We start from the raw sequence: 54450 nt of genomic DNA, 5'->3' as shown, positions 1-54450 counted from the left end.
GCCTCGCACAGCGCACGCAGTTCGCGCGTGAAGCGTGCGCAGTCGCCGGCTTCGTCGTCGGGCAGGTAGATGCCGCCGACGGGCGCCTGCCGCGCCCAGCGCAGGCCCGGCTCGATCGCCGCGCAGCCGGCCGCGTCGAGTTCGCGAAACGCGATGCCGGCATCGCGCAGCACCTTCAGCGCGGGCTGCACCATCTCGACGTCGAATGCGCCGCGCAACAGTTGCAGGTAGCCGCGGCTCGCGCCGTAGTCGAACGGATAACGGTCGCGAAACGCATGCAGGCACGCGCGGCTGTAATACGCGATGCGCTGCATCCGCTGCTTGTTCACGCGGAACCGCTCGAACTCGCATTCGCGCAGCCAGCGCGCGATCCAGCGCCACTGCGCGGCGTCGAGCGTCGGCCGGAAGATCAGCGGCGACGCGGGCTTGAACAGGTACTTGAGGATCTTGCCGGGCATCCCGGGCGCGGCCCACGGCGTCACGTAGCCGGGCGCGATCACGCCCGCGTTGCCGAGGCTCGTCGCCTGTGCGACGTCGGCCTCGCGTTCGATCACGGTGACGTCGCAGCCTGCTTCGCGCAGGTGCCACGCGGTGGTGACGCCGATCACGCCGGCGCCGAGAACGATCACGTGCATGCGGTTTCCGGAACGAAGAGGGCGCTCACGACGCGACGGCCGGATCGTCGACGAGCGACTTGCCGCGCGTTTCCGGCAGCACGAGTGCGGCGACGATCACGAGCAGGTAGCCGGCGCCCGCGACGAGGCCGATCGCCTTCACGAGCGACATCGACTGCGACAGCGAGCCGACGAGAATCGGAAAGAACGAGCCGAGCCCGCGGCCGAGGTTGTAGCAGAAGCCCTGGCCCGAGCCGCGGATCGCACCCGGATACAGCTCAGACAGGTATGCGCCGACGCCCGCGAAGATCCCCTGCACGACGATGCCGAGCGGGAAGCCGAGCAGCAGCATCGCGGTATCGGTGATCGGCAGCATCGTGTATGCCATGCCGAGCGAGAACGAGCCGATCGCGAACAGGATGAACGACGCGCGGCGGCCGAGCCGATCGGACAGGATCGCGCCCACTACATAGCCGACGAACGAGCCGACGATCAGCACGACGAGATAACCGCTCGTGTTGAACACGGACAGGTGGCGGACGGTTTTCAGGTAGGTGGGCAGCCACGTCGTGATCGCGTAGTAGCCGCCGAGCATCCCGGTGCACAGCGCGCTGCCGAACAGCGTCGCGCGCAGGTGCGGCGGCGAGAAGATCTCGAGGAAGTGGCCTGACACGCGGCCTTCGTCGCGCGCGCGGCGCGTGGCCGTGTAGATGTCGGGATCGCTGACGTTGCGGCGGATGTACAGGATCCACAGCGCGGGCACGATGCCGATCCAGAAGCATGCGCGCCACGCGACCTGCTCGGGCAGCAGCGCGAAGAACGCCCAGTACAGGATCGCGGCCGCGGCCCAGCCGAACGACCAGCTGCTTTGCACGGTGCCGACGGCCTTCGCGCGATGCTCGGGCGAGCGGATCGTCTCGGCCATCATGATCGTCACGACCGACCATTCGCCGCCGAAACCGAAGCCCTGCAGCGTGCGCGTCGCGAGCAACTGCCAGAACGAATGCGTGAAACCGGACAGGCACGTGAACAGCGCGAACGTCGCGATCGTCCACTGCAGCACGCGCACGCGGCCGTAGCGGTCGGCGAGGATGCCGGCAGCCCAGCCGCCGACTGCCGACGAGATCAGCGAACTCGTCGCGATCATCCCGGCCTCGCTCTTCGTCATTCCCCACGTGGCGATCAGCGTCGGAATCAGGAACGAGTAGATCATGAAGTCGAACGCATCGACCGCGTAGCCGCCGAATCCGGCGTACAGCGTCTTGCGCTCGCGCGTCGACAATTCGTTGAACCACTGGAATGCCTGCATGCTTGCCGCCCCCTCTCGTCTCGTATCGCGCTGCCGCGTGGCGGTTATTTTACGGTCGCGATGCGGCCGGCCAAAAAGGCCGATGCAGGTTCGTGCGGAAAGGCGGGTATGCGGGAAGGAGGGGGCGATGCCGCTTCAGAGCGTCAGGCCGCCGTCGACGTGGATGACCTGGCCGGTGATCTGCCGTGCCGCGTCGGACAGCAGGAATGCGATCAATGCGGCGACGTCGTCGGGTTCGGCGATCCGGCCGAGCGGTGTTGCCTGTTCGGCTTGCGCCCACGCGGCGGCGTTGCCGGCGCTCGGCCCGTGGTCCTTGCGCGTGAAGCCGGGCGCGACGGCGTTGACGGTGATGCCGCGCGCGGCGAATTCGGCGGCCGCGGTGCGCACCAGCGATTCGAGCGCGGCTTTCGCGGCGGCGGTGGCCGCGAACGGCGCGTCGGCGCGGTAGCGATGCGCGACGAACGAACTGACCGCGACGATCCGCGGCGCGGCCGACGCTTCGAGCAGCGGCCGCGCGCGGCCCGCGAGCGCGGAGAACGCGCCGGGCATCGCCGCGAAAGCGGACGCGAGCGCGTCCGCTGAAAGATCGGAAAAGGCCTGGCGCACGGCGAAGCCGGCGTTCGCGACGAGCTGGTCGAGCCCGCCGAAGCGCGTGGCGGCCGCATCGACGAGCGTGGCCGCGATGCCCGGCTCGGTGAGGTCGCCGGTGAGCGTGATGCACTCCGCGCCGGCCGCCGCGCAGGCGCGCTCGACTTCGGCAAGCCGGGCCCGTGCCGCATCGTCGGCGCCGCGCGCGTGCAGCGCCAGCGCGATGCCGGGCGCCGCGAGCCGCCGCGCGAGCGCCGCGCCGATCCCCGAGCCTGCGCCGGTGATCAGCGCGATCCGCACGATGTGCGCGGCGCGTGCGCTCACGCAGCCACCTTGTCGCTGGCGTTTACGCGCTCGACGTTGATGGTGCCGACGTGGAATGCGGCCAGCGACTCGCGATGCGCGATGCTGACGATCGCGGCCTTCGGCAGCCGTTCGGCGAACAGGTGGTAGAGGCGTGCCTCGTTGTCGGTGTCGAGTGCGCTGGTCGCTTCGTCGAGGAACAGGAAGTCGGGCTTGTGCAACAGCACGCGTGCGCCGGCAAGGCGCTGCTGCTCGCCCGGCGACAGCACGCGCGTCCAGTGCGCGGTTTCGTCGAGGCGCTCGACGTAATCCTCGAGGCGGCATGCGCGCAGCGCGTCGCGGCACGCGTCGTCGCTGAACGTGTCGGGCGTCGCCGGATAGGTGAGCGCGGCCTTCAGCGTGCCGATCGGCAAATAGCTCGTCTGCGGCACGAACATCATCCGCGCGCCGACCGGCGCGTCGATTGCACCGTCGCCGAACGGCCACAGGCCCGCGAGCGCGCGCATGAACGTGCTCTTGCCGGAACCCGACTTGCCGATCACGAGCCAGCGCGAACCCGGCTCGATCGTGACGTTGCCGATGTCCGCGAGCGCGTTGCCGTTCGGCAGCGCGAGCTTGAGCGACGACGTCGACAGCTTCGCCGCGTCGACGTAGTGCAGGTTGATGCCGCCGTGCTCGGTCGCGGGCGAAAGGCTTTCCTTCAGGTGCGACGTGCCCATCACGCGCTTGAATTCGCGCAGACGGTTGACGGTGGCGCGCCATTCGACGAGGGTCGAGTAGCTGTTGATGAACCACGAGAACGAATCGCTGACGGTGCCGAACGCGGACGAGATCTGCATCAGCACGCCGAACGAGAACGCGCCCGCGAAGTACCGCGGTGCGGCGACGACGAGCGGGAAGATGATCGCGATCTGCCCGTAGAAGCTCAGCACGAACGTGAGCCGCTTCGTGTACTTCATCACGCGCCACCAGTTGTCGCGGATGCGCATGAAGAGGTTTTGCGCGTTGCCGGTCTCGGTCTTCTCGCCGTCGTAGAACGCGATCTGTTCGGCGTTCTCGCGCACGCGGATCAGCCCGAAGCGGAAGTCGGCCTCGACGCGCTGCTGCTGGTAGTTGATCGACACGAGCGGATGGCCGACCTTCTGGATGATCAGCGAGCCGACCACCGCGTACAGCGCGGCCGCCCACACCATGTAGCCGGGAATCGAGATCGGCGTGGCGCCGAGCGTGAACGTCAGTGCACCGGCGAGCGACCACAGGATCGTGATGAACGACACGAGCGTGACGACCGTCGACAGCAGGTCGAGCGACAGCGCGAGCGTCGTGGTCGCGAACGACTGGAGGTCGTCGGTGATCCGCTGGTCGGGGTTGTCCGCGAGGCGGTCGCGCTCGATCCGGTAGAACGCGCGATCGCCGAGCCACTGGCCGAGAAAACGGTCGGTGAGCCACTGGCGCCAGCGGAAGCCGAGCATCTGCCGCAGATAGCGGCCGTACACGGCGAGGATGATGAACGCGAACGCGAGCGCGGAGAACTGCATCAGCAGGTGCGGGAAGTCGTGGACGTCCTTCGACTGCAGCGCGTTGTAGAACTCGGCGTTCCACTTGTTCAGCCGGACGTTGATCCACACCACGCAGAGGTTGATCGCGATGATCGTGACCAGCAGGCCCCACGCGATTTTCCATTCGGACGACACCCAGTAGGGCTTGATGAGGCTCCATGCGGATACCGGGCGCTCGTCCTGCGGCGCGTCGGAGGCGGCGGAGCGGACGGGATCGATCGATTGGGTCATGTGCTTCCTGATGAGTAGCCGGCGCGCGGGCCGGGCGAAGCCGGGCGCGCGCCGCGATACGGCAAGCCGGGGCGAGGCGCCGACTGACGGCGGGCGTTGCGGATGGTCGCCCGCGCATCTTAAACGGCGCTTAAGGGCCGGCGGTGACGCGGCAACCGGCCGCTCGCGCGGCCGGCCTGCGGGCATTGTGCCAGAGCGGCGCAGCGCGACGGCGAATTTGCCGCAAGGGGACAGTTTGCGGCGCTTTCCGCTTTTATGGTCTAATGGCCGACGACGAAACAGGGGTGCTTCGTGCGCGGCCGGCAGATGTTCCAGGCGGCGCGGCGAGGCTGAGAAAGACCCTTCGCACCCGATCCGGGTAATACCGGCGAGGGAAGTTTCTGATCCCGCCGGGCCGCGCTGGCTGCCATCCCACATGGTCAGCGCCCGAGTCCCGCCCGGCCGGCCTTTGCTGCCGGTTTCGTCCTTTTGGGTACGCGCATTGCGCGTTACGGAAGGAATGATGACCGCACAATCTTCAGTCTTTTGCATGGCTCCCGGCCCGATGTCGCGTGCGTTCGCACGGGACGGCGCGTGCGCGTCGACGTTCGTCGTGCGCACCTGCGCGGTTCGCGAGGAGCATGCGCGATGAACGTCCAGGATTCACGGCCGGATTTCGCGGTGCTCGGCGGCGGCCTCGTCGGCCGCCTGATCGCATGGCGGCTCGCGGGCGACGGGCATCGCGTCGCGCTGTACGAGCGCGGCGGCCCGGACGGCGAGCAGTCGGCCGCGTGGATCGCGGCCGCGATGCTCGCGCCGCTCGCGGAAGCGGCGAGCGCGGAGTTGCTGATCACCGAGCTCGGCGCAGCTTCCCTCGCGCGCTGGCCGCAATGGCTCGCCGAGCTGCCCGAACCCGTGTTCTTCCAGCATCACGGCACGCTCGTCGTCTGGCATCACGCGGACCGCGCGGAGGCGCCGCTGTTCGAGCGACGCGTGCGCGCGAATGCGCCGGCCGACCTGTTCGACGGCGGCTTCGTCACGCTCGCGGGCGAGCAGGTCGATGCGGCCGAGCCCGCGCTCGCGGGCCGCTTCGCGCGCGGCCTGTTGCTGCCGCGCGAAGGCCAGCTCGACAACCGTCAGGCGCTGCGCGCGCTCGCGGCGGGCCTCGTCGAACGCGGCGTCGACCTGCACTGGCACGTCGCGATCGACGACGCGAACCTGCCCGCCGCGCATTTCACGATAGATTGCCGCGGGCTCGGCGCGAAACCCGCGCTGCCCGCGCTGCGCGGCATCCGCGGCGAGGTCGCGCGCGTGCATGCGCCGGGCATCGGGCTCACGCGGCCCGTGCGGCTGCTGCATCCGCGCTATCCGCTGTACATCGCGCCGAAGCAGGACGATCTTTATGTGATCGGCGCGACCGAAGTGGAGGGCGAGGACATGTCGCCCGTCAGCGTGCGCTCCGCGCTCGAACTGCTGAGCGCGGCGTTCTCCGTGCATCCGGCGTTCGGCGAGGCGCGCATCCTCGAACTCAACGCGCAGTGCCGGCCGACGCTGCCCGATCATCGCCCGGCGGTGATCTGGGACGGCGGGTCGACGCTCGCCGTCAACGGCCTGTACCGGCATGGCTTCATGATCGCGCCGGAAGTCGCACACGCGGCGGTCGCGGTCGCGCAAGCCGCGCTCGGCGGCGCGTTCGGCGATGCCGACGCGTTCGCCGCGTGGCGCGACGCCGAGCGCTGGCCGACGCTCCTTCATCACCGCAACGACGCGCGCCAGCCGGCCTGACGCGCGCCGCCGACCGAATCCGACGAAGCCTCATGGATATCCAGATCAACCAACAGACCCTGACGCTGCCCGACGGCGCGACGGTGGCCGACGCGCTCGCCGCGTACGGCGCGCGCCCGCCGTACGCGGTCGCGCTGAACGGCAACTTCGTCGCGCGCACGCAGCATGCGGCGCGCGCGCTCGCGGCGGGCGACAAGCTCGACGTCGTGCACCCCGTCGCGGGCGGCTGAGCGCCGCCGGTTCGTCCCCGCACTTCCAGGAAAACGACATGACGTCCCTCACATCCGCCGACGCGCTGACGCTGTACGGCGAAACCTTCGCAAGCCGTGTGCTGCTCGGCACGTCGCGCTACCCGTCGCTGCAGTCGCTGTCCGATTCGATCGCCGCGTCGCGGCCGGGGATGGTGACGGTCGCGCTGCGCCGCCAGATGACGGGCGGCACGGCCGAAGCCGGCTTCTTCGACCTGCTCAAGCGCCACGCGGTGCCGCTCCTGCCGAACACGGCCGGCTGCCAGACCGTCGCCGAGGCCGTGACGACCGCGCACATGGCGCGCGAGGTGTTCGGCACCGACTGGATCAAGCTCGAGTTGATCGGCGACGACTACACGCTGCAGCCCGACCCGGTCGGGCTGATCGAGGCCGCCGCGCAACTGGTGAAGGACGGTTTCAAGGTGCTGCCGTACTGCACCGAGGATCTCGTGATCGGCCGGCGCCTGCTCGACGTCGGCTGCGAGGCGCTGATGCCGTGGGGCGCGCCGATCGGCACGGGCAAGGGGGTCGTGAACCCGTACGGCTTGCGCGTGCTGCGCGAGCGGTTGCCCGACGTGCCGCTGATCGTCGACGCGGGGCTCGGCGTGCCGTCGCACGCGTGCCAGGTGATGGAGTGGGGTTTCGACGGCGTGCTGCTGAACACGGCCGTGTCGCAGGCCACGCACCCCGAGATCATGGCGCGCGCGTTTGCGCAGGGCGTCGAGGCCGGCCGCGCCGCGTATCTCGCCGGGCCGATGGATGCGCGCGAAACGGCGCACGCGAGCACGCCGGTCGTCGGGATGCCGTTCTGGCACCAGGACGGGGGCGGCGCATGAGCGCGCGTTTCGCCGACACATTCTGGCCGCCGGCCGACGAACTGGCCGAAGCGGCCGAGCGGATTCGCGTACGGCTCGGCGACTGGCCGGGCACTGCGGCACCATGGCGGCTTTGCATGGCGGCGCCCGACATGCCGGCCGACGGCGACGTGCTGATCGTGTCGGCCGGCGACCGCACCGCGCAGGCGCGCGCGTCGGCTGCGTCGCGACCGGCGTCGCCGGATGCGGTCGCGATCGAATTCGGCGAGCAGGGCGCGGTACTGCATGCGGCGGCCGCACGCTACGCGCTCGATGCCGCGCATCCGCTCGCGGACGACTGGATCGCGGCGCTCGCCGCATTTCTCGATTGCGGCTTCGCGCCGGTCGACGCACTGGTGCTCGCGCTGGCGTGGCGCGACGGCGACGAGACGCGCGCGGCCGACGCGTGGCCGGTCGACGCCGCGCGGTTCCCGCGCGTCGCCGGGCTGCCGACCGCGCCCGAGCCCGCGTTCGCGCCATGCCCCGCGCGGCTCGGCCTCTATCCGGTCGTGCCGGACGCCGAATGGGTCGAACGCGTGCTCGATTGCGGCGTGCGGACCGTGCAACTGCGCGTGAAAGGTGCGACGCCGGACGCATTGCGCCGGGAAATCGCGCGTGCGGTCGCGGCCGGGCGTCGTTATCCCGATGCGCGCGTGTTCATCAACGATCACTGGAAGATCGCTGCAGATGAAGGTGCATACGGCATTCATCTGGGCCAGGAAGACCTCGAGACGGCCGATCTGGCCGCGATCGCGCGTGCGGGCCTGCGGCTCGGGCTGTCGAGCCATGGTTATTACGAAATATTGCGGGCGCTGCACGAGCGCCCGAGCTATCTCGCGCTCGGCCCCGTGTACGCGACCGCGACCAAGGCCGTTGCCGCGCCGCCGCAGGGCCTTGCGCGGATAGCCCGCTACGTGCGTTTTGCGGGCGCGCGGGCGCCGCTCGTCGCGATCGGCGGAGTGGGGCTCGACACGCTGCCGGACGTGCTGGCGACGGGCGTCGGCAGCGTCGCGGTGGTCAGCGCGGTCACGGCCGCGGCCGACTATCGGACTGCGCTTATTGCATTGCAGCAATGTTTTCCCGGACAATTTGACAATCATTGACCGCAGGGCCCGGAACGGCGTCACGACATCATTCCAATGCAGGCCCTATAATTCGGCGTTCTGCGTAAAAGGACTGTCAGCTCCGTGAGCCCCACTCCTACCGAGACCCTGCTGGAACTTCGCGATGTCGACTTTGGCTATGGCGACCGCCTCGTCCTGTCCAACCTGAACCTGCGTTTCGGGCGCGGGCAGGTCGTCGCGGTCATGGGCGGGTCGGGTTGCGGCAAGACGACCGTGCTGCGCCTGATCGGCGGCCTCGTGCGCGCGCGCCGCGGCCAGGTGCTGTTCGACGGCGCCGATGTCGGCGCGCAAACTCGCGACGGCCTGTATGCGCTGCGCCGCAAGATGGGCATGCTGTTCCAGTTCGGCGCGTTGTTCACCGACATGTCGGTGTTCGAGAACGTCGCGTTCGCGCTGCGCGAGCACACCGACCTGCCCGAAGACCTGATCCGCGACCTCGTGCTGATGAAGCTCAATGCGGTCGGCCTGCGCGGCGCGCGCGACCTGATGCCGTCCGAGGTGTCGGGCGGGATGGCGCGCCGCATCGCACTGGCGCGCGCGATCGCGCTCGATCCGCAGCTCATCATGTACGACGAACCGTTCGCGGGCCTCGATCCGATCTCGCTCGGCATCACCGCGAACCTGATCCGCACGCTGAACCAGGCGCTCGGCGCGACGTCGATCCTCGTCACGCACGACGTGCCGGAATCGTTCGCGATCGCCGACTACGTGTATTTCCTGGCCAACGGCGGCGTGCTCGCGCAGGGCACGCCCGACGAGCTGCGCGCGTCGACCGACCCGAGCGTGCGGCAGTTCATCGACGGCGCGCCGGACGGCCCGTTCAAATTTCATTACACGAGCCCGCCGCTTGCGGCGGATTTCGGGCTCGGCGGAGGGCGCGCATGATCAGCGCGATCGGACGTTACGTCATCGGCGGCCTCGAGCGCACGGGCTACGGCACGCGCCTGTTCGTGCGCCTCGTGCTGGAATTCTTTGCGCTGCTGCGCCGGCCGCGGCTTGTCACGAAGCAGATCCACTTCCTCGGCAACTATTCGTTCGTGATCATTGCCGTGTCGGGGCTGTTCGTCGGCTTCGTGCTCGGCCTGCAGGGGTATTACACGCTGAACCGCTACGGATCCGAGCAGGCGCTCGGCCTCCTGGTCGCGCTGTCGCTCGTGCGCGAGCTCGGGCCCGTCGTCACCGCGCTGCTGTTCGCGGGCCGCGCGGGCACGTCGCTCACGGCCGAGATCGGCCTGATGAAGGCCGGCGAGCAGCTCACCGCGCTCGAGATGATGGCGGTCGACCCGATCAAGACGGTGATCGCGCCGCGCATGTGGGCGGGCATCATCGCGATGCCGTTCCTGGCCGCGATCTTCAACGCGGTCGGCGTGCTCGGCGGCTACTTCGTCGGCGTCGTGCTGATCGGCGTCGATCCGGGCGCGTTCTGGTCGCAGATGCAGGGCGGGGTCGAGGTCTGGGCCGACGTCGGCAACGGCGTGCTGAAGAGCATCGTGTTCGGCTTCGCCGTGACCTTCATTGCGCTGTACCAGGGGTATGAAGCGAAGCCCACGCCCGAGGGCGTGTCGCGCGCGACCACCAAGACGGTCGTGTTCGCGTCGCTCGCCGTACTCGGCCTCGATTTCCTGCTGACCGCGCTGATGTTCAGCTAGGCCTCAGCCAAGCCATATTTTGGGATGACGATGAAAAAGACTGCTCTCGACTTCTGGGTCGGCCTGTTCGTGGTGGTGGGCTTCCTTGCGGTGCTGTTCCTGGCGCTGAAGGTCGGCAACATGAGCTCGCTGTCGTTTCAGCCGACCTATGCGGTGAGGATGAAATTCGACAATATCGGCGGGCTGAAGCCGCGCGCGGCCGTGAAGAGTGCCGGCGTCGTGGTCGGCCGCGTGAAGTCGGTCGGCTTCGACACGAACACCTACCAGGCGCTCGTGACGATCGATGTCGACGGCCAGTATCAGTTCCCGAAGGATTCGTCGGCGAAGATCCTGACGTCGGGCCTGCTCGGCGAGCAATATATCGGCCTCGATCCGGGCGGCGACACCGAAATGCTGAAGGCAGGCGACACGATCACGATGACGCAGTCGGCGATCGTGCTCGAGAACCTGATCGGCCAGTTCCTGTACAGCAAGGCCGCCGATGCGGGCGGCGCGAAGCCGGCAGCCGGCGCGTCGGCCGCGCCCGCTCCGGTGGCGGTGCCGGCGTCCGCCGTGTCCGCCGCGTCCGGTTCGGCAGCGCAATAACCACACGAGAGAATACAAGAGGGGAATGACCATGCAGACGATCCGCATCAGGCACGCCGCGCTCGCGGTGGCGGCAGTCGCCGCGTTGAGCGGTTGCGCGACCGTGCAGACGCCGACCAAGGGCGATCCGCTCGAAGGCTTCAACCGGACGATGTACAAGTTCAACGACACGGTCGACACGTACGCGCTGAAGCCGGTCGCGCAGGGTTACCAGAAGGTCGTGCCGCAGCCGGTGCGCGACAGCGTGACGAACTTCTTCTCGAACATCGGCGACGTCTACGTCGCGGCGAACAACATCGTGCAGTTGCGGATCGCGGACGGCGTCGGCGACATCATGCGCGTCGTGATCAACACGGTGTTCGGCGTCGGCGGCCTGTTCGACGTCGCGACGATCGCGAAGCTGCCGAAACACACGGCCGACTTCGGGGTCACGATGGGCCGCTACGGCGTGCCGTCGGGCCCGTATCTCGTGCTGCCGCTGCTCGGCCCGAGCACGGTGCGCGACACGGCCGGCCTCGGTGTCGACTACGTCGGCAACCCGTTGACCTATGTGAAGCCGGACGGCCTGAGCTGGGGCCTGTTCGGCGTGAATCTCGTCAACACGCGCTCGAACCTGCTCGGCGCGGGCGATGTGCTGGACGCCGCGGCGCTCGACAAGTATTCGTTCGTGCGCAACGCGTACCTGCAGCGCCGCCAGATGCTGATCGACAACGCGCGCGGCGAGGCAGGCTCGACGGCAAGCAACGACGCGCTGCCGAAGTACGACCTGCCGGACGACGGCGCGGCACCGGCGGCAGCCGGCGCGGCCGGTACGGCCGGTACGGCGGGCGCAGCGGCGATCGGTGGTGCGACGGCGCCGGCGGGCGCATCGGGCGTGGCAGTTGCCGCGCCGGCGTCGGGCACGGCCGTTTCGCCGAACCCGGCCAGCGAAACGAACGTGCCGGCGATGCAGGTGGCGCCGCCGTCTCCGGGCGGGTTCCGCTTCCCGAGCATCCGGCTGCACTGACGGATTTACATTCGTTACAGCCGGAAACGATTCAGTCGGTAGCGCACGCGAACTTGCGCGTAAGCTACCTTCTCCAATCTTTGCATCGACTCATTCATGCAGGTCACTATGATGAAAAAACTGTTCCTGATCCCCGTTTTCGCGGCGCTGTTCTCGTTCGGCGGCGCAGCTCACGCGCAAGTCGACCAGTCGAACCCGCAGGCGCTGATCAAGACGGCGACGCAGCAAGTGCTCGACGAAGTCAAGGCGCAAACGATCAAGCAGGGCGACACCAATCGCATCATTACGATTGTCAACAAGGACATCCTGCCGTACACCGATTTCCGCCGCACCACGCAGCTCGCGATGGGCCGCAACTGGCGCACGGCGACGGCCGAGCAGCAGCAGCAGATTCAGGAGCAGTTCAAGCTGCTGCTGATCCGCACGTATTCGGGCGCGCTCGCGCAGCTGAAGCCGGACCAGCAGATCCAGTACCCGCCGTTCCGCGCGGATCCGGCCGATACCGACGTCGTGGTCAAGACGGTTGCGATGAACAACGGCCAGCCGGTCCAGATCGATTACCGCCTGTACAAGTCGTCGAACGGCTGGAAGGTGTATGACCTGAACGTGCTCGGCGCGTGGCTGATCCAGACGTACCAGCAGCAGTTCAACGAGAAGATCCAGCAAAGCGGCGTGGACGGCCTTATCCAGTTCCTGACGCAGCGCAACCAGCAGCTTGCCTCCGGCAAGCAAGCGTCGTGAGCGGCTTCGAAGCCGGTTCCTCGCTGACCGTCGCGAGCGCGAAGTCCGCGCTCGCGGACGGTCTTGCGCGCATCGGCACGGGTGCGACCGCCGTCGATTGCGCGGCGCTGACGCAGTTCGATTCGTCCGCGCTCGCCGTGCTGCTTGCATGGCAACGCGCCGCCAAATCGCGCGGCGCGACCCTCGACATCCTCAATCTCCCCCCGAAGCTCGCCAGCCTCGCGCGCGCCTATGGCGTCGACGCGCTCATCGAAGGCGCCGAGCGACATTGACGCTGTCCGACCGGAGCCTGCCGCGCCAGCCGGCGCGTGCAAGCTTCAGGCCGCGCGCCTTCTGCGCCGGCTCCACCAGCCGGTTTGCCCTATAATCAAGCGTTTTGCGGGGCAGCCAATCGGCGTCCGGCCCCCATTTTCTTTCGCAGCAAGCACAGAATAGGCGTCGCGGCCATTGCGTCGCGCACAGTCATGTCAGCCATAGAAATCCGTCACGTCAAGAAGCGCTACAAGTCGCTTCAGGCGCTCAAGGGCGTCAGCCTGTCGGTCGAGGAAGGCGAGTTTTTCGGTCTGCTCGGCCCCAACGGCGCAGGCAAGACCACGCTCATCAGCATCCTCGCCGGGCTTGCCCGGGCCGACGAAGGCAGTATCTCGGTGCTTGGCCACGACGTCGTCAAGGACTTCCGTGGTGCGCGCCGCGCACTCGGCGTCGTGCCGCAGGAACTCGTTTTCGACCCGTTCTTCACCGTCCGCGAGACGCTGCGCATCCAGTCCGGCTATTTCGGGCTGCGCCGCAACGACGACTGGATCGACGAAGTGATGGCCAATCTCGATCTCACCGAGAAGGCCGATGCGAACATGCGCGCGCTGTCGGGCGGGATGAAGCGCCGCGTGCTCGTCGCGCAGGCGCTCGTGCACCGGCCGCCCGTGATCGTGCTCGACGAGCCGACCGCCGGCGTCGACGTCGAATTGCGCCAGACGCTGTGGAAATTCATCTCGCGCCTGAACCGCGAGGGTCACACGATCGTGCTGACCACCCATTACCTCGAGGAAGCCGAGTCGCTGTGCGACCGCATCGCGATGCTGCGCCGTGGCGAAGTGGTCGCGCTCGACCGCACCGACGCGCTGCTGCGCCGCTTCGCGGGGCTGCAGCTCTACCTGCGCCTGGCGACCGGCGCGCTGCCGGCCGAGCTGCGCGGGCTGGAGACCGATCCGGCCGCACGCGCGCCGGGCGAGCACCTGCTGCGCCTCACGAGCTACGACGATGTCGAACGCATCCTCGCGCAGTGCCGCGCGGCGGGCGGCACGTTCGACGAGATCGAGGTCCGCAAGGCCGACCTCGAGGATGTGTTCGTCCAGGTGATGAACGGGGCCGAGGTGATCGAGGGGCTGGCATGAGCGGTTTTCAAACGCTGTTCTACAAGGAACTGCTGCGCTTCTGGAAGGTGTCGTTCCAGACCGTGTGCGCGCCGATCGTGACGGCGCTGCTGTATCTGACGATCTTCGGCCACGCGCTGTCGGGCCGTGTCGAGGTGTATCCGGGCGTCGAGTACGTGAGCTTTCTCGTGCCGGGCCTCGTGATGATGAGCGTGCTGCAGAACGCGTTCGCGAACAGCTCGTCGTCGCTGATCCAGTCGAAGATCACCGGCAACCTGGTGTTCATGCTGCTGCCGCCGCTGTCGTACCGCGACATCTTCGGCGCGTACGTGCTCGCGTCCGTCGTGCGCGGGCTCGCGGTCGGCACGGGCGTGTTCGTCGTGACGATCTGGTTTATCCCGATGCATTTCGCGGCGCCGCTGTTCATCATTGCGTTCGCGCTGCTCGGCTCGGCGATCCTCGGCACGCTCGGCTTGATCGCCGGAATCTGGGCCGAGAAGTTCGACCAGCTCGCCGCGTTCCAGAACTTCCTGATCATGCCGCTGACGTTCCTGTCCGGCGTGTTCTATTCGACGCACTCGCTGCCGCCCGTGTGGCGCGAGATCTCGCGTCTCAATCCGTTTTTCTACATGATCGACGGCTTCCGTTTCGGGTTCTTCGGCGCGTCCGACATCAACCCGTTCGCGAGCCTCGCGATCGTCGCCGGTTTCTTCGTGCTGCTCGCGATGGTCGCGATGCGGCTGCTCGCGACCGGCTACAAACTGCGTCATTGATATCGACAGGCAGCGGCCGCCCCGGGGCGGCGCGCGCCGACAGGAGCCTTACACCATGTTGCCGACTCCCGAACAGGTCAAGCAATACATCGCCGGCGGTCTCGCCTGCACGCATCTGGAAGTCGAAGGCGACGGCCAGCATTTCTTCGCGACGATCGTGTCGGCGGCCTTCGAAGGCAAGCGGCCGATCCAGCGGCACCAGCTCGTCTATGCGGCGCTCGGCGATCGCATGAAGCAGGAAATCCACGCGCTCAGCATGAAGACGCTGACGCCCGCCGAATGGCAGAACGCATAACCGGAATTCACTGAGTGCAAGTCACCGTCAACGAGCGCGACGCCGTCCAGAGCGTCGCCACGGCACACCCGGCCGCCAACGGGGAATTGCAGGGACATGGGATGGACAAGCTCGCGATCGAAGGCGGCCGCCGCCTGTCCGGCGAGATCGTCGTGTCGGGCGCGAAGAACGCCGCGCTGCCGATCCTGTGCGCGGGGCTGCTCACCGCCGATCCGGTCGATCTCGACAACGTGCCGAACCTCAAGGACGTGCGCACCACGCTGAAGGTGCTGAACCAGATGGGCGTGAAGAGCGAGACCGACGGCTGCCGTGTGCAGCTCGACGCGTCGCGCGTCGACAACCTCGTGGCGCCGTACGAGCTCGTGAAGACGATGCGCGCGTCGATCCTCGTGCTCGGGCCGCTGCTCGCGCGCTTCGGCGAGGCGAAGGTGTCGCTGCCGGGCGGCTGCGCGATCGGCGCGCGTCCGGTCGACCAGCACATCAAGGGCCTGCAGGCGATGGGCGCCGAGATCAGCATCGAGCACGGCTTCATCGAAGCGCGCGCGAAGCGCCTGAAGGGCGCGCGCATCGTGACCGACATGATCACGGTGACGGGGACGGAAAACCTGCTGATGGCCGCGACGCTCGCGGACGGCGAAACGGTGATCGAGAACGCGGCCCGCGAACCGGAAGTGAGCGATCTCGCACACTTGCTGGTCGGGATGGGCGCGAAAATCGACGGCATCGGCACCGATCGCCTCGTGATCCAGGGCGTCGAGCGGCTGCACGGCGCGCGCCATTCGGTGATTCCCGACCGCATCGAGGCCGGCACGTTCCTGTGCGCGGTCGCGGCGGCGGGCGGCGACGTGATGCTGACGGGCGTGCGCCCGCACATCCTCGACGCGGTGATCGACAAGCTGCGCGAAGCCGGCGTGTCGATCGAGGAAGGCGACAGCTGGCTGCGCGTGAAGATGGACCGCCGGCCGTCGGCGGTGACGATCCGCACGTCGGAATACCCGGCGTTCCCGACCGACATGCAGGCGCAGTTCATGGCCCTCAATACGGTCGCGACGGGCACCGCGCAGGTCGTCGAAACGATTTTCGAGAACCGCTTCATGCACGTGCAGGAGTTGAACCGGCTCGGCGCGAACATCACGATCGACGGCAACACCGCGCTCGTGACGGGCGTCGAGAAACTGTCGGGCGCGAACGTGATGGCGACCGACCTGCGCGCGTCGGCGAGCCTCGTGATCGCCGGGCTGCGTGCCGACGGCGAAACGATCGTCGACCGCATCTATCACCTGGACCGCGGTTACGACCGCATGGAAGCCAAACTGACCGCCGTCGGCGCGAACGTGCGCCGCCTCTCCGGGAGCCAAGCATGAGCGTGCCGCTGACCCTCGCCCTGTCGAAGGGCCGGATTTTCGAGGAAACCCTGCCGCTGCTCGCCGCAGCCGGCGTGCAGGTGGCCGAGGATCCGGAAACGTCGCGCAAGCTGATCCTGCCGACGACCGATCCGAACCTGCGCGTGATCATCGTGCGCGCGAGCGACGTGCCGACCTATGTCGAATACGGCGCGGCCGATTTCGGCGTGGCCGGCAAGGACGTGCTGGTCGAGCATGGCGGCTCGGGCCTGTACCAGCCGATCGATCTGAACATTGCACGCTGCCGGATGTCGGTGGCCGTGCCGGCCGGCTTCGACTACGCGAACGCGGTGCGCCAGGGCGCGCGCCTGCGGGTCGCGACGAAGTACGTCGAAACGGCACGCGAGCACTTCGCGGCGAAGGGCGTGCACGTCGACCTGATCAAGCTGTACGGCTCGATGGAACTTGCGCCGCTGGTCGGCCTGGCCGACGCGATCGTCGACCTCGTCAGTTCGGGCGGCACGCTGAAGGCGAACAATCTGGTCGAGGTCGAGGAGATCATGGCGATCTCGTCGCGCCTCGTCGTGAACCAGGCTGCGCTGAAGTTGAAGCGCGCGGCGCTCAAGCCGATCCTCGACGCGTTCGAACGCGCGTCGCAGAATGGCGGTTGAGCGCATCACCGTAACGGAACTCCCATGGCCATCACCATCCGCAAACTCGATTCGACGAGCGACGGCTTCGACGCCGCGCTGCGTGCGGTGCTCGCATTCGAAGCGAGCGAAGACGAGGCGATCGAGCAATCGGTCGCGCAGATACTCGCCGACGTGAAATCGCGCGGCGACGCCGCGGTGCTCGAGTATACGAACCGTTTCGACCGGCTGAACGCGGACAGCGTCGCCGCGCTCGAACTGCCGCAGGATGAACTGCAGACGGCGCTCGACGGCCTCGCGCCGAAGGCGCGCGCGGCGCTGGAAGCGGCCGCGGCGCGCGTGCGCGCGTACCACGAGAAGCAGAAGATCGAGTGCGGCACGCATAGCTGGCAGTACACGGAAAGCGACGGCACGGTGCTCGGCCAGAAGGTCACGCCGCTCGACCGCGTCGGCCTGTACGTGCCGGGCGGCAAGGCCGCGTATCCGTCGTCGGTGCTGATGAACGCGATTCCCGCGCGCGTCGCGGGCGTCGGCGAGATCGTGATGGTCGTGCCGACGCCGGACGGCGTGAAGAACGACCTCGTGCTCGCCGCGGCGCTGCTCGGTGGCGTCGATCGCGTGTTCACGATCGGCGGCGCGCAGGCGGTCGGCGCGCTCGCGTACGGCACGGCGACGGTGCCGCCCGTCGACAAGATCTGCGGGCCCGGCAACGCGTATGTCGCGTCGGCGAAGCGCCGCGTATTCGGCACGGTCGGCATCGACATGATCGCGGGGCCGTCGGAAATCCTCGTACTGTGCGACGGCACGACCGATCCGAACTGGGTCGCGATGGACCTGTTTTCGCAGGCCGAGCACGACGAACTCGCGCAGTCGATCCTGCTGTGCCCGGACGCCGCGTTCCTCGAGCGCGTCGAGAAGGCGATCAACGAGTTGCTGCCGTCGATGCCGCGCCAGGACGTGATCCGTGCGTCGCTCGAAGGCCGCGGCGCGCTGATCAAGGTGCGCGACATGGCCGAGGCATGCCGGATCGCGAACGACATCGCGCCCGAGCACCTGGAAATCTCGGCGCTGGAGCCGCAGCAATGGGGCCAGCAGATCCGCCATGCGGGCGCGATCTTCCTCGGCCGCTACACGAGCGAGAGCCTCGGCGACTACTGTGCGGGCCCGAACCACGTGCTGCCGACGTCGCGCACCGCGCGCTTCTCGTCGCCGCTCGGCGTGTACGACTTCATCAAGCGCTCGAGCCTGATCGAGGTCAGCGCCGAAGGCGCGCAGACGCTCGGCGAGATCGCGTCCGAACTCGCGTATGGCGAGGGGCTGCAGGCGCACGCGAAGAGCGCCGAGTTCCGGATGAAGGGGTAACCCGCGCGCTCTGCGCGGGGCCGGGGCGGGCGCTGACGCGCCGCTCCCGGCTGAGGAGACGCAGCGCAGGGCGGCAGCCGCCGCCTTGCCGACCATTTGATGCCGGCGCGACGCACGCCGGCTTGAAACCATGACGACGCCACAAGACATCATCCGCCGCGACGTGCTCGCGATGACGAGCTACCCGGTGCCGGACGCGAGCGGGTTCGTGAAGCTCGACGCGATGGAGAACCCGTACCCGCTGCCCGAACCGCTCGCCGCGGCGCTCGGCGAGCGTCTCGCGCAGGTCGCGCTGAACCGTTACCCGGCGCCGCGCCCGGCCGCGCTGCTCGACAAGCTGCGCCACGCGATGGGCGTGCCGGCCGCATGCGACGTGCTGCTCGGCAACGGGTCGGACGAAATCATCAGCATGATCTCGGTCGCGTGCGCGCAGCCGGGCGCGAAGGTGCTCGCGCCGGTGCCGGGCTTCGTGATGTATGAACTGTCCGCGAAGCTCGCGCAGCTCGAATTCGTCGGCGTGCCGCTGAAGGCCGACCTGACGCTCGACGTCGACGCGATGCTCGCGGCGATCGCCGAGCACCGCCCGGCGATCGTCTATCTCGCGTACCCGAACAACCCGACCGGCACGCTGTACGACGATGCCGACGTCGAGCGGATCGTCGCGGCCGCGCGGCACAGCCTGATCGTGATCGACGAGGCGTACCAGCCGTTCGCCGAGCGCTCGTGGCTGCCGCGCGCCGCCGAGTTCGACAACGTCGTCGTGATGCGCACGGTGTCGAAGCTCGGCCTCGCGGGCATCCGCCTCGGTTATCTCGTCGGGCGGCACGCATGGCTGACCGAATTCGACAAGGTGCGCCCGCCTTACAACATCAACGTGCTGACCCAGGCGACCGCCGATTTCCTGCTCGACCACCTCGACGTGCTCGACGCGCAGGCGGCCGAACTGCGCGCGGAACGCACACGCCTCGCGCAGGCCGTGGCCGCGCTGCCGGGCGCGACGGTGTTCCCGAGTGCCGGCAATTTCCTGCTGGTGCGCGTGCCGGACGCGGCCGCCGTGTTCGACGCGCTGCTCACCGAGCGGGTGCTGGTCAAAAACGTGAGTAAAATGCATCCGTTACTGGCCGAATGCGTGCGGCTGACTGTCGGTTCTCCCGACGAAAACGCCCGCCTGCTGGCCGCTTTGAAACTCGCGCTGCCCGGTTGAGCCCAGGGCGCGGCGGCGCGCGACGATCAATCCCCATTTACATCAGACTCAATCAAGGAATTGCCATGCGTGTGGCGGAAGTCGTTCGCAATACCAGCGAAACGCAGATCCGTGTGAAGCTCGATCTCGACGGCACCGGCCGGCAGAAGCTGGCCACCGGCGTGCCGTTTCTCGACCATATGCTCGACCAGATCGCGCGACACGGTCTGGTCGATCTCGAGGTCGAAGCGCATGGCGACACGCATATCGACGACCACCACACGGTCGAGGATGTCGGCATCACGCTCGGGCAGGCCGTCGCGAAGGCGATCGGCGACCGCAAGGGCATCCGCCGCTACGGCCATTCGTACGTGCCGCTCGACGAGGCGCTGTCGCGCGTCGTGATCGACTTCTCGGGCCGGCCGGGCCTCGAATTCCACGTGCCGTTCACGCGTGCGCGGATCGGCACGTTCGACGTCGACCTGTCGATCGAATTTTTCCGCGGTTTCGTGAACCACGCGGGCGTCACGCTGCACATCGACAACCTGCGCGGGATCAACGCGCACCATCAGCTCGAGACGGTGTTCAAGGCCTTCGGCCGTGCGCTGCGCGCGGCGGTGGAACTGGACGAGCGTGCGGCGGGGCAGATCCCGTCGACGAAGGGCAGCCTCTGAACTTCCGAACGGACGGACGCCAAGGACAACCTCACGGCTTCGGCGCGCGCGCCGGCTTGCGATGGATCTGCTCAAATCGTTCATTTCGCTGCTTGCGCTGATCAACCCGATCGGCGCGGTGCCGTTCTTCCTGAGCCTGACGGCGCAGCAGACGGACATCGAGCGGCGCCGCACGATCCGGATCGCATCGGTGTCGGTGTTCTGCGTGATGACGGTGACGACGCTGCTCGGGCAGCAGATCATCGACTTCTTCGGCATTTCGGTCGGTTCGCTCGAAGTGGGCGGCGGGATCATCATGCTGCTGATGGCGATCAACATGCTGAACGCGCAGATCGGCAACACGCGATCGACGCCGGAGGAGCGCCACGAGGCCGAGCTGAAGGACAACATCGCGGTCGTGCCGCTGGCGATTCCGCTGCTCACGGGCCCCGGCTCGATCAGCACGGTGATCATCTATGCGGCGAATTCGCGTCACTGGTATGAGCGGGCCGGGCTGGTCGCGATCGGCGCGGTCCTGGCTTTGCTGTGTTTCGTCGCGATGCGGCTCGCCGAGCCGATCGCGAACTGGATCGGCCGCACGGGCATCAACATCGCCACGCGGCTGATGGGTCTGATGCTGTCGGCGCTGGCGGTGGAATTCATCGTCAATGGACTGAGGGCGCTACTGCCTGCACTGAGATGAAAACTTCGATTGCGATTGTGGATTATGGGATGGGCAACCTGCGCTCGGTCGCGCAGGCGCTCAAGAAGGCCGAACCGGCCGCCGACGTGGCGATCGTCGACACGCCGGCCGCGATTCGCGCGGCCGACCGCGTCGTGCTGCCCGGCCAGGGCGCGATGCCCGACTGCATGCGCTGCCTCGGCGAATCGGGCCTGCAGGAGGCCGTGATCGAGGCGTCGCGCACGAAGCCGCTGCTCGGCGTGTGCGTCGGCGAGCAGATGCTGTTCGACTGGAGCGCGGAAGGCGACACGAAGGGCCTCGGCCTGCTGCCCGGCAAGGTCGTGCGCTTCGAGCTCGACGGCCGGCTGCAGGACGACGGCTCGCGCTTCAAGGTGCCGCAGATGGGCTGGAACCGCGTGCGTCAGACGCAGCCGCACCCGCTGTGGGACGGCGTGCCCGACGACGCGTATTTCTACTTCGTGCACAGCTATTACGTGAAGCCGGACAACCCGGCGCATACGGTCGGCGAAACGGCATACGGCGCGCCGTTTACGTCCGCGGTCGCGCGGGATAACCTCTTCGCGACCCAATTCCACCCCGAGAAAAGTGCGGAGGTCGGGTTGCGTCTGTATCGCAACTTCGTACACTGGAAACCGTGAACGTCGCGTGCGTGCCACAGTCGGCGGGCCGGAGAGGCCCGTCTTACGGGGCTCGCGCGCCAAAGCGCCGAAAGAGTTGTACTAAACTAGCGAGACGGCGCGGTACCGGGTTGGCCGGTACGCGCCGGATTCTTTTCTTCCTCCACGACGATACCCGATTGCTATGTTGCTGATTCCGGCCATCGATCTCAAAGACGGTCAGTGTGTGCGCCTGAAACAGGGCGATATGGACCAGGCCACGATTTTCTCCGAGGACCCGGCGGCGATGGCCCGCAAATGGGTGGATCTCGGCGCCCGGCGGCTCCATCTGGTCGACCTGAACGGCGCGTTCGCCGGCAAGCCGAAGAATCTCGAGGCGATCGAAGCGATCCTCGACGAAGTCGGCGATGAAATCCCCGTACAGCTCGGCGGCGGCATCCGCAGCCTCGAGACGATCGAGAAGTACCTCGACGCGGGCCTGTCCTACGTGATCATCGGCACGGCGGCCGTGAAGGATCCGGGCTTCCTGCAGGACGCATGCACCGCGTTCGCAGGCAATATCATCGTCGGGCTGGACGCGAAGGACGGCAAGGTCGCGACCGACGGCTGGAGCAAGCTGACGGGCCACGAAGTGATCGATCTCGCGCGGAAGTTCGAGGACTACGGCGTCGAATCGATCGTCTACACGGACATCGGCCGCGACGGGATGCTGCAGGGCATCAACATCGAGGCGACCGTGAAGCTCGCGCAGGCGGTCGGCATTCCGGTGATCGCGAGCGGCGGCCTGTCGAACCTCACGGACATCGAGAATCTGTGCGAGGTGGAAGAGCACGGCGTCGAAGGCGTGATCTGCGGCCGTGCGATCTACTCCGGCGATCTCGATTTCGCGGCCGCGCAAAAGCGCGCGGACGAACTGAACGGCGAGCTCGACAACGCGTAAGCGCGGTTGTCCCGTTCGCCGGGGCTGCCCACAGGGCGGCCCCGACCGGAAGCCTCGCGCGAGGCTTCCGTAACCGGCCGTCCCATCGCGGCATTTGGCGCAACATCATGGCTCTAGCTAAACGCATCATCCCCTGCCTGGACGTGACCGCCGGGCGTGTCGTCAAGGGCGTCAATTTCGTCGAGCTGCGCGACGCGGGCGACCCCGTCGAAATCGCCCGCCGTTACGACGACCAGGGCGCCGACGAACTGACGTTCCTCGACATCACCGCGACGTCCGACCAGCGCGACCTGATCCTGCCGATCATCGAGGCGGTGGCGTCGCAGGTGTTCATTCCGCTGACCGTCGGGGGCGGCGTGCGCGCCGTCGAGGACGTGCGGCGCCTGCTGAACGCAGGTGCGGACAAGGTCAGCATGAATTCTTCGGCGGTCGCGAACCCGCAACTCGTGCGCGACGCGGCCGACAAGTACGGCTCGCAGTGCATCGTCGTCGCGATCGACGCGAAGCGCGTGTCGGCCGACGGCGAGACGCCGCGCTGGGAAGTGTTCACGCACGGCGGCCGCAAGGGCACGGGCCTCGACGCGATCGAATGGGCGCGCAAGATGGCCGAGCTCGGCGCGGGCGAGATCCTGCTCACGAGCATGGACCGTGACGGCACGAAATCGGGTTTCGACCTCGCGCTCACGCGCGGCGTGTCGGACGCGGTGCCGGTGCCGGTGATCGCGTCGGGCGGCGTCGGCTCGCTGCAGGATCTCGCGGATGGCATCAAGGACGGCCGTGCCGACGCGGTGCTGGCCGCGAGCATCTTCCACTACGGCGAGCACACGGTCGGCGAGGCGAAGCGCTTCATGGCCGATCAGGGCATTCCGGTGAGGCTGTGATGAATACGGAAACGAAATCCCTGCCCGCGTGGCTCGACAAGGTTCGCTGGGACGACCACGGCCTCGTGCCGGTGATCGCGCAGGAAGCGTCGACGAACGACGTACTGATGTTCGCGTGGATGAACCGCGAGGCGCTGGCGAAGACGATCGAGACGCAGCGCGCGGTCTACTATTCGCGCTCGCGCAAGCGCCTGTGGTTCAAGGGCGAGGAGTCGGGCCACGTGCAGCACGTGCACGAGGTGCGGCTCGACTGCGACGAGGACGTCGTGCTGCTGAAGGTCGAGCAGGTGTCGGGCATCGCGTGCCACACCGGCCGGCATTCGTGCTTCTTCCAGAAATTCGAGGGCACTGTCGACGACGGCGACTGGGTCGCGGTCGAACCGGTGCTGAAAGATCCCGAACATATCTACAAATGACGCAATCGACCGAAGACACGCTGCTGCGCCTCGCGGCCGTGATCGATAGCCGCAAGGGCGGCGATCCCGACCAATCGTACGTATCGCGCCTGTTCCACAAGGGCGACGACGCGGTGCTGAAGAAGATCGGCGAAGAGGCGACGGAAGTCGTGCTGGCCGCGAAAGACGTGCGCCAGGGCGGCGCGCCGACCGCGCTCGTCGGCGAGGTGGCCGACCTGTGGTTCCACTGCCTCGTGATGCTGTCGCACTTCGACCTGAGCCCGGCCGACGTGATCGCCGAGCTCGAGCGCCGCGAAGGGTTGTCGGGCATCGAGGAGAAGGCGCTGCGCAAGCGTCGCGAGCGCGAGGAAAACGGCGGGTGACACGCTTGCGCCCGCCGCGGTGGCGACAGTGCGGTAAGCTGTAAGAATTGTCATCTAACGGGGGTAGCATCATGACCGACACACCAAGCCAGTTTCCGCCGCCGTCGGTGCCGGGGGCCGCGGACGCCGAACGCCTGAACGGGCTGCGCACGCTGACTCACGTGCTCTATGGCCTCTACGCGTTTCATTGGCTGACGGGCGGCGTCACGGGCATCATCGCGATCATCATCAACTACGTGAAGCGCGGCGATGTGGCCGGCACGCCGTACGCCGATCACTTCGAGTGGCAGATCCGCACGTTCTGGCGCGCGCTGATCGCCTATGTGATCGGGTTCGCGCTGGCGTTCGTGGTGGTCGGATTCGCAGTGATGTTTGTCACATGGATCTGGACGCTGTACCGTATCATCAAGGGTTGGCTGTACCTGAACGACAACAAGACGCTCGATCCGCAGGCGTGGTTCTGACCGGCCGCGGCGGACGTTTCGCAGGAGCAACATGAGTCACGATCCGAATTGCCTGTTCTGCAAGATCGCGGTAGGCGAGATCCCGAGCACGAAGGTGCACGAGGACGACGAATTCGTCGCGTTCCGCGACATCCGCCCGGCGGCCGAGACGCACGTGCTCGTGATTCCGCGCCGGCACCTGCCGACGCTGTCGGCGGTGAGCGACGGCGATGCGCCGATGCTCGGCCGGCTGATGTTGTTCGTCGCGCGCCTCGCCGACCAGCTCGGCGTCGCGTATACGGGCGGCGAAACCGGTTTTCGCACGGTGATCAACACGGGTCCCGGCGGCGGGCAGGAGGTTTACCACCTGCACGCGCATATCCTGGCCGGCCCGCGTCCGTGGCATCGGATGGGTTGACGGCGCGGGGCGTTTCCCCGCATCGATAGTCGAAGCCGGCGCGTCGCCGGCGATTTGCGCCGCGCAACGGCGTGGTTGAGGAGAGGTTTCATCATGGGTGGATTGAGCATTTGGCACTGGCTGATCGTGCTGCTGATCGTCGCGCTGGTTTTCGGTACGAAGAAGCTGCGCAACATCGGCAACGATCTCGGCAGCGCGGTGAAGGGTTTCAAGGACGGCATGAAGGAAGGCGAAACGCCGGCCGACGCGCAGCAACTGCCGCGCTCGGGCTCGGTTGACGTCAACGCGAAGGAAACGACGCGTTCCGATTCGAACAAGGCGTAACGCCGGCACGCTGACAGGCATTTGCGATGCTGGATCTCGGTCTTACGAAGATGGCGCTGATCGGCGTCGTCGCGCTCGTGGTGCTCGGCCCCGAGCGCCTGCCGCGCGTCGCGCGTACGGCAGGCGCATTGTTCGGCCGTGCGCAGCGGTACATCAACGACGTGAAGGCCGAGGTCTCGCGCGAAATCGAACTCGACGCGCTGCGGACGATGAAGACCGATTTCGAGTCGGCCGCGCGCAATGTCGAGACGACGATTCACGACAACCTGCGCGAGCACGAGAAGGAGCTGAACGACACGTGGCATTCCGCGGTCGAAGGTCTTAACGAGGCCTCCGGCGACGCCGGGTCGTACGGTTCCGACACGCCCGCGGCGCCGTCGTGGCGCGGCAGTACGGCCGCGCTCGCGCCGAAGCGCCGCAACTGGCGTGTCAAGCAGGCGGCGACGCCTGTCTGGTACAAGCGCACGACCACCCGCCGCACGCATGTGCAGTCGGGCGCCGCGCGTGTCGCGCGCCACCAGCCGGCCAGCCTGCGCCGGCCGACGCGCTTCTTCTGAGTCGAGCGCATGCTCGCTCGTCAATCCTACCGAGGGCCGGTGTGAGCGACCCCCAGCAGAACCCGGGCGACGCCCCGGAAGAAACCTTCATTTCCCATCTCGTCGAGCTCCGCGATCGCATCATTCGCGCGGGGCTGGCCGTGATCGTCGTGTTCCTCGGGCTCGTCTACTGGGCGCCCGACATCTTCAAGCTGCTCGCGCGGCCGCTGATGGAGAACCTGCCGAAGGACGGCAAGATGATCGTCACCGACGTCACCGGCTCGTTCTTCGTGCCGATGAAGGTCACGATGCTCGTCGCGCTCGTGATCGCGCTGCCGATCGTGCTGTACCAGATCTGGGCGTTCGTCGCGCCGGGGCTGTACCAGCACGAGAAGAAGCTCGTCGTGCCGCTCGTCGGCAGCAGCTACGTCCTATTCCTGTGCGGGATGGCGTTCGCGTACTTCCTCGTGTTTCCGACGATCTTCCGCGTGATGGCGCACTACAACGCGCCGCTCGGCGCCGAGATGACGACCGACATCGACAACTACCTGAGCTTCGTGCTCGGGATGTTCATCGCGTTCGGGGTCACGTTCGAGGTGCCGATCGTCGTCGTGCTGCTCGTCCGGATGGGCGTGCTGACGGTGAAGAAGCTGAAGGAAATCCGGCCGTACGTGATCGTCGGCGCGTTTGTCGTCGCGGCGGTCGTCACGCCGCCGGACGTGTTCTCGCAACTGATGCTCGCGTTGCCGCTGATCGTGCTGTACGAGGCCGGGATTCTGGCCGCGCGGTTCGTCGTACCGAAGAAGCCGGCCGAAGAGGGCGAGGCGGGGAACGGCGAAGCCGCGAGTTGACGACGGTGCGCCGGGCGGCGCGCGGCGGGTGGCCTTCTTCCGGCCATGCCTGTGCGGCCCGGTGGCGTTGGCGGCCGGAAGGCGGGCGTTGAGGCCACATCCGCGGCAACAAGGTCTTCGATGCAAAGCAAAAGGGCAGCCACCGGCTGCCCTTTTGCGTTTTCGCCTGCGGCCGGCACGCGTCGGCGCGCCGCCCGCCGAACGTCACTCGGTGTCGCTGTCCTGTTCGTCGAGCGTCTGCTTCGGCGGCGGCGGGCGCTTGCCGATCACGACGCTCATGTCGAACTCCTTGCCCTTGCGCACGACGTGCACCTTGGTCGGCGTGCCCGGCTTGATCTGCGCGACGACGTTCAGCAGCTTCGTCGTATCGGTGATCTCCTCGCCGTTGACCGTGACCAGGATGTCGCCCGGCTTGATGCCGGCCTTGTCGGCCGGGCCGCCCTGCAGCACGCCCGCAACGATTGCGCCCGATTTCTGCTGGAGCCCGAACGACTCGGCGATCTCCGGCGTGACGTCCTGCGGCTCGACGCCGATCCAGCCGCGCGTGACCGAGCCCGTCGTGATGATGCTTTCGAGCACCGTGCGCGCGGTCGATACCGGAATCGCGAAGCCGATGCCGAGCGAGCCGCCCGAGCGCGAGTAGATCGCCGTGTTGATGCCGAGCAGGTTGCCGTTCACGTCGACCAGCGCGCCGCCCGAGTTGCCGGGGTTGATCGGCGCGTCGGTCTGGATGAAGTTCTCGAACGTATTGATGCCGAGATGGTTGCGGCCGAGTGCGCTGATGATCCCCATCGTGACCGTCTGGCCGACGCCGAACGGGTTGCCGATCGCGAGCACCACATCGCCGACCCGCGACTGGTCGGAGCGGCCGAGCGTGATCGTCGGCAGGTTCGTCATGTTGATCTTCAGCACGGCGAGATCGGTCTCGGGATCGCTGCCGATCACCTTCGCGGTGGCCGTGCGGCCATCGGCGAGCGCGACTTCGATCTGGTCGGCGCCGTCCACGACGTGCTGGTTCGTTAGAATGTAACCTTCAGGGCTCACGATAACGCCCGAGCCGAGGTTGGCTGCCGGTTCGTCCTGCTGCTTGCGGGCGTTGCGGTCGCCGAAGAAGTAGCGGAACAGCGGATCTTTCGCGCGCGGGTCGGGCGGCAGCGAGCCGTCCTTGCTGGAGAATACGTTGACGACGGCCGGCATCGCCTTCTGCGCGGCTTCCGCGTACGACGTGGTCGCCGGTGCGCCGCCGATGCCCGGTGCGACTTCCCGCAGCGCAACGATCGGCGTGGCGAGCTGCTTGCCGAGCTGTCCTTGCCGTTGCAGCCATTGCGGCTTGAGCGTCACGACGATGAACATCAGCGCGAGCAGCACGGTAACCGCCTGCGCGAAGAACAGCCAGAAGCGTCTAAGCATCTGAATGGATTAGAGGTTTATATGGATCGGATCGAACTTGAATTGTACTTGAACAATACCCTCGAAACCGCGCGCTTCAAGGACTATTGCCCGAACGGCCTCCAGGTCGAGGGGCGCCGCAAGATCGAGAAGATCGCCACCGGCGTGACGGCGTCGCTTGCGTTCCTCGAAGCCGCGCTCGAATGGGGGGCGGATGCCGTGCTCGTCCATCACGGCTATTTCTGGCGCAACGAGGCCCCGCAGATCACCGGCCGCAAGTACCAGCGCCTGAAGCTGCTGCTCGCGAACGACCTGAACCTGTTCGCGTTCCACCTGCCGCTCGACGCGCACCCCCGGCTCGGCAACAACGCGCAGCTCGGCGAGAAGCTCGGGCTGATCGGCGAGCAGCGTTTCGGCGACGGCGACCTCGGCTGGATGGCGACGCTGCCGATGCCCGTCACGCTCGAGCACTTCGTCGCGAAGGTCGAGCGCACGCTCGGCCGCACGCCGCTCGTGCTTGGCGATCCGGACCTGCAGCTGCGCCGCATCGCGTGGTGCACGGGCGCCGCGCAGAGCTACTTCGACGCGGCGATCGACGCCGGCGCGGACGTGTACCTGACGGGCGAGGTATCCGAATACGTGACGCACACGGCCGCCGAGAGCGGTGTCGCGTTCGTTGCGGCAGGGCACCATGCGACCGAACGCTACGGAATCCAGGCGCTTGGCGCCCACTTGTCCGAGGAATTCGATCTCGAACACCTTTTTATCGATATTCATAATCCGGTCTGAACGCCGGATTTGCGGCAGCGCATCGAAATTCCTCAATGTAGCGAATGCTTAAAAGAGAAATGATTTAATCGCTCCGATAGTGGGGGATAACCCTTAACTATCAAACACTTCGAAGGGATTTTCATCTCCGGGCCTTGTAAATGGCGACTCCATTCGAGCAAACTAGCGGCGGAATGGAAAGTCGTGACGGAAAATCCAACTCAGAAGTGGGGCGTGTGATGCGAGACAAGGAAGAGAAACGCGTCGACAGCGGCCGCCGTACCTGGCTGATTGCGACATCCGTAGCAGGTGGCGTGGGAGGCGTAGCCACCGTCATACCTTTCGCGGCGTCGCTTGCGCCGTCCGCGAAAGCGAAAGCGGCCGGTGCACCGGTCGAGGTCGACATCAGCAGCCTGAAGCCCGGCGAGATGGTTACCGTGCCGTGGCGCGGCAAGCCCGTCTGGATCCTGAATCGCACCGATTCGATGCTGGCCGACGTGGTCAAGGCCGACAAGGAAGTGGCCGATCCGACCACGAAGTCCCCGTATTCGATGCCGTTGCCCGCGTATTGCGCCAACGAATATCGCTCGCGGACCGATCGCAAGAACATTCTCGTCGTGATGGCCGTGTGTACGCACCTCGGCTGCACGCCTAGCCAACGCTTCACGACGGGTCCGCAGCCGAACCTGCCGGACGACTGGCCGGGCGGTTTCCTGTGCCCGTGCCACGGTTCGACCTACGACCTCGCCGGCCGTGTGTTCAAGAACAAGCCGGCGCCTCAGAATCTCGACATCCCGCCCTACATGTTCACGTCGGCGACGACCCTCGTGATCGGCAAGGACGAGAAAGGAGAAGCGTGATGGCCGCCGACAACAAGGAAGTCTCCACGACAGGCCTCACCGGCTGGATCGACCAGCGCTTCCCGCTCACGTCCACGTGGAAGAAGCACGTTTCCGAGTACTACGCGCCGAAGAACTTCAACTTCTGGTACTTCTTCGGCTCCCTCGCGCTGCTCGTGCTCGTCAACCAGATCGTCACGGGCATCTTCCTGACGATGAACTACAAGCCCGATTCGACGCTCGCGTTCGCGTCGGTCGAGTACATCATGCGCGAGGTGCCGTGGGGCTGGCTGATCCGCTATCTGCACTCGACCGGTGCATCGATGTTCTTCGTGGTCGTCTACCTGCACATGTTCCGCGGGCTGCTGTACGGGTCGTACCGCAAGCCGCGCGAGCTCGTGTGGATCTTCGGCTGCGCGATCTTCCTGTGCCTGATGGCCGAGGCGTTCTTCGGCTACCTGCTGCCGTGGGGCCAGATGTCGTTCTGGGGCGCGCAGGTGATCGTGAACCTGTTCTCGGCGATCCCGTTCGTCGGCCCCGACCTGTCGCTGTGGATTCGCGGCGACTACGTCGTGTCCGACGTCACGCTGAACCGCTTCTTCGCGTTCCACGTGATCGCGATTCCGCTCGTGCTGATCGGCCTCGTGATCGCGCACCTCGTCGCGCTGCACGAAGTGGGGTCGAATAACCCGGACGGCATCGAGATCAAGGCGAAGAAGGACGAGAACGGCATTCCGCTCGACGGCATTCCGTTCCATCCGTACTACTCGGTGCACGATTTCCTCGGCGTGTGCGTGTTCCTGATGGTGTTCGCGCTGATCGTGTTCTTCTCGCCGGAGATGGGCGGCTACTTCCTCGAGGCGAACAACTTCGTCCCGGCGAACCCGCTGCAGACGCCGCCCGAGATCGCGCCGGTCTGGTACTTCACCGCGTTCTACGCGATGCTGCGCGCGACCACCGACCCGTTCAAGCTCGTGCTGATGATCGTGATCGCGCTGCTCGGCGTGCTCGCGCTGATCCGCGCGCGCGGCAAGTGGAAGGTCGGGCTGCCGGTGCTGGCCGCGGCGATCGTCGTGTTCATGTACCTGACGGAGTCGAAGTTCTGGGGCGTCGTCGTGATGGGCTCGGCGGTGATCACGCTGTTCTTCCTGCCGTGGCTCGACCGCAGCCCGGTGAAGTCGATCCGCTACCGGCCGCTGTTCCACAAGGTGTTCCTCGGGATCTTCGTCGTGGCGTTCCTGACCCTCGCGTTCCTCGGCACGCGGCCGCCATCGCCGGCTGCGACGCTGATCGCGCAGGCCTGCGCGCTGATCTACTTCGCGTTCTTCCTCGGCATGCCCGTCTGGACGCCGCTTGGCACGTTCAAGCAGCCGCCGGAGCGGGTGCGCTTCAAGCCCCATTAATGTGAGCGAGGAGAGAACGACATGAAGAAACTGCTTTCGACACTCGCGCTGATCGGGGCGACCGCGTGTGCGCTGCTGGTGGCGCCGGCCGTGCGGGCGGAAGGTAATTTTCCGCTCGACCGGGCGCCCGATAACACGGAAAATCTCGTTTCGCTTCAGCACGGCGCGCAATTGTTTGTAAACTATTGCCTGAACTGCCACAGCGCGAACCTGATGCGCTACAACCGTCTGACGGATCTGGGCATATCCCAGAAGGAGATCGAAACGAATCTCCTGTTCACGACCGACAAGGTCGGAAGCACGATGTCCGTCGCGATGCGGCCCGAAGACGCGAAGAACTGGCTAGGCACCTCGCCGCCCGACCTGTCGGTCGAGGAGCGCGCGCGCGGCCGCGACTGGCTGTATACGTATCTGCGGAGTTTCTACCGCGACGATACGCGGCCGTCCGGCTGGAACAACGCGGTGTTCGAGAACGTCGGCATGCCCCATGTGTTGTGGCAACTGCAGGGGCAGCGCGTTGCCAAATTCGAAGACAAGACGGACGAGGAGACGGGCGAGAAGGTCCACACGCTCGTCGGCTTCCAGCAGGTCGTGCCGGGGACGCTGTCGTCGCCGGACTATGATGCTGCGGTTGCCGACCTGGTGGCCTATATGACATGGATGTCCGAGCCGGCCCAGCAGACCCGCAAGCGCCTCGGCGTGTGGGTGCTGGTCTTTCTCGGTGTCCTGACTTTCCTGGCCTGGCGGCTCAATGCCGCGTACTGGAAAGATATCAAGTAAACACGCCTGACCGGCGTGGGGCCGGCGCAACGCGGAACCCGTGAAAGGGGTTTCGCCGCGTGCCGGCCCTCGGCTTTTTTGAGGAAACGCAAATATGATGGTTCTGTATTCCGGCACAACTTGCCCGTTCTCCCAGCGTTGCCGGCTGGTGCTGTTCGAGAAGGGCATGGACTTCGAAATCCGAGACGTCGACCTGTTCAACAAGCCGGAAGACATTTCGGTGATGAACCCGTACGGTCAGGTGCCGATCCTGGTCGAGCGCGACCTGATCCTGTACGAATCGAACATCATCAACGAGTACATCGACGAGCGCTTCCCGCATCCGCAACTGATGCCGGCCGACCCTGTGCAGCGCGCACGCGCGCGCCTGTTCCTGCTCAACTTCGAGAAGGAACTGTTCGTTCACGTCAGCACGCTCGAGAACGAGAAGGGCAAGGCAGCGGAGAAGAATCACGAGAAGGCACGCCTCGCGATCCGCGATCGCCTGACGCAGCTCGCGCCGATCTTCGTGAAGAACAAGTACATGCTCGGCGAGGAGTTCTCGATGCTCGACGTCGCGATCGCACCGCTGCTGTGGCGCCTGGATCACTACGGCATCGAGCTGTCGAAGAACGCTGCGCCGCTGATGAAGTACGCCGAACGGATCTTCAGCCGTCCGGCCTATATCGAAGCACTGACGCCGTCCGAAAAGGTCATGCGTCGTTGATGATGCAATGAAGGCAAGACGGAGAGGGCGGTGCGGCGTGCCGCGCGCCCGCTCCGGGTTCGAGGATTGTGATGCAAGAGATTTCAACGAAGCCTTATCTGCTGCGCGCGTTGTACGAGTGGTGCACCGATAACGGTTACACGCCGCATATCGCGGTGAGGGTCGACAACTCGACGCGCGTGCCGCGTCAGTTCGTGCGTGACGGCGAGATCGTGCTCAACATCAGCTTCGAGGCGACGAGCCAGTTGCAGATGGGCAACGAGTGGATCGAGTTCACTGCCCGGTTCTCCGGGAAGGCGCACAAGATCGAGATTCCGGTTGCCAACGTGCTCGCGATCTATGCGCGCGAGAACGGGCAGGGGATGGCGTTCCAGGTCGATGCGGTCGCGGGCGAAGGTGAGGATTCGGGCACGTTCGACGATGAAGCCGCGCAGGCGGATGACGTGCAGCGCGACGAGTCTTCGGCTACGTTGACGCCGGTGGCAGACAGCGGCGCGAACGAGGAACCCTCCGAAGGGGCCGACGAACCGCCGAAAACCGACGGCGACGGCTCGAAAGGCAGCAGCAGACCTCGCCTCAAGATCGTGAAATGAGGTAGAATCTCGCGCTTACGCCGGCTTAGCTCATCTGGTAGAGCAGTTGATTTGTAATCATCAGGTGGCGGGTTCGAGTCCTGCAGCCGGCACCAATAAAATCAAAGGGTTACAGTGCATTTTGCCTGTAACCCTTTGTCGCTTCTGGCCTCGTGTAGGCGCCGTGTAGGCATTTTAGGTTCGCCTGAATCCATATCGATCCATGTGCTGCCCTGACTGATCGCCCTCAATCTGCTAGTTTGAGCGCTCAAGTCCGATCTCATGGGATCGGACAACGGGCGCAACTGTCGCGCCGAGCGTAGCAACGGGCATGCTCGGCAAGCAAATGACGGTCCCGCTGATGATTCGCTTCCGGACGCATCGGCGCACTCGAACGGCGGTGAGTGAAGAATGTATGTCGCACTTTTCTTCGTGGCACGACAAGGTCGGGCATGGATGGTGGAGCAGGCCGGAATCGAATATCAGACCGACGTGGCTTGAGCTTCGACTGAATGGCGGGTGCCTTCGGCCGGGTGCCTCTATTGGCAATCGGTCGTAGGCTAGAATCGGTCGACGGCGATAATGATCGTCATCGACCATTTGAATGCAGATCTGGCCATGAGCGAAGAAAGATCACCACAAGAGCGCATCGCTGCCGCAGGGCGGCTTTATGCCGCGTTGCGAGAATGCCTTGCTCGTCCTACCTGGACGCCGGCGGAGGGCGCGCTGATTTTGTCTGGCCTGCGCCCACCATCGGACTGCAAGGAACTTCCTCGTACGGCGAGTGGCCTTGATGATCGGCCGTATGAAGGGGATGTCGTTGATCGAATGATCAAGGCCGGCGACATCATGAGGACATGGGAGTGGCACTGCGAAGACTACGCGGAGAAGGGTAGCGTCGCACCGACCCAGCTTGAGCCTTGTGATTTCATCCAGTGGTGCGTGGATTCTGATATCGACACCGAATGGATGCGTTTGATGTTTGACGCCATTAGCGGCGGCAAGGCTCAAACGGACGCCCCGGATCTGATTCCGCTATCGGTTCTCGAATATGTCGCCCGCGCGGCGGATGCGCTCCACGCAATCCACGCTCTGGCAGGACAGGTGTCCAGTGATTCACCCGTGAGTGCCCACGCACCGAAGAAGGTCGAAAAGAGCGCGCCACGCGCTCCGATGCCGATCCCCACAAGCCGCGATCATGTATCCACCGAGGAATTAGCGGCCATTCTGGCAGTTAATCCACAAAGCATTCACAAGCGTTACTCCTCGGATGGTAGCTATCATGGTATCAGGCCGACAAAGCTTCCCAATCGTCGATTGCTCTGGCCGGTCGAGGATATCAAGAGATTACTAAATGGCGACAAACCTGCTGTCGATGCGGCGGGCTAGTATTTACAACGTACCTCGGCATCCGCCTGTAGTTTTTCACGATATCGGAATTAAGCCATTGGCTGGGTTCCTATTTTTGCCGTCGTCTGGATCGGTTGAAATGAGATGCGATTAAGGAGGGGCTGGTTTATGGATCACGCGTCATGCTCGATCGATGTCGTTCTGGATTTTTACGAGCGCGTGAATCCGATATTGTCGGAATGGCTCGCCAAGCCAAAATGGACGGTGAAAGAAACGGCAATGCTTTGCGCTGGTTTCATTCCCGATTCCAGGGGCGAAGGTCAATCTGCGAATGAGCCGGATTCGCGGGATTTTATCGAAAAGGGAATGCCTTTCGATTCGAGCGGGTTATTGCCTGCTGATATTGCGGTGATGAAGGGCTTTCTTTATCGACTTGATCGTAGGGAAGCGGCCAGTCCTCGCGAAATGGTCGAGTTGCTGATTCAAGCAATGCCTTTGACGCTTCGGAAGAGCCGACTGCCGGATGAGCCAGGCTTCTTGGATGAATCGCTTCGTACCTTTACGCTCGATTCCATCCAGGAACTCCAGTGGCTGCTCATTATCGGAAATGCGCTCGGTTTACCAGTCCCGGCGCTTGTTCCGTTTGCCTTGCTAAATGGACTGCGTGATCGATTGAGTGGTCAGCCAGTGATCATTGAATCGCTGACCAAGCGGAAAGAGAATCAGCTGGCACAAGCGGATGCAATCGCGAAGGCAAATCCGGTAACCAGGCAGAAGAAGCCGCGTGGGCGTCAACCATTGCACACGACGCCAGCGACACGCGGCTATTTCACGACCGAGGAAGTCGCAGGGCTCATGAAGCTGCTGCCCGAAACGCTGAACAAGTACGCTCGCCGAGGAATCGTTGTCGACGGATTCACGCCGTTCAAGCGCCCAAACGGGCGGTCGTGGCAATGGCGAGCTGATCCACAGCCAGCCCTAGACCAAGCGAAGCCCGGTTCCCAGCCATTCAAGACGCTTACATCGCTCCTTCGTCCCAAACCGTTCACGAAGTCGTGACGCGTCCCTCCTACATCTTCCTGCCTCACTCCTCTCGCTGACGACGAACATCGTAACCCATCGATCCCGGGTGCTTCCGGACCGATCGTCAGTCTGTCTCATTCCGCAATATTCCGTCTAAATCCGTCTCGAATACGGCTTGGCGCTTCAGATCGTTTTCAAGGTTAGAGTTAGCAGACTTAGATGCTAGATCAACCAGCAAAAAGGATTTGATGGACTATGAGCAGGGCAGTTTGCCGATACCACGGATTTCAGGGTACGCTGCTGCCGTTCTGCTTCTGGGCGGTGCGTTCGGTACCGGAGGGCCACGCTGCGTGCGCAGCTCCGTGTGCAAGTTGCCAACGTGAGGCAGGGGCGGAGTGATCACGGTATCGGGAGGAGGCGGTGGGAAAGGCAAATGAAAAGGGGCCGTTCAAAGGGCTCAATGCCCGGATGGATGCGTTTGCTCATGTGTCGCATCTTGAGCCAGTCGAGGCTTATCCCCCTCTACTGGGACGCGCGTCGCTCGTGCCAGCCAAATTTGTGTGGAAAACGCCCCAGCTGGTTCTGTTCTGGGTCGACCAGGTGGTCCGTCGTATCGAGCGCAGCTGGAAATCGCCGTCGTTTGAGGGGGCAAAATTTACGCTGGAACGCCATCCCGATGAAATCCCCTGGACAAAAGAGGTTGTGGATTGGGTATTCGCAAAAAACGAAACTGCATCGTCGATTTACACGGCGTTGCGTGAGCTCAATAATCTGCTTGCGATTCCGTATTACCGGAATAGCCGGTACTGCGCCAGCATTGACGCAGCTCGGGAGGCGCTGCAGGTTGTCTGCCCCGCTGATTTCCCGGACTTGCTCTTTGACGGGCGCTTTGGGGATTCGGACGAGGGAACGGCAAAGATTCTCGCGAAGCAGTTCTGGGGTGCCGCGGAACGTTTCAACTCGATTCTCGATAAAATCGCGGAAGTTGTGAGTGCGAGCGATTATCGGTCAAAGGTTGCTCGTGAAAATACAAGGCTGAAGAATCGCGTCAATAGTGTTAACGCCCTGATCGATGGGTTGCTTCATCACAACAAGAGTCAGGCGGTTGTGGCTGTCAGGCTGTCGATTCCGCAAAAAAAGGCGGCGGATCATGTCGACGAGGAAATAAAGAAGGCGTTCTCCCGCCTGATTACGGATCGACGTAATGACGCGCTTCTGAACGGGGCAACTGGATACTTCTGGGTGATGCAGGAGAGCTACGGCGCAACGTTCCGGCAGAAGTTGCCTGATGTCGATTTAAATGACCCGCCAAGCTACATTAAGGTGCACTACGATCTGGTGATGTTTTTTGATGCCAGACGTAGCGCAGAGGTGGTTGAAATTGCCCATCACATCGGGGCCTTGTGGAAATATTTCGCTGGGGAAGGAGCAACTTACCGTCGACTCAATGGAATGACCTTCCGGTCATACCGGAAAGCCGTGAAAGAGTGGGAGGTAGAGAAAAACGGCCCGCTTTCGTCGGCGTATGAGTTTGTGGGCTTGGTGCAGGAGCACAGTCGTGAAGCACAGAATCTCCGGGCGGCGGCTTTGACGATGGTGTATTCGGCAGCCCTTCGTAGGCGGCTGGGGGTGTCGCCGACCTTGCGCAAGGATAAGACGAGGCGCTTTGGCAAAAGCGATCTGCAGACCGGTCGTGGATTCACCAAGCCTGGCAGAGGGAATCAGCGCGGACCCTCTGAGGTGACGCATGAGAGAAGGAAGCGCCCCAAGTACGTCGCGCCGTAGCCTGTCATTCCTGAGTGAGGCGTGTGTGCGTGACTTTGGTCACGCTTGAGGGTAACGCACGCCGTAGCAGTAGCGGGCTGCGGCAGTCACGCGACGGGCGGTCACGGGTGGCAGTAATGCAGAGTCACGCAGTGCGTGATGAGATTCGGGATAATTCGGTAATGATTCAATCCATGCTGAATAGATTGATTCGTGATGAATTGGTCGGATAATTATCCGTGAGATCCGATGTATTTTGATTATTTTAGTGTGTGGTTGTGGCTGCCTTGTGGTGGCTCTACTATATTAAGATAGTCTTTGGTATTTAGTATCTATTGGTATCTAGTTGTTTTTAGTATTTTGTTTCTAATCGTTGATAGCTGGTCTTTGGTGTGCTGGATTTATATCCAGCATAGCCCATTGACTGTCCTTGGGGTGCTCCGCTTATCATTGAGGTGGAGCAGCCATTGACTCCGCCTCTTATGCACTTGATTCGAGAGGCGTAGCTCCGGAGAAAATTTACATGACTCATCTATGAGATGTCCAATAAGGAGATCCATGATGAGTCAGGTATTTAAGATGTTTGGGGAGTTCGGTTTTACTGGGGGTGCGCTGTGGGACTACACAGCGCCTACGGGATTTGTCAGGTACTGGGAGATCGGTGAATACGCGGAGTTGCTGAGGCAGTTGGAGAGCTTTCTGGATTCGGTGCTGGAGACGAACCAGATCCCGTTTGACATTCGGTATCAAGGCGGGCGTCAGCAGGCTGTGCGTAATCCGATTGGCGTTCCTGGTTACCGAAACCTGTCTGGCTTCTTGCCTTTGTGTGGGCAGTGGCTAGACGTGTACTGGCCGGGGTACGTGTACAGCGCGGATTTGCAGCTCTTCTTTGATTGCTTCATGCGGCATCCCTTGGCACAAGTCTACGGGTACGGCGGGACCGTGGTGATTGACCAGGCGCTTGCGGCGTGCCTGTACAACGATTTCGTAGGCTATTTGCGGATGGAGGCGGTGCGTCGAGGTGTGAGGAAGTGGTTGTCGGATTGGCGAGGCAACCTCGATGACCAGGAGGCGTCGGTTCGCCGCTACCTGGGCACGTTGCAGGGGCTTTACAGGGTGCTATTGCCGGTGCGGATGGACCTGTATTACGCCCACTACGCTGCCGACGACTGCGATGCGATGCAGCGGCTGCACTGGGCGGTGTCGGAGCAAGGTGTATGGATGCCAGTGTCGTCGAACTTGTCGATTGGACACGGCCAGCCTGAGACGCGTGCTCGTTTTGACGCTGCGGCGGCAATGGCGGACCGGGATCGCTTCTTTGGAAACCGTCGTGGTGCGGATCGCGTGCTGTTTGATTCGATGGTCGGCCATATCTGCAAGCTGGAGCAAGGTGGCAGGCATCGGGCCAACCATTTCCATTGCGTATTCTTCTTCGATGCCGCCCGGGTAACGCAGGCCCAACTGTTCGAGCTGAAATACCGTATCGGGGAGCGCTGGCGCAACGTGACCAACGGCCAAGGCTTAGTATACGACTGCCATCAGCGCTCGGACCGGGTTCAATTGATGGCGCAGGGAAAGTGGGCAATTGATCCGGTGGATTGCAGTCAGCCGGTGCAGATGGCGAGGCTCGTCGAATACCTGGTCGGGTATTTCACGAAAGACGAACAGGGAATTCGGATCAAGCCGACGGCCAGGGCTCGGACGCTGACGATGGGGCGAGCATGAACAAGTGATGCGTGATCGCCAACACGCCATCCCTATCTGCCTCATCACCGTGGCTCTTGAGAAAGGCTTGCGCTTGCTGACTTCGTTCCCGCCTGCCCTGTGTGCCTTGTGGGAGGCGGCTGCTATAGTCGCCGATCACAACACGACGAGGTACGCATTGAATAGGAAACAGATCGACAAGCAGGTTGCAGCCGGTATCGAGCGGGGCTGGCCCCAGAAGGTCATCGACGGTTACAGGGAAAAGACGGAGGAACTGGAACAGAATCGTTCTCGAAAGGAGAAGGCGCGTCTGCACAGCAAATTGGAGCGCAAATTGCCACCCCGTGAACACGTCCCTGGATCAAAGATCTGATTCGGCATGCGGCGTTACGATAGCGAGTCTTCAATGCCTCTAGGTCAACCGAAACATGAAAGTTTTTCTCGATGATGAGCGTGAGACGCCGGCCGGCTGGGTCCGGGCGTATTGGCCGGCGGAGGTTATTGCGATGCTAAAGACAGGTCAAGTGGAGGAATTGAGCCTTGACCATGACTTGGGCAACGACGAGATCGGGACAGGCTATGACGTGATTTGCTGGATTGAGGAGGCTGTTGTTTTGTTCGGATTCACGCCGCCAAAGATTGTGGTCCATTCCGCCAACTCATCGGCGAAAGCGAAAATGATCGCTGGCGTGAAGTCGATCGAGAGGCTCGCGGCTGCCCCCGCGAGGGGGCGAGGATAATCGTCGTCATGCCGCTTGGATAGGGGCCCCCGATTCACGCGGTGCACGCCCTGTTCGACTTTATCGCTGCCACGATATCTGCATAGTAGTGGCCGATCGGTCTCGCAGCCGACGAATCACGGGCGTTGGGGTGATACGTCCTGTAGCACCGGATATCACCGGCCGTGAAGTGCCATAGCGCCCGGGGCTCGACGCTTATGGTCGTGCGGTCCGGAAGGACGGCTTTGATAGCCCGATCGTACGCAGGTCCGCTTCCGAAAATGATTACGTTCGGTTTGAGAAGATCAATTTCATGTCGGACCATTCTCGTTGACAACTCAAACAATTCAGGTGAGTGTTCGATCGAACTCCGCGAGAAACCGCGCCCTCTATCCCAATCCATTTTCATGAGGTTGTTCCAGCAGATCGCACTTCGCTTGGCGCCGGCAAGTTCATGGGCAAGCAGCTTGGTGATGCGCAGAAATCTGCTGTGGCCAGTCGGTCTGTGGAATTGCTCCACATATCGCGCGCGCACCGCGGCAACGGCGTCCGCAGTTTCGTAAAATTTGCGCAAGCTCCCCCACCAACCGTTGGTTTCCTTCCCGACGAACATAATTCGGACGTCGGCATTGAGGTAGTCGTCAGCTACGTTTAGAAGGAGCGGTGCGGAGAGCACGTCGAGATGCCTGGAAAAACACGCCTGTGCCTCGCGGAGGCAATGGTTGTAATACGCATCGAGTTTGAATTGCAATTCAATTCTGCTTTGCACGTGCTCGAACCTGAAAAATTGTCAGGATATCGCACTATAGATTCTCACCGCAGGGGGGGCTTCGAGCCTGACAAGCGAGGAAAGCCACAAATCGCAGCAACTATATCTGGCTCTGGGAGCGTCGGCGAAACTGGGCCCAATGATATGAACGATTCAACGTCCATATCAGAGGGACTCTCATGACCAATCCATTCTCCAATGTGAAAGACGCGGTGCTGATGTCGAAGACTGCGCTCGATGCTGCGGTCAGTTCACTGATTCCAAAGTCGCAGATCGGGACGGCACCCGGCGACGTTGTCGTGCTCGATGCAAACGGCAGACTGCCCGCCATCGATGGTAGCCGGCTCACCAATCTGGCGGCGCCGCACGGTATCCTGCCGGTGCTGACAATTGAGCTCGGCCACTCCGCGCAAGCGAATGGCGGTCGCGGCATCGACATGGGGAACTGGTATCAGATCGATTTTCGCGTAGGTGTCGGTGCGAGCAACGGCTTTCAGTACACAGCCAATGCCGATGGCACGATCACCATCCCGTCCGGTGTCTACGTCGTAACTGGTAGCGCCAAGATTCTTGCGCCGGCAACGGACACGTATCAGTTACCGGCGCAGATGGCTTTCGCAGTGGGGCAGAACTATGCATTCCCGGGCATCTACCAGTACGCCGTACAGCAGTATCCGGACGCGCCGGTAGGCAGTGCTTCGATTTCCGACGTACTCGGTTCGTTGCGCGTGAGCGGCGTGCAGAGTTGGGGCAGCAACCCGCTTTGGATGGGCTTCGCGAAGGTGCTGGGCTCGCAGAATCAGACGCCGCTGGCGTTGCAGGGCTATATGTCGATCGTAAAAGTGGGATGAGCCATGAAGCGTTTCTACTTCCCTGACACGCTGCACTAGCAGGCACGGCCCCGAACGATACGTCGGTACCGTATTGCCTCGCGGCGCAGCCAACGGTCAACACCGATCCGGGTCAGGCGGTCGTTGCGGGTGTCGTGAACCAGGTGTGGATCGTGCGGCCGGTGACCGACGCCGAACTTGCCGATGCGAAAATCACGCAAACGGTGGCGATCAACCCGTCCTGCGATCGTGTGCCGGCGACGATCAAGGTCGCCTGTCCGCGAGCGAGATTTCGACGTGGGACCAGCAATACGCTGCGGCTCTCGCACTTACGGCGAATAGCAAGGCGTCAGGGCATGCCGAGGACGGCTGAGCTGCCGGGCTGGCGGGTTGTAAGAAAAAAGAAGGACATGCAGGCAGCGGGCAGAGTGGGCGTCTGCCCACTCTGCCCTTTATGCCGCTATCGCTTACATCGGCCGGATGCCCCGGCTTTGCATGAACGCCTGAGGATTGTGGTAAACCTTCTCATGATGTTGTTCTGGGAAGCCCATCGTTCAATTCAAGCGCTGGTCGCGAACTCCATACTTCGAGGTTTCCTTGTAGACGAAATCCTTGAACTGCTGGAAATGCTCGATGTAGCACGCATTCTCAGGGTAGCCCAGATTGTCTTTCGGGCACTGGCGATTGGCCTCCGCTGCCACGGTTTGGCGCTTGGCTTCTACCTTCCGCTTTACGGATGCAGGAACCTTTTTCGATTCTTGTATAGCGAAAACATATTCGTCGGCTTCGGCCTGATAGTTGCCGATCAAAGTTGACCAGCAGTTCTCCCGCTGGTTTTTGGTCGGCATGGTGTCGCAGGTATGGACAGCGAATGCTGCGCTGGACGACAGGGCGAGAGCGATGGCGATGACGGTTTTGTGCATGAGAGTTTTCCTTGAGAAGGCGTCGTAGGGAGCGCGCGGTGTGGACCGCGCTCTACTATTCGCGTGCCGGTGCGGGTTCCATTGCCGGGTCCTCCGTATGGCTCGGTAACCCGAGAAACGCGCGCTGTTCGATGGCCACCATCACCTTGAGCAGTTCAGGCGTGGGGATATGCCGGAAAGCGTCAGTGGCCAGGTGGAGGTTGAGTCCGGCGCGCAGATCGGTGGTCAGCTTCTCGCGTAGCGCGGTTGCCTGAGCAAATCCATGCCTGGCGGCAAGCGCGAGCAGCGCATCGACTAGTTCCTGGGCGCGGGCTCGGCCCCACGGTGGCATTTCGTCGGCGCTGGCGGTATGGCTGGCTAGGAGAAGCAACGAGGCACCGGCGGTCGCCACCGGCACGCGGCCGGAGGGCGGGCCGCCATACGGACAAGGCCGTGCGTCGGACATGGATTCGGTATCGTGGCGTGATGGACGAGCCCGCCGCTTCGGGGCGGTGTGTTCAGACTGCGGCAAGCAGCGTGATGCCGAACAAGGCGATCCAGGTCCAGAAGTACGACGGGGTCTGGCGAAGCGATTTCGCACGCTTCCAGAGATAGACCGGCACGATGAATACCATATTCCCGAAGCGCGACGTATCCACGCCGGCTCGCTTGAGACGCCGCTCGTCGAGGACGCCCAATCCGATGTTGAGCGCGGCTGTGACCCACCAGTACTGGCCGGTCTTGACAGCGATCTGCCCCGCCAGTCCCGCGAGTTCGTCGGTGGGAGAGCGCGCTCCGCCGATCATGGCCTCCAGCGCCATGCCGATGAGGGGCGCGCAGGCGAGCAACCAGATCACGACGTTGCTGATGTGTGCGGCCGGCAAAGCGGGCGGCGAAGCTGTGGTTTCGAGGTGTTGAGCGAGTTCGGTATCACCGAGCGCACGCCAGTCGGTGAAGCCTTGTTTCCAGACGAGGGTGCCACGGGTGATGGCGCGTTCCTGAATCAGACGGCGCATTTCGTCGTTGGAGACGGGGCCGAGGCGTTGACCATCTTTTTCATAGTGCCAGGTATTCATGGGTGATGCTCCTTGTAGCGGAAGGCAATGAGGGGAAACGGATGGAAACTGGCCGCGTCACCAAACCAAGATGCATCGATTGTTTTGGCTGACGCAGCATGCTGAATAAAAAGCGCCGACCGGCGAACCGGCCGACGAAATGGTTCTGGCAATCCGAGGCGGGTGTGTGCCAGAACCAGACACGAAATAGCGGGACGAACGGAAGGCGGCATGGCGCTATCACGGGCGCAGCAGCGGCAGGAACTGTTTTGCGACGAGTTCGTTTCCGTAGTCCGACAGGTGATCGCCGTAGCTGTAGAGGTACTGGCGCTCCCTTGTCATCGGGCAGGTGTCGCGGCGGCTGTCACAAAGCGCGCTCGCCGGGTCGTAGACGAGCAGCGCAGGATGGCGGCGCTTCAGCTCGTCAACGAGGGCGGCGAACGGTGCCATGCGGATAACGTGATCGCGATAGCTGATCGCACAGCGCTGTGCCGCGCTCATATCGGTCACGCCGAGCGCCTGTCGAACGAGCGGCCACGCGAGCGGGCGGCGGTCCATGCACTGGCGCGGATCGCGCAGGCGCGGGTTATCGAGGACGAGCGCGACGCGCCGGCCAGCGCGCTCGAGTGCCGTCACTGCCTGGTCGAGCCCGTCGAGTGCTGCGGATGGACGGGGCGCGGTCTGGTCGCGATCGGCGAAGGTCAGGCCGATGACGTCGCGATCCGTCATGACGAGCACGACCGTCTTCAGCTCCGGTGTATCGAGCAGCATGCGAAGCGCGACGGTGTTGGCGTCACGGCACTGCGCCGGATCGTCACCAGCATTCGACGACGTGCGCCAGACGCCCGCCATCGGGGCGCAGCTCGGACGCGCGATCAACGTCCAGCCTTCGCCGGGTGCCGATTCACGTACGAGTCCCCAATACAGCGCGTCGGCTTTGCTGTCGCCCCACACGGCGAAATGGGAGCGCACCCGCTTGTCGGTCGCGCAGAACGGAAACAATCGCTGTTCGTCGGGCGACACGCCGCACATTGCGTTGACGAACTCATGACCCGCGCCGAGCTTGGCAGTCGTCACGTCGGCATCCGGGCTGTAGCCCTTGCGAAAGCCGAGCCCACCGCGCACGTACGTCATGCCGCCGAGATAGACGACCCCGATCATCAGCAGACACGGCGCAATGAGTTTCCAGCGCTTCGCAGGTCCGAAGCGGATTGGGCGTTCGATGATGGCGGTCGTTAGCCATGCCAACGCAACGCCGATGGCCAGCAGGCCACCGCGTACCGCTGGCGATGGTGTCCGGCCCGCTACGATGAACGCGAACGACAGCAGAGGCCAGTGCCAGAGATACAGGCTGTAGCTGATCTTGCCTAGCCACACCGGCACCGGATGAGCAAGTACGCGTCGGTTGACCCAGCCGTCTCGACCGGCCGCGATGAGCGCAACTGCTCCACTGACCGGCATGAGCGCCCACCAGCCCGGAAAAGCGGCACGTGCGTTGAGCACCGCAAACGAGGTGAGGCACATCAGAGCGCCACCGGCCGACAGTATGTTGGCCCATTTGCGAGTAACCGGCCGGAGCTGACCAGCACCGATCGCCAGTGCTGCACCCGCCAGCAATTCCCACATGCGCGTGAAGGGCCAATAGAACGCGGACGACGGGTGATCGGAAATGAGCGCGACATTGGCAGTGAAGGAGGCGAGCCCGATGATGGCGCACGCCCAGCCTATCCGCTTCACCTTTTGCGCCGCCCACAGCACGAACGGCCAGGCGATGTAGAACTGCTCCTCAACGCCGAGGGACCACAGGTGCAGCAGCGGCTTGACTTCTGCCGCCAGGTCGAAATAACCGGCTTCGGTCCACGACGCCCAGTTCGACACGAATCCGGCGCCGGCGACGATGTGTTTGCCAAGTTCACGATATTCGTCGCCGTAGAGGGTGAACCAACCTATGGTGTAGACGGCGAGCAGCACGACGACCAGCGCGGGGAAGATTCGGCGCATCCGCCGCGCGTAAAAGTGACCGAGTGAGAACTGGCCTGCATCAAGATCGGCCAGCAGGATGCCGGTGATCAGATAGCCGGAAATGACGAAGAAAACGTCGACGCCGACGAAGCCGCCGGGCAGCGCGGCCGGAAAGGCATGAAACAGCACGACGGCGAGCACAGCGCCGGCGCGCAGGCCGTCAATGTCGGGCCGGTAGACGAGCGTGCCGGCCGCCGCCGTGGCCGGTGCTGAAAGGGTTTTGGTCATGGTTGTTTTTGTCAGCTACCGTGTGTTTTGTCGTGTTTACTCTACAAATCGGGGCGTGATGATTCACTCGGTCGCGTAGCGGCAGAGGTCAATGGCACTTATCGGAAATCAACGGCGGTGTGATTGTAGAGTAAACACTTCTAGTAACGTAGTGTATACAGCGTCGTGAATCAGTCGACGGGTGGGCATCCTGCACGCCATGACTGCCAAGCGCTCAACCACACCCGCTGCACGCCCAGCTCCGATCTCGATTGCACTCGGCAAGCGGATCAAGGAATGCCGGCATGCGGCGGAAAAGTCCCAGGAAACGCTCGCTTTCGAAGCGCTCGTCGATCGCACGTACATTTCAGCCATCGAGCGGGGCATCGCGAACCCATCGATCGAAACGCTTGCGAACATCTGCTATTCGCTGAACGTGACGTTGGCGGAGCTATTCGCCACATTGGACGGCGTGTCGCTGAAGCCGACCGGCGAGCGCCGGGCGAATGCTGCGACGCCGCCCGAGATCAAGCGCCAGCGGCTTCGTTGACGGCGATGGCCGTTGTCGGGATAGGATTCGTTCTCAATTCGACTTAATCGTCGTTTTAAATGATCGTTTTCCACTATTTGGTGGGTAGAGGCCGAATCCTAGACTACCTCTACGTCCACCTCGTGCCTGAGTACGGACGGTCTCTTACCCCGGCCACGGTCCTGCTGTCGCTGGGGTTTTTTGCAGCACCTTCTCTTACGTGGGGCAGTTCGAATCCATTGCCGTCGGGTGGCTGCGGCCCGAGCCAATCACCTAACGTCGGTGGTTGTGTCGACAAGGGGGCGGATCGATACGGCGCCTTCGAGCGTGACCGCCCGTGCGGCGGCCGGAGATCGATAGCGAACCTGTTCGCTGGCATGCCGCTCGAGACGGGCATTGAATCCCGACAGACCTGGCGCGTCCCCGGCAGGATCGAGCAGCAATAGCGCGCATGGTTCGAAAGCTTTTCTGGTTTGGTGCCCCTCAACGCCGATGGCTAGCGCAGCGTGCCACTTCACCAGATGGCGTTGTCGCCAGCCGACGACGACCGGTCGACCAGCGTGCAGTTCGCGGGAGCCGAAGCGCAGAATGTCGTCATCCTGTCCGGAGCGGATCGTCGGCTGCACGCCCACGTTCAGTTCGGCCACGAAGCTCGCCAGTTCCGACAGCGTGAGCCCGTGCAGATACTGGCGCCATGCATGGTCCCATACGGCTCGTTCGGTGCCGCTCGCGTGATACGGCAGGTACACGGGATCGGTCAGCTTGCCGAGCAACGCGAGCGCCATCGCGACGCAATGCAGACTACTGCCGCCGTCCCAATGTCCTTGTCGGCTGAAGAGCGGATTACCCGAGTCGGCGATGTTGGGTTGCTGGCCGAGCCGGACGTTCGGATGGAATTTCTGGATCAACATGTCAGTAGTCGCCCGGCAACAGGAACGTGGTTGAGGACCGATCCCATTCGGTGATGACCCAGACGGTTTGCCCGCCGGGCAGGACGTAGCTGGACAGCAGGCGTAGCCCTGCGTCGATCGACAACTCGTTTTGCTGGCGATCGGATTCGGAGAGGTCGCCCCAGTCGCCACGAACGTGACGGATCAGCAGATCGATAATCGAGACACGCGCGTCGCCAAGGGCTTCCAGTGCAGCCGGCGTTGCGAAGATCCGGCCGAGCTTGAAGCGCGGACCGGCGTGGTGGGTGGAGGGCAGATTCACAACAGACTCCGGGTAATGGACGAGCACGGGCCTCCGGATGGACCGGATACCGATTTCGCTGAATTGAAGGGGGAAAGACGAGACGCAGGACGCGTCCCGGCACTACTGCGCCTCGGATGCGAGCGCGTGCGGGTAATGCTTCGCGAGGATCTTGTTCATTTGATCGACCAGATCGGCGCGCTTGAAGGTCAGATGGCCGTTCCCGTTCTTGAACCAGCGCAGGTGGAAGTAGTCGTGCTCAGCTTCGCTGCGACGATCCTGCCTGGTGCCAGAAACGAGGCTGTACGCGCCGTGCCGATGGTCCGGCTCGGGCTTGCCATCGAGGATGCAAAAGACCCGAATCAGGTCGTCCAGTTCGTTGGTGACGCGGAAATTCGGGGAACCGGAACTGAGCAGGTATCGCACGATGATGCGTTTACCGAACTTGAACGGCTGATTGGTCTTGTAGTCCCACGACAGTCGCCGGAAGCACTGCAACACGCCGCGCTCGAACATGTCGCCGCGCGCGCCGTAGAGCTGTGCGAAGGTTGCTTCGATGTTGGCGGTGGTCAATTCAGGCACGTCGCCTTCGGCAATCTGATTGCTCCATTGTTCGCGGGCTTTCGCGTCCATGAAGGTACGTAAGCCCGATTCCGACAGCAGGTAATCCCAGCCGCGTATGTCGACTATGCGGACGATCGCGGCTTCGGCTTCGTCGCGTTTCGCGTAGTCCCCGGTCACGGTCGGTCGACCACGACAGCCGTAGCTTTCATCAAGGACGAGCCGGGGGAAGCCGAGATGTGCAGCTTTGGCGAGCTGCTGGGCTTCGCCGAGCAGGTCGAGAGCGGCGCGCACGCGTTCGATGACGGCGACGCGCTGATTGGCGAGGTTCGCGATGCTGATGCTTGGAACGAGTTCGGTCGAGTCCATGGCGCATGACAGAAATGAAGTGGAATGAGGCAACAAGAAAAAGCCGGGCGCGAGGCCCGGCTCTATGCCGCTGAGGTGTGTTCGGTGAGCTGACGACGCAATTCCGCTGCGCGTGATTGCGAAACGCGCAGATGGCGGCGTATATCCGCGACCGTGGGACGGACGAGTCCGGCCGCGACATCCCGGAGGAGTCGTGACAGGTGGTCGTCAATGGGAGCCGCCGGTAACGACGTGATCGGGGCGTCGCGTGGCGCATGACCGCCGGTCGTCCGGTCGTGACTCGGCGCCACGGAATTGCGACTAACGGTCTCGTCGTCGTGACTCACCGTGACGGGCATGACTACCGGCTGAGTCATGTCAGCCGTTTCCGTGACTGGCGCGACGGCAGGTGGAGTCACGGCTGGCGTTGCCGTGACTGCTGACGGCGAAACGTCAGTCACGACGGGTAACGGGCTCGGTAACGGCGACCGAAGCGCCACGGTCCACAGCAGACAGGCGACGCCTTCGAGCACGGCAGCGAACGTGAGCCCCGTCAGCAGATCGATCCTGGTCGCGGTCGTACTGAGTAACGCGGCGAGTCGCGACGTGACTGGATCGACGCGTAACGCGTCACGTTGTACCGTGACTCGATCCGCAGCAGCCTGCTGGCGCCGCAACTCATCGGCTTCGGTGTTCAGCGCATCGAGTCGCGCACCGAGTGCCGTACGGCGCGCGTCCAGCGTTGCACAATTTCCGACGCAGTAACGGGCGTTCGCCGTGGCGAGTTGCGCGGAGATGCTCGCGCGCTCCGTCATGACGGCCGCCAGGCTACGCGACGGTAACGGTGTCGGTACTGCCAATGCCGCCGCGCGTTGCTCCCCGGCATGCTGCTGCGCTATCACGAAGAACTGCGCGTGACCGAAGCAAGCCGTCGCCAAACACGTGCCCCATAACACGCTACCTACACAGCGGACAACGATCGGCGTATTCCGGAGCAGTGCGGGTAACAGGTGCGCGCTCGCGACGAGCACCAGGCCAATCGCGACCCAGACGAGCCGCTCGGAGAGCGATCCACCGCGTTGCCACCCGGCGAGCACCGACAGGCAGAGCGCAGTGGAGGTCGCGCCGATCGCCAGGGCGACCGCCAAGCGACCCGAACTCATGTCGCTTTGGCGCCGAGCAGCACGGCCTTGCGTTCGAGCTTGTCTCGCAGGGTCGACGGTGGCGTTCCGGTCGTCTCACTGGCACCTCCATCGCCAGCACTCTGACGATTCGGCGTCGGCTCGGGATAGAACTCCTCCGCGACGGCTTCTTGTTCATCGGGACTATCCTCAAATGCACCGTTGGCGAACCCGAGCTTCGCTGCGGCGTCGAGCGCAGCTTGATCGAATCCGGCTGTCCGTCGGCGCGCATCCAGTTCCTTTGCCTCGATCAACGCTTGTTCGAGCTTGCTTCCTGAACGTACACCGAGGTCGACGTAGTAGATGGCTGACCGAAAGCTTTGTGTAGTCGACTTCCCACGCAGCTTCAGTTCCAGCGGGAGGCAGGCGAGCAGATTGCCCGATACGGCACGGAAGTATTGCAGACGGGCGGCCAGCGTTCGAATCGAATTGTAGGATGTCGTTCTCAGGATGAACGACCCCATCTCGTCATCGTCGCCGACAATGACATTCAAGCGTCCATAGGGCTTGCAATTGCCCTGACGGCCGAACGTGCAGCCATCCGGCGAGGGGCGGGGCAGGGCCTCGATGCCGGCGTCCGTTACACGACGACACGTTTCGCCATTGCCGACGCACACGGGCCGTCCGGTGTCGCGGTCGAACAAGGAATATTCCGACCGGAGGTTCAAGTCCGGATCATTGAACAGCACGCGGACCGGAATCGCGCGCAGCTTGCCTGACGTCGCCTTGCGCAGCGTTTCGTTCAGCGGGTGCAACATCCATTCGCCGCGTTGCTGTACTTGCGTTGTGAGCGTGAATTGGTCGTCCTTCTCAGGCAGGCGCTTGCCGTTCTTCTCGACAATGCGCCCGATGGAGATGCGGCCGATGATTGGTGGAGTGATGCTCAGTCCTTTCAGCATAAGACTTCTCCTGTATACGTAACAGAGGGGGATGAAGCGGGGGTAGAAATTGCGTGTGCCGCATTGCTTATCGAGCGAAGTGGGCTTCGAGCTTGTCGTGAATTTCGCGAGCGGCGCCCTGCCAGGCGTGAACGCTGATGAGCGGGTGAATGCCGAATTGCTCTTGCAACTTTTCAGGAGGCGCGGTGGCAACGCGCTCGGCGTGCTTGCTCAGCGCATCCATCACGAATGCTTGCGCGAGCGCGCCGTATCGGGAGAACGTCATGATTTCGGTGATGCATTCGAGGTTCGTCATGGAGAACTGGAATCAGGTGGAAACGAGAAAACGCCGGGAACCGGGCTTCGAGGTGGCGTACTGCATTTCGAACTCGGGGTGATCGGCCAACAGTCGAGCCAGGTCGACCCCGGACGAATCCTTGCTACGCTTGAACGACACGGAGCCGGTCTCGAATACGGCCCGGATTGCGTCACCCATGGCCTCCTGGATCATCTGCTTGAACTGCGCTTCGAGCTGCTGTCGTGTTTCGATCTCGGCCCGCACCGCGACGAGATCGGCAAACACGGATGACAGATGCGCGTCGTCGCTGAAGTCGATCGTTTCGCCGTTTCCGGGATACAGGTGACGCAGCGCGCGATCGGCCGATTCCGATCCATCGGCGGGTGGTGGCGTGTCGGTCTCCACGAATCGCCAGAAGCGCGCTTCGAGTTCGATGAGCCGACCGATCAACGCATCGTCCCGATCGATCCGATGAACTTCCAGCGCCTGTCCGCACAACAGCACGGCGACGTGTGCGGCAGACTTGCCCGTGACGGCCAACTGGTGCTGGACCTGGATCTGTACATACTCCGGCACACCTTCGCGCCAGAGCCGCGCGCCGAACTCGCCAGCGGTTTTGCACTCAAGAATCTGCACATCCCGCACGCCGACAACCTCACGATCGATGTTCGCCAACATGAACGGAATCGAAGGATGTCGTAGCACGGCGTTGACCTTGCGGACCTTGTTGCCGGTTTGCTGGGTATAGACGGCCGCGACAATGGGTTCGAGCAGCGTCCCAAAATACGTCGGCGACGTTGTATCGTTCGGATCGGGGCGGGGCATACCGTCCGCGCGCCCGGTCTTGTCGAGCCAGAGTTCCAGCGGGCTCATGTACGGATTGAGACCCACGGCGGCGGCCGCATCGGACCCGCCAATGCCGGTACGACGAACAGCAAGCCAGTCGTCTCGGCTCACTTCCTGCGTTTTGACGAGCTTCAGCGCCGGCCGGCGCGTGCGTGGCCCGCCGGGTTGGACTGCATTCATGGCACCTCCAAAAATGGCAAGGCCCGGCAGGCGAACCTGACCGGGCCGGTGTTGAAGGGAAAACGGAAGAAACTACACGACGAGCTTGAGCGCTTCATCCCAGGCACGTTGCTTGATGGTTGCCCCCTGGCCGAACCAGGCGGCGTCGCGTCGGTGATCGTCGCTGCGGGCGCGACGGTGATGGTCGACATATTCGGTCACCGCATTGAGAAGACCCCACGCGGTACCGGACGCCGACGTGAGATCCGCGCCCTTGCCGCGGCCGGCGTAAAGCTGGCCGACTGCCTTGATCGCGCGTTCGTTGACGGCCAGAGCGTCGCGATCCGCAACATTGGTGGCCGAATAGGTGAGCACACGCCGCAGGAACGCATCGGCGGTCGAGTCGGATACCTTGCGATCGGCGAGCGCCTTGGTCCGTGCCATGAACGCGTCCCATGACGAGATCGCGATGCCGAGCTGGCGCTTAACGGCGGCCGCATCGAACTGCGAGCGGTGGGGCACCTTGACCGCGCTTGTGCTGTCTCCCAGCGCGATTTGCAGCGTATTGTTGCAGACCACACGAACTGACGTGAATTGGGCCGTAGTCGCCAACGTCCCGTCGCAGGCAGTTGCCAGCAATAGATAGCCGTTCACCTCGTCCTTGCCCTTGAGTGTCGCGCTCTGGCCGGTGCGGGCGAGCGCCCACAGCTTGCGGCCTTCCTTGAGCACGCCGGCTGTCTCCAGCTCGAACCCGCCGACTTCGGTGAGATCGCGGTAAAACTCCAAAATCTCAGACGGCTGCACAATCCGATAGCGTGCCGACACGACGGATAGGGGCATCTTCGTATCGCTGCGATAGAGGACCTTCTGCTCGGGAAAGGCGTGGATCGCGCCGAACGGCGAGCCGCCATTGGCCGCGACGTAGCGCACTTCAGCCTCTTCAATGCTCCAGTCCATGCCCGCAGCTTTACTCCAGACTTCGAGGGGCTGGTTAGGGGCAAGTTTATTGCCGAGGCCATGCCAGGGTTCTTCGCCGGCATACGCCATTGATTGAACAAGATGCATTTTTGGTACTCCTTTTTAAATGAGAGGCATAGTGCCCGGCATGAGCCGGGCGGAATGATGAACGGAATGAAACGAGACGAAGCGTCAGTTGGGACGGACAGTAAAGACCCGCCCGCAAGCCAGGCACCGCCAGTTGTCGAGGACCTTCAGGTCGAGGGCTTCGCCCAGTGCCGCGCCCGTTGCGCAGCCGGCCGCTCCGGCCACGAGCCCAGCCAGGATCGCGCCGGCGATGCCGCCGCATACGGCACCGACAGGACCGCCGAGCATGCCGATGGCGGCGCCCGTCTCGGCACCTGACAGCGAGGCAGTGATCGCGCTCGTCGCGCCTGCTGCTGCGCCGACGGCGCTGCAGATGCGGCGTGCGATGTGGCGTTGCTCGACGCGAAACGACTCGCAAGACGGACACGGATGCAAGAGATCGTCCATGCCAGGCCGGTAGCGAGGCGGTTCCGGTTCATCTGGCTCGGGCGGCTCCCGCGTCTGATGAAGGCGGTTCAGAGCCGATCGCCAGGCCGGCTCCTCGTCTTCATCGTCGTCATCGAAGGGAAGGTGCGGACGGTGGTTATGCATGGCATGCAGCCTTGAGTCGGACACGGCTGACATACAGGCAGTGGCTCGCGGCCAGCAATGCGCCGCCGAGAAAGGCGAGCGCGAACGCGGCGAGGTGTTCGAGCGGGGAAGTCATCATGGAAAGCCTCCTGCAATTGGAATAAAGGCGCCAGCACGCATGTGCGCCGGCGAGGCCACGGATCGGGTCCGTGGCGCGCGACCGCAACAGGTGGCTCACGTTGGCTGGAACGGGCGCAAAGGGGAGCGGGCCGAGGTGCCCAATGTTCCGCGCGGCATGCCTGCGCGCATGACAGGCACTGCGGCAAGTCGGTCACGTTCGCGTCGAAGATCACGCGGACCGCGGAATCCGCCACGCATCCGGCAATATCGCCGACGCGTCCAGCGCTCGCGCGCCTGAACGTGCGGATCAAGCTGACGGTCGGAACGGGAAAACGATATGGTGGATCGCGCGGTATGCGGCGCGAACGCCCCCCATTCGTCGCTGTCGCCGGGACCGGATCGCGACCGGTAGACAGCGGCGGTGAGCGCGGGCGAGGGCGTGACACGCGGCTGCGGGAGCGTTGTTCCCTGCCGGGTGACGAGCCAGTAGAAGCCGAGCGCGTACATCGCGACGAGCGCGAGCGTCAGGCCGAGCAGCACGGCGGTGTGGAGAGAGAGATTCACGAAACCTCCTGAGCGAAGTGCGTCGAAGCGTGATCGCATCGACGGAGCGGCCTTGGCTGGCCTTGCTCGGGGTGGTTATATGTGTCTTAGATTTTTTTGAGTTGAATCGCTGGGAAGGAACGGACCTGCATTACGGATGCGCCGCGCTGAACTCGTTCTGCTTATTCATGAAGTTCCTCACTCTGCCCGGAGCTTTACTTCGCCCATGCTGCGACTGACATGACAGGCGGTCTGTCTAAATAGATTTAGAATCGTGCGCCGGCATGACAGCCGCTGGACGCCACGCCGTTGGTTGCCGCGGCTCCCTTCTCAGGCGACGCTCTCTGAGTCTGCACACTCGTTCACGGTGCGCGACGAGCATAGGCGAATGCCGAACAGAGCCGGCTCACGGAATGTTCCTCCGGCTTCCCTGACCACCAGTCATTGTCGACTGTCCGCCCGTCACCGACGGCGATACCGACGTGCCAATGAGTATTTGGACATCGCACTACGCCAGTGTGCCGTGGTCGCCAGAACACGATGTCACCGGGCTTAAGGCATCGTCTTATACAGAAGTGTCGGCGTCACCGCTGGCGCGTAACGCTCGTAAGGTTTTGGCCGCGACATGAACGTCTCTGAGTCCGAGCCAAATAGCTTTCGCACCGGGTTCGCCGTCACCTTTGCG

66 protein-coding genes, 1 tRNA gene and 1 riboswitch (1 of these 68 only partly in view) are annotated in these 54450 nt (G+C 64.0%); of the genes, 44 read left to right on the top strand and 23 right to left on the bottom strand.

Annotation, left to right across the window (positions count from 1 at the left end; all coding sequences use genetic code 11):
* From GD429_RS19925 to GD429_RS19910, 4 genes are all read right to left on the bottom strand, one after another.
* Positions 1-635, bottom strand: partial view of a D-amino acid dehydrogenase gene (locus tag GD429_RS19925; RefSeq protein ID WP_152859207.1) — the start only. 649 nt of this gene lie to the left of the window's left edge; the window shows 635 of its 1284 coding nt (coding positions 1-635); it begins with the start codon at positions 633-635; its stop codon lies beyond the left edge, outside the window.
* 25 nt (positions 636-660) lie between these two features.
* A complete protein-coding gene (locus GD429_RS19920; RefSeq protein ID WP_152859205.1) occupies positions 661-1923 on the bottom strand; it encodes an MFS transporter in 1263 nt (420 codons plus the stop codon).
* Positions 1924-2058: 135 nt separating this feature from the next.
* Positions 2059-2835, bottom strand: coding sequence for an SDR family NAD(P)-dependent oxidoreductase (locus GD429_RS19915; protein ID WP_321574737.1), 777 nt, complete (start codon positions 2833-2835; stop codon positions 2059-2061).
* On the bottom strand, positions 2832-4604 hold the full coding sequence (locus tag GD429_RS19910) for an ABC transporter ATP-binding protein/permease (protein WP_152859203.1): 1773 nt from the start codon (positions 4602-4604) through the stop codon (positions 2832-2834). Before GD429_RS19910 ends, GD429_RS19915 begins: the two co-directional genes overlap by 4 nt.
* A 270-nt stretch (positions 4605-4874) precedes the next feature.
* Positions 4875-4997: riboswitch (TPP riboswitch) on the top strand.
* A gap of 234 nt (positions 4998-5231) precedes the next feature.
* Between GD429_RS19910 and GD429_RS19905 the strand changes: the two genes are divergently transcribed.
* The 29 genes from GD429_RS19905 (at position 5232) to tatC (ending at position 26695) form a co-directional block, all read left to right on the top strand.
* Complete coding sequence (locus GD429_RS19905; RefSeq protein WP_152859201.1) at positions 5232-6368, top strand: FAD-dependent oxidoreductase; 1137 nt, start codon at positions 5232-5234, stop codon at positions 6366-6368.
* Positions 6369-6400: 32 nt separating this feature from the next.
* Positions 6401-6598 (top strand): sulfur carrier protein ThiS, encoded by a 198-nt coding sequence (gene thiS / locus GD429_RS19900; protein WP_027783340.1) that lies wholly within the window; start codon positions 6401-6403, stop codon positions 6596-6598.
* A gap of 38 nt (positions 6599-6636) precedes the next feature.
* On the top strand, positions 6637-7452 hold the full coding sequence (locus tag GD429_RS19895; protein ID WP_034183640.1) for a thiazole synthase: 816 nt from the start codon (positions 6637-6639) through the stop codon (positions 7450-7452).
* The gene (gene thiE / locus GD429_RS19890; protein WP_152859199.1) at positions 7449-8573 is read left to right on the top strand and encodes a thiamine phosphate synthase; all 1125 of its coding nucleotides are present in this window, start codon (positions 7449-7451) and stop codon (positions 8571-8573) included. The genes GD429_RS19895 and thiE overlap by 4 nt, the downstream gene beginning before the upstream one ends.
* An 84-nt stretch (positions 8574-8657) precedes the next feature.
* Positions 8658-9479: an ABC transporter ATP-binding protein gene (locus tag GD429_RS19885; RefSeq protein WP_006477138.1), complete on the top strand. Its 822-nt coding sequence runs from the start codon at positions 8658-8660 to the stop codon at positions 9477-9479.
* A complete protein-coding gene (mlaE, locus tag GD429_RS19880) occupies positions 9476-10243 on the top strand; it encodes a lipid asymmetry maintenance ABC transporter permease subunit MlaE (protein ID WP_152859195.1) in 768 nt (255 codons plus the stop codon). Before GD429_RS19885 ends, mlaE begins: the two co-directional genes overlap by 4 nt.
* Positions 10244-10267: 24 nt before the next feature.
* Positions 10268-10828, top strand: coding sequence for an outer membrane lipid asymmetry maintenance protein MlaD (gene mlaD / locus GD429_RS19875; protein WP_152859193.1), 561 nt, complete (start codon positions 10268-10270; stop codon positions 10826-10828).
* A 31-nt stretch (positions 10829-10859) separates the two neighbouring features.
* Positions 10860-11834 carry a VacJ family lipoprotein gene (locus GD429_RS19870; protein WP_152859279.1) on the top strand — a complete coding sequence of 325 codons (975 nt, stop codon included), beginning with the start codon at positions 10860-10862 and terminating at the stop codon, positions 11832-11834.
* A 111-nt stretch (positions 11835-11945) separates the two neighbouring features.
* Positions 11946-12575 carry a phospholipid-binding protein MlaC gene (locus tag GD429_RS19865; RefSeq protein WP_152859275.1) on the top strand — a complete coding sequence of 210 codons (630 nt, stop codon included), beginning with the start codon at positions 11946-11948 and terminating at the stop codon, positions 12573-12575.
* On the top strand, positions 12572-12847 hold the full coding sequence (locus GD429_RS19860) for a lipid asymmetry maintenance protein MlaB (protein ID WP_105391634.1): 276 nt from the start codon (positions 12572-12574) through the stop codon (positions 12845-12847). The genes GD429_RS19865 and GD429_RS19860 overlap by 4 nt, the downstream gene beginning before the upstream one ends.
* A gap of 192 nt (positions 12848-13039) precedes the next feature.
* Positions 13040-13966: an ABC transporter ATP-binding protein gene (locus GD429_RS19855; protein ID WP_152859191.1), complete on the top strand. Its 927-nt coding sequence runs from the start codon at positions 13040-13042 to the stop codon at positions 13964-13966.
* On the top strand, positions 13963-14718 hold the full coding sequence (locus tag GD429_RS19850; protein WP_096472291.1) for an ABC transporter permease: 756 nt from the start codon (positions 13963-13965) through the stop codon (positions 14716-14718). The genes GD429_RS19855 and GD429_RS19850 overlap by 4 nt, the downstream gene beginning before the upstream one ends.
* Positions 14719-14773: 55 nt before the next feature.
* Complete coding sequence (locus GD429_RS19845) at positions 14774-15013, top strand: BolA family protein (RefSeq protein ID WP_006477131.1); 240 nt, start codon at positions 14774-14776, stop codon at positions 15011-15013.
* Between the two features lie 14 nt (positions 15014-15027).
* Complete coding sequence (murA, locus tag GD429_RS19840) at positions 15028-16377, top strand: UDP-N-acetylglucosamine 1-carboxyvinyltransferase (protein ID WP_105391632.1); 1350 nt, start codon at positions 15028-15030, stop codon at positions 16375-16377.
* A complete protein-coding gene (gene hisG / locus GD429_RS19835) occupies positions 16374-17027 on the top strand; it encodes an ATP phosphoribosyltransferase (RefSeq protein WP_034183648.1) in 654 nt (217 codons plus the stop codon). Before murA ends, hisG begins: the two co-directional genes overlap by 4 nt.
* 24 nt (positions 17028-17051) lie before the next feature.
* Positions 17052-18368: a histidinol dehydrogenase gene (hisD, locus tag GD429_RS19830; RefSeq protein WP_034183649.1), complete on the top strand. Its 1317-nt coding sequence runs from the start codon at positions 17052-17054 to the stop codon at positions 18366-18368.
* A gap of 130 nt (positions 18369-18498) precedes the next feature.
* Positions 18499-19572: a histidinol-phosphate transaminase gene (hisC, locus tag GD429_RS19825; protein WP_105391631.1), complete on the top strand. Its 1074-nt coding sequence runs from the start codon at positions 18499-18501 to the stop codon at positions 19570-19572.
* A gap of 65 nt (positions 19573-19637) precedes the next feature.
* The gene (hisB, locus tag GD429_RS19820; protein ID WP_011546606.1) at positions 19638-20225 is read left to right on the top strand and encodes an imidazoleglycerol-phosphate dehydratase HisB; all 588 of its coding nucleotides are present in this window, start codon (positions 19638-19640) and stop codon (positions 20223-20225) included.
* A 61-nt stretch (positions 20226-20286) separates the two neighbouring features.
* A complete protein-coding gene (locus GD429_RS19815) occupies positions 20287-20907 on the top strand; it encodes a MarC family protein (protein WP_072443888.1) in 621 nt (206 codons plus the stop codon).
* Entirely contained in the window at positions 20904-21545 is a 642-nt protein-coding gene (gene hisH, locus GD429_RS19810) for an imidazole glycerol phosphate synthase subunit HisH (RefSeq protein ID WP_034183652.1), read from the top strand. Before GD429_RS19815 ends, hisH begins: the two co-directional genes overlap by 4 nt.
* Positions 21546-21708: 163 nt before the next feature.
* Complete coding sequence (hisA, locus tag GD429_RS19805; RefSeq protein WP_124501181.1) at positions 21709-22464, top strand: 1-(5-phosphoribosyl)-5-[(5-phosphoribosylamino)methylideneamino]imidazole-4-carboxamide isomerase; 756 nt, start codon at positions 21709-21711, stop codon at positions 22462-22464.
* A 107-nt stretch (positions 22465-22571) separates the two neighbouring features.
* Entirely contained in the window at positions 22572-23345 is a 774-nt protein-coding gene (gene hisF, locus GD429_RS19800; protein ID WP_034183654.1) for an imidazole glycerol phosphate synthase subunit HisF, read from the top strand.
* Positions 23345-23761: a phosphoribosyl-AMP cyclohydrolase gene (gene hisI, locus GD429_RS19795; protein ID WP_105391630.1), complete on the top strand. Its 417-nt coding sequence runs from the start codon at positions 23345-23347 to the stop codon at positions 23759-23761. Before hisF ends, hisI begins: the two co-directional genes overlap by 1 nt.
* Complete coding sequence (locus tag GD429_RS19790; RefSeq protein WP_006485344.1) at positions 23758-24123, top strand: phosphoribosyl-ATP diphosphatase; 366 nt, start codon at positions 23758-23760, stop codon at positions 24121-24123. The genes hisI and GD429_RS19790 overlap by 4 nt, the downstream gene beginning before the upstream one ends.
* A 71-nt stretch (positions 24124-24194) precedes the next feature.
* Entirely contained in the window at positions 24195-24587 is a 393-nt protein-coding gene (locus GD429_RS19785) for a DUF4870 family protein (protein ID WP_034183656.1), read from the top strand.
* A gap of 31 nt (positions 24588-24618) precedes the next feature.
* Positions 24619-24984: a histidine triad nucleotide-binding protein gene (locus GD429_RS19780; protein WP_152859189.1), complete on the top strand. Its 366-nt coding sequence runs from the start codon at positions 24619-24621 to the stop codon at positions 24982-24984.
* A 93-nt stretch (positions 24985-25077) separates the two neighbouring features.
* A complete protein-coding gene (gene tatA, locus GD429_RS19775; protein WP_034183658.1) occupies positions 25078-25308 on the top strand; it encodes a Sec-independent protein translocase subunit TatA in 231 nt (76 codons plus the stop codon).
* 26 nt (positions 25309-25334) lie between these two features.
* Entirely contained in the window at positions 25335-25865 is a 531-nt protein-coding gene (gene tatB / locus GD429_RS19770; protein WP_152859187.1) for a Sec-independent protein translocase protein TatB, read from the top strand.
* 41 nt (positions 25866-25906) lie between these two features.
* Positions 25907-26695 carry a twin-arginine translocase subunit TatC gene (tatC, locus tag GD429_RS19765; protein WP_096472298.1) on the top strand — a complete coding sequence of 263 codons (789 nt, stop codon included), beginning with the start codon at positions 25907-25909 and terminating at the stop codon, positions 26693-26695.
* A 204-nt stretch (positions 26696-26899) separates the two neighbouring features.
* Here tatC and GD429_RS19760 read toward each other — a convergent pair whose 3' ends face one another.
* Positions 26900-28105, bottom strand: coding sequence for a Do family serine endopeptidase (locus GD429_RS19760; protein WP_152859185.1), 1206 nt, complete (start codon positions 28103-28105; stop codon positions 26900-26902).
* 21 nt (positions 28106-28126) lie between these two features.
* Between GD429_RS19760 and GD429_RS19755 the strand changes: the two genes are divergently transcribed.
* From GD429_RS19755 to GD429_RS19695, 13 genes are all read left to right on the top strand, one after another.
* Positions 28127-28873 (top strand): Nif3-like dinuclear metal center hexameric protein, encoded by a 747-nt coding sequence (locus tag GD429_RS19755; RefSeq protein WP_152859183.1) that lies wholly within the window; start codon positions 28127-28129, stop codon positions 28871-28873.
* 218 nt (positions 28874-29091) lie between these two features.
* Complete coding sequence (petA, locus tag GD429_RS19750; protein ID WP_152859181.1) at positions 29092-29712, top strand: ubiquinol-cytochrome c reductase iron-sulfur subunit; 621 nt, start codon at positions 29092-29094, stop codon at positions 29710-29712.
* Entirely contained in the window at positions 29712-31094 is a 1383-nt protein-coding gene (locus GD429_RS19745) for a cytochrome b (protein WP_152859179.1), read from the top strand. Before petA ends, GD429_RS19745 begins: the two co-directional genes overlap by 1 nt.
* Before the next feature lie 21 nt (positions 31095-31115).
* Positions 31116-31874, top strand: coding sequence for a cytochrome c1 (locus tag GD429_RS19740; protein WP_152859177.1), 759 nt, complete (start codon positions 31116-31118; stop codon positions 31872-31874).
* Positions 31875-31968: 94 nt separating this feature from the next.
* Positions 31969-32580 carry a glutathione S-transferase N-terminal domain-containing protein gene (locus GD429_RS19735; RefSeq protein ID WP_006400565.1) on the top strand — a complete coding sequence of 204 codons (612 nt, stop codon included), beginning with the start codon at positions 31969-31971 and terminating at the stop codon, positions 32578-32580.
* Between the two features lie 71 nt (positions 32581-32651).
* Entirely contained in the window at positions 32652-33173 is a 522-nt protein-coding gene (locus GD429_RS19730) for a ClpXP protease specificity-enhancing factor (protein WP_152859175.1), read from the top strand.
* 19 nt (positions 33174-33192) lie between these two features.
* Positions 33193-33268 (top strand) — tRNA-Thr (locus GD429_RS19725).
* 466 nt (positions 33269-33734) lie between these two features.
* Positions 33735-34541: a hypothetical protein gene (locus GD429_RS19720; protein WP_227791687.1), complete on the top strand. Its 807-nt coding sequence runs from the start codon at positions 33735-33737 to the stop codon at positions 34539-34541.
* Positions 34542-34670: 129 nt separating this feature from the next.
* The gene (locus GD429_RS19715; RefSeq protein ID WP_152859174.1) at positions 34671-35561 is read left to right on the top strand and encodes a hypothetical protein; all 891 of its coding nucleotides are present in this window, start codon (positions 34671-34673) and stop codon (positions 35559-35561) included.
* 384 nt (positions 35562-35945) lie between these two features.
* On the top strand, positions 35946-37310 hold the full coding sequence (locus tag GD429_RS19710; RefSeq protein ID WP_152859172.1) for a hypothetical protein: 1365 nt from the start codon (positions 35946-35948) through the stop codon (positions 37308-37310).
* 537 nt (positions 37311-37847) lie between these two features.
* On the top strand, positions 37848-39014 hold the full coding sequence (locus tag GD429_RS19705; protein ID WP_193727145.1) for an inovirus-type Gp2 protein: 1167 nt from the start codon (positions 37848-37850) through the stop codon (positions 39012-39014).
* 7 nt (positions 39015-39021) lie between these two features.
* Positions 39022-39366, top strand: a complete 345-nt coding sequence (locus tag GD429_RS19700) for a hypothetical protein (protein WP_152859168.1) — start codon at positions 39022-39024, stop codon at positions 39364-39366.
* A 55-nt stretch (positions 39367-39421) separates the two neighbouring features.
* A complete protein-coding gene (locus GD429_RS19695) occupies positions 39422-39733 on the top strand; it encodes a cyclic-phosphate processing receiver domain-containing protein (RefSeq protein WP_152859166.1) in 312 nt (103 codons plus the stop codon).
* A 34-nt stretch (positions 39734-39767) separates the two neighbouring features.
* Here GD429_RS19695 and GD429_RS19690 read toward each other — a convergent pair whose 3' ends face one another.
* Positions 39768-40463, bottom strand: a complete 696-nt coding sequence (locus tag GD429_RS19690) for a hypothetical protein (protein ID WP_152859164.1) — start codon at positions 40461-40463, stop codon at positions 39768-39770.
* Positions 40464-40660: 197 nt separating this feature from the next.
* On the opposite strand from GD429_RS19690, the gene GD429_RS19685 reads away from it, so the two are divergent.
* On the top strand, positions 40661-41332 hold the full coding sequence (locus tag GD429_RS19685; protein WP_152859162.1) for a hypothetical protein: 672 nt from the start codon (positions 40661-40663) through the stop codon (positions 41330-41332).
* A gap of 112 nt (positions 41333-41444) precedes the next feature.
* Here GD429_RS19685 and GD429_RS41645 read toward each other — a convergent pair whose 3' ends face one another.
* The 5 genes from GD429_RS41645 to GD429_RS19665 form a co-directional block, all read right to left on the bottom strand.
* On the bottom strand, positions 41445-41579 hold the full coding sequence (locus GD429_RS41645; protein ID WP_265334684.1) for a hypothetical protein: 135 nt from the start codon (positions 41577-41579) through the stop codon (positions 41445-41447).
* A gap of 286 nt (positions 41580-41865) precedes the next feature.
* Positions 41866-42234, bottom strand: a complete 369-nt coding sequence (locus GD429_RS19680) for a hypothetical protein (protein WP_152859160.1) — start codon at positions 42232-42234, stop codon at positions 41866-41868.
* A 55-nt stretch (positions 42235-42289) separates the two neighbouring features.
* Positions 42290-42679 carry a hypothetical protein gene (locus GD429_RS19675; RefSeq protein ID WP_152859157.1) on the bottom strand — a complete coding sequence of 130 codons (390 nt, stop codon included), beginning with the start codon at positions 42677-42679 and terminating at the stop codon, positions 42290-42292.
* 52 nt (positions 42680-42731) lie between these two features.
* Positions 42732-43289, bottom strand: coding sequence for a DUF4339 domain-containing protein (locus GD429_RS19670; protein ID WP_152859156.1), 558 nt, complete (start codon positions 43287-43289; stop codon positions 42732-42734).
* A 219-nt stretch (positions 43290-43508) separates the two neighbouring features.
* Positions 43509-45518: an acyltransferase family protein gene (locus tag GD429_RS19665; protein ID WP_152859154.1), complete on the bottom strand. Its 2010-nt coding sequence runs from the start codon at positions 45516-45518 to the stop codon at positions 43509-43511.
* 199 nt (positions 45519-45717) lie between these two features.
* Here GD429_RS19665 and GD429_RS19660 point away from each other — a divergent pair, with 199 nt between their 5' ends.
* Entirely contained in the window at positions 45718-46047 is a 330-nt protein-coding gene (locus GD429_RS19660) for a helix-turn-helix domain-containing protein (RefSeq protein ID WP_152858642.1), read from the top strand.
* A 248-nt stretch (positions 46048-46295) separates the two neighbouring features.
* On the opposite strand, the gene GD429_RS19655 is transcribed toward GD429_RS19660, so the two are convergent.
* The 12 genes from GD429_RS19655 to GD429_RS41150 form a co-directional block, all read right to left on the bottom strand.
* Positions 46296-46937: a hypothetical protein gene (locus tag GD429_RS19655; protein ID WP_152859153.1), complete on the bottom strand. Its 642-nt coding sequence runs from the start codon at positions 46935-46937 to the stop codon at positions 46296-46298.
* Between the two features lies 1 nt (position 46938).
* Positions 46939-47238: a hypothetical protein gene (locus tag GD429_RS19650; RefSeq protein WP_321574733.1), complete on the bottom strand. Its 300-nt coding sequence runs from the start codon at positions 47236-47238 to the stop codon at positions 46939-46941.
* 102 nt (positions 47239-47340) lie between these two features.
* Entirely contained in the window at positions 47341-48147 is an 807-nt protein-coding gene (locus GD429_RS19645; protein ID WP_152859151.1) for a DUF4942 domain-containing protein, read from the bottom strand.
* A 62-nt stretch (positions 48148-48209) separates the two neighbouring features.
* Positions 48210-49289 (bottom strand): hypothetical protein, encoded by a 1080-nt coding sequence (locus tag GD429_RS19640; RefSeq protein WP_152859149.1) that lies wholly within the window; start codon positions 49287-49289, stop codon positions 48210-48212.
* Positions 49286-50206 (bottom strand): phage capsid protein, encoded by a 921-nt coding sequence (locus GD429_RS19635; protein WP_152859147.1) that lies wholly within the window; start codon positions 50204-50206, stop codon positions 49286-49288. Before GD429_RS19635 ends, GD429_RS19640 begins: the two co-directional genes overlap by 4 nt.
* Before the next feature lie 67 nt (positions 50207-50273).
* Positions 50274-50501 carry a hypothetical protein gene (locus GD429_RS19630; protein WP_152859145.1) on the bottom strand — a complete coding sequence of 76 codons (228 nt, stop codon included), beginning with the start codon at positions 50499-50501 and terminating at the stop codon, positions 50274-50276.
* Positions 50502-50513: 12 nt separating this feature from the next.
* Positions 50514-51509, bottom strand: a complete 996-nt coding sequence (locus GD429_RS19625) for a YqaJ viral recombinase family protein (RefSeq protein ID WP_152859143.1) — start codon at positions 51507-51509, stop codon at positions 50514-50516.
* 72 nt (positions 51510-51581) lie between these two features.
* Positions 51582-52553 carry a DUF932 domain-containing protein gene (locus GD429_RS19620; RefSeq protein WP_152859129.1) on the bottom strand — a complete coding sequence of 324 codons (972 nt, stop codon included), beginning with the start codon at positions 52551-52553 and terminating at the stop codon, positions 51582-51584.
* A gap of 84 nt (positions 52554-52637) precedes the next feature.
* Positions 52638-53123: a hypothetical protein gene (locus GD429_RS19615; protein ID WP_152859127.1), complete on the bottom strand. Its 486-nt coding sequence runs from the start codon at positions 53121-53123 to the stop codon at positions 52638-52640.
* Complete coding sequence (locus GD429_RS41640; protein WP_265334683.1) at positions 53116-53241, bottom strand: hypothetical protein; 126 nt, start codon at positions 53239-53241, stop codon at positions 53116-53118. Before GD429_RS41640 ends, GD429_RS19615 begins: the two co-directional genes overlap by 8 nt.
* Before the next feature lie 95 nt (positions 53242-53336).
* Positions 53337-53786, bottom strand: a complete 450-nt coding sequence (locus GD429_RS19610; protein ID WP_152859125.1) for a hypothetical protein — start codon at positions 53784-53786, stop codon at positions 53337-53339.
* A 544-nt stretch (positions 53787-54330) separates the two neighbouring features.
* On the bottom strand, positions 54331-54450 hold a 120-nt coding region (locus GD429_RS41150), incomplete at its 5' end, for an IS4 family transposase (RefSeq protein ID WP_227791616.1).

It is taken from the genome of Burkholderia sp. BE17, assembly GCF_009362305.1.
GTDB classification, from domain to species: domain Bacteria; phylum Pseudomonadota; class Gammaproteobacteria; order Burkholderiales; family Burkholderiaceae; genus Burkholderia; species Burkholderia pyrrocinia_C.
The sequence above is the reverse complement of the archived record's forward strand: the minus strand, read 5'-3'. Positions and strand labels throughout refer to the sequence as shown.

What these genes read in the sequence shown, in the direction of transcription:
- GD429_RS19920 (WP_152859205.1), bottom strand. Translation starts at nt 1,923, where the DNA reads ATGCAGGCATTCCAGTGGTTCAACGAATTGTCGACGCGCGAGCGCAAG.
- GD429_RS19910 (WP_152859203.1), bottom strand. Translation starts at nt 4,604, where the DNA reads ATGACCCAATCGATCGATCCCGTCCGCTCCGCCGCCTCCGACGCGCCG.
- GD429_RS19905 (WP_152859201.1), top strand. Translation starts at nt 5,232, where the DNA reads ATGAACGTCCAGGATTCACGGCCGGATTTCGCGGTGCTCGGCGGCGGC.
- thiS (WP_027783340.1), top strand. Translation starts at nt 6,401, where the DNA reads ATGGATATCCAGATCAACCAACAGACCCTGACGCTGCCCGACGGCGCG.
- GD429_RS19895 (WP_034183640.1), top strand. Translation starts at nt 6,637, where the DNA reads ATGACGTCCCTCACATCCGCCGACGCGCTGACGCTGTACGGCGAAACC.
- thiE (WP_152859199.1), top strand. Translation starts at nt 7,449, where the DNA reads ATGAGCGCGCGTTTCGCCGACACATTCTGGCCGCCGGCCGACGAACTG.
- mlaE (WP_152859195.1), top strand. Translation starts at nt 9,476, where the DNA reads ATGATCAGCGCGATCGGACGTTACGTCATCGGCGGCCTCGAGCGCACG.
- mlaD (WP_152859193.1), top strand. Translation starts at nt 10,268, where the DNA reads ATGACGATGAAAAAGACTGCTCTCGACTTCTGGGTCGGCCTGTTCGTG.
- GD429_RS19870 (WP_152859279.1), top strand. Translation starts at nt 10,860, where the DNA reads ATGCAGACGATCCGCATCAGGCACGCCGCGCTCGCGGTGGCGGCAGTC.
- GD429_RS19865 (WP_152859275.1), top strand. Translation starts at nt 11,946, where the DNA reads ATGAAAAAACTGTTCCTGATCCCCGTTTTCGCGGCGCTGTTCTCGTTC.
- GD429_RS19855 (WP_152859191.1), top strand. Translation starts at nt 13,040, where the DNA reads ATGTCAGCCATAGAAATCCGTCACGTCAAGAAGCGCTACAAGTCGCTT.
- GD429_RS19850 (WP_096472291.1), top strand. Translation starts at nt 13,963, where the DNA reads ATGAGCGGTTTTCAAACGCTGTTCTACAAGGAACTGCTGCGCTTCTGG.
- GD429_RS19845 (WP_006477131.1), top strand. Translation starts at nt 14,774, where the DNA reads ATGTTGCCGACTCCCGAACAGGTCAAGCAATACATCGCCGGCGGTCTC.
- hisG (WP_034183648.1), top strand. Translation starts at nt 16,374, where the DNA reads ATGAGCGTGCCGCTGACCCTCGCCCTGTCGAAGGGCCGGATTTTCGAG.
- hisD (WP_034183649.1), top strand. Translation starts at nt 17,052, where the DNA reads ATGGCCATCACCATCCGCAAACTCGATTCGACGAGCGACGGCTTCGAC.
- hisC (WP_105391631.1), top strand. Translation starts at nt 18,499, where the DNA reads ATGACGACGCCACAAGACATCATCCGCCGCGACGTGCTCGCGATGACG.
- hisB (WP_011546606.1), top strand. Translation starts at nt 19,638, where the DNA reads ATGCGTGTGGCGGAAGTCGTTCGCAATACCAGCGAAACGCAGATCCGT.
- GD429_RS19815 (WP_072443888.1), top strand. Translation starts at nt 20,287, where the DNA reads ATGGATCTGCTCAAATCGTTCATTTCGCTGCTTGCGCTGATCAACCCG.
- hisH (WP_034183652.1), top strand. Translation starts at nt 20,904, where the DNA reads ATGAAAACTTCGATTGCGATTGTGGATTATGGGATGGGCAACCTGCGC.
- hisA (WP_124501181.1), top strand. Translation starts at nt 21,709, where the DNA reads ATGTTGCTGATTCCGGCCATCGATCTCAAAGACGGTCAGTGTGTGCGC.
- hisF (WP_034183654.1), top strand. Translation starts at nt 22,572, where the DNA reads ATGGCTCTAGCTAAACGCATCATCCCCTGCCTGGACGTGACCGCCGGG.
- hisI (WP_105391630.1), top strand. Translation starts at nt 23,345, where the DNA reads ATGAATACGGAAACGAAATCCCTGCCCGCGTGGCTCGACAAGGTTCGC.
- GD429_RS19790 (WP_006485344.1), top strand. Translation starts at nt 23,758, where the DNA reads ATGACGCAATCGACCGAAGACACGCTGCTGCGCCTCGCGGCCGTGATC.
- GD429_RS19785 (WP_034183656.1), top strand. Translation starts at nt 24,195, where the DNA reads ATGACCGACACACCAAGCCAGTTTCCGCCGCCGTCGGTGCCGGGGGCC.
- GD429_RS19780 (WP_152859189.1), top strand. Translation starts at nt 24,619, where the DNA reads ATGAGTCACGATCCGAATTGCCTGTTCTGCAAGATCGCGGTAGGCGAG.
- tatA (WP_034183658.1), top strand. Translation starts at nt 25,078, where the DNA reads ATGGGTGGATTGAGCATTTGGCACTGGCTGATCGTGCTGCTGATCGTC.
- tatB (WP_152859187.1), top strand. Translation starts at nt 25,335, where the DNA reads ATGCTGGATCTCGGTCTTACGAAGATGGCGCTGATCGGCGTCGTCGCG.
- GD429_RS19760 (WP_152859185.1), bottom strand. Translation starts at nt 28,105, where the DNA reads ATGCTTAGACGCTTCTGGCTGTTCTTCGCGCAGGCGGTTACCGTGCTG.
- GD429_RS19755 (WP_152859183.1), top strand. Translation starts at nt 28,127, where the DNA reads ATGGATCGGATCGAACTTGAATTGTACTTGAACAATACCCTCGAAACC.
- petA (WP_152859181.1), top strand. Translation starts at nt 29,092, where the DNA reads ATGCGAGACAAGGAAGAGAAACGCGTCGACAGCGGCCGCCGTACCTGG.
- GD429_RS19745 (WP_152859179.1), top strand. Translation starts at nt 29,712, where the DNA reads ATGGCCGCCGACAACAAGGAAGTCTCCACGACAGGCCTCACCGGCTGG.
- GD429_RS19740 (WP_152859177.1), top strand. Translation starts at nt 31,116, where the DNA reads ATGAAGAAACTGCTTTCGACACTCGCGCTGATCGGGGCGACCGCGTGT.
- GD429_RS19735 (WP_006400565.1), top strand. Translation starts at nt 31,969, where the DNA reads ATGATGGTTCTGTATTCCGGCACAACTTGCCCGTTCTCCCAGCGTTGC.
- GD429_RS19730 (WP_152859175.1), top strand. Translation starts at nt 32,652, where the DNA reads ATGCAAGAGATTTCAACGAAGCCTTATCTGCTGCGCGCGTTGTACGAG.
- GD429_RS19720 (WP_227791687.1), top strand. Translation starts at nt 33,735, where the DNA reads ATGATCGTCATCGACCATTTGAATGCAGATCTGGCCATGAGCGAAGAA.
- GD429_RS19715 (WP_152859174.1), top strand. Translation starts at nt 34,671, where the DNA reads ATGGATCACGCGTCATGCTCGATCGATGTCGTTCTGGATTTTTACGAG.
- GD429_RS19705 (WP_193727145.1), top strand. Translation starts at nt 37,848, where the DNA reads ATGATGAGTCAGGTATTTAAGATGTTTGGGGAGTTCGGTTTTACTGGG.
- GD429_RS19700 (WP_152859168.1), top strand. Translation starts at nt 39,022, where the DNA reads ATGCGTGATCGCCAACACGCCATCCCTATCTGCCTCATCACCGTGGCT.
- GD429_RS19695 (WP_152859166.1), top strand. Translation starts at nt 39,422, where the DNA reads ATGAAAGTTTTTCTCGATGATGAGCGTGAGACGCCGGCCGGCTGGGTC.
- GD429_RS19685 (WP_152859162.1), top strand. Translation starts at nt 40,661, where the DNA reads ATGACCAATCCATTCTCCAATGTGAAAGACGCGGTGCTGATGTCGAAG.
- GD429_RS19680 (WP_152859160.1), bottom strand. Translation starts at nt 42,234, where the DNA reads ATGCACAAAACCGTCATCGCCATCGCTCTCGCCCTGTCGTCCAGCGCA.
- GD429_RS19675 (WP_152859157.1), bottom strand. Translation starts at nt 42,679, where the DNA reads ATGTCCGACGCACGGCCTTGTCCGTATGGCGGCCCGCCCTCCGGCCGC.
- GD429_RS19670 (WP_152859156.1), bottom strand. Translation starts at nt 43,289, where the DNA reads ATGAATACCTGGCACTATGAAAAAGATGGTCAACGCCTCGGCCCCGTC.
- GD429_RS19665 (WP_152859154.1), bottom strand. Translation starts at nt 45,518, where the DNA reads ATGACCAAAACCCTTTCAGCACCGGCCACGGCGGCGGCCGGCACGCTC.
- GD429_RS19660 (WP_152858642.1), top strand. Translation starts at nt 45,718, where the DNA reads ATGACTGCCAAGCGCTCAACCACACCCGCTGCACGCCCAGCTCCGATC.
- GD429_RS19655 (WP_152859153.1), bottom strand. Translation starts at nt 46,937, where the DNA reads ATGTTGATCCAGAAATTCCATCCGAACGTCCGGCTCGGCCAGCAACCC.
- GD429_RS19645 (WP_152859151.1), bottom strand. Translation starts at nt 48,147, where the DNA reads ATGGACTCGACCGAACTCGTTCCAAGCATCAGCATCGCGAACCTCGCC.
- GD429_RS19640 (WP_152859149.1), bottom strand. Translation starts at nt 49,289, where the DNA reads ATGAGTTCGGGTCGCTTGGCGGTCGCCCTGGCGATCGGCGCGACCTCC.
- GD429_RS19635 (WP_152859147.1), bottom strand. Translation starts at nt 50,206, where the DNA reads ATGCTGAAAGGACTGAGCATCACTCCACCAATCATCGGCCGCATCTCC.
- GD429_RS19630 (WP_152859145.1), bottom strand. Translation starts at nt 50,501, where the DNA reads ATGACGAACCTCGAATGCATCACCGAAATCATGACGTTCTCCCGATAC.
- GD429_RS19625 (WP_152859143.1), bottom strand. Translation starts at nt 51,509, where the DNA reads ATGAATGCAGTCCAACCCGGCGGGCCACGCACGCGCCGGCCGGCGCTG.
- GD429_RS19620 (WP_152859129.1), bottom strand. Translation starts at nt 52,553, where the DNA reads ATGCATCTTGTTCAATCAATGGCGTATGCCGGCGAAGAACCCTGGCAT.
- GD429_RS19615 (WP_152859127.1), bottom strand. Translation starts at nt 53,123, where the DNA reads ATGCATAACCACCGTCCGCACCTTCCCTTCGATGACGACGATGAAGAC.
- GD429_RS41640 (WP_265334683.1), bottom strand. Translation starts at nt 53,241, where the DNA reads ATGATGACTTCCCCGCTCGAACACCTCGCCGCGTTCGCGCTCGCCTTT.